Source organism: Sulfurirhabdus autotrophica, assembly GCF_004346685.1.
Lineage (GTDB): Bacteria > Pseudomonadota > Gammaproteobacteria > Burkholderiales > SMCO01 > Sulfurirhabdus > Sulfurirhabdus autotrophica.
In genome coordinates this window covers 1-44,613 of the sequence record NZ_SMCO01000025.1, presented here as the reverse complement: position 1 = coordinate 44,613, position 44,613 = coordinate 1, and the positions used below count along the sequence as shown (strand labels likewise).

Here is a 44,613-nt window from a genome sequence, read left to right as displayed (position 1 = left end):
ACTACAAGCCTTCGCAGGCAGTAGCTACGTCTCAGAACAGACCGATTTCGATAACCAATTAAATTTGTTCGATTTTTAACCGGACACTAGTGATTTTTACTACAAAATCCGCTACTTGGGCAATGCCAACTGGTAACACTAGCGGTAAGGATGGCAATTTCCATAGTGCTTCTAAAACAGTGGCAATGGCTCCATTTTCAAGATCATTCCGCTGTACTTCCAGACACCGCCCAAACTGACTTAGCCAGTCCACCAGAAACGCTTCCTCTGGCCAATCAAATCGACGCAGATACAATACAGGCACACCATTCACTGCCGCTTCTGCAAAACTGCCATATCCCGGTTTGGTAATCAGCGCGTCACATGAGCACAGAATATCAGTAAAACTCATACCCAACGCTTCCAGTTCGATCGCATCCGGATGGCAAACGCCCCAACTGCGCTGAACTACCCACTTTACTCCAGCAATGCTCGGCCATTGCTCTACTGGCAAACGCATCTGTATACCACCCATGGCGACCAAAACCAGCTTCACATCCTGCGTTAGCCCAAATTTTGCATCTATTTCTGCACGGCGATTGATGCCTGTTTGTCCAATTGGGCCGAGTTCCAGCGTATTCTGTAATTGCAGCATGGGCATGGAGGGTTGCAGCCTGACAAAATGCTCTGCGCTATTGTAGGCTGCCAGCATCTGCCGGTGAATTTTAGCTGCACCGGGCAAACCTGAGCAGTAATGCTCATATATATCTGCCCAATTTAACGAACACATACCTAAAGCAGGAATGCCAGCGTGTTTGGCAGCTGCCAAAGTGAGGTAAGAAACATCTGAAAACACCAGATCAGGCGCATTTTGTTGCAGCACTTCAGCTTGCTGCGCTATTTTACTTGCCCAGTTCTGGTGAAAATCTGTATAGGCTTGCGCACTTTCTTCCACCAGCACTTCTACTGCATTGGCCATGCACATGCCAAAATCAGTCGCTGCACAAATGTGCTCAAAAGGCCCATGAATCCGGCTTTGCAACTTTTCAACGGGTACTGCACACTGCACGGTGAGCTTTAATGCAGGTATCCGGCGGCGCAATTCATTCAGTACTGGTGCAATTTGAGCAATATGACCAAAACCATGTGAAGAGATATCAACAAATAGATGAGGGCTGTGCGACTTCCGGTTTTCAGGCAGCATTTGCAGGCTGTAAAAGCTGTTTCAATAACGGTATGGTAATCGGCCGTTTGGTTTCAAGAGAAAACCGATCCAGAGAATCCAGCATCGCGAGCAAAGAAGGCATGTCTCGACGCCAGTGCCGCAAGAGATATTCTGCGACTTCTTGAGAGAGTTCAAAACCCCGTTCTTGGGAATGGGTTTTCAATGCCTGAATTTTTTCCACGTCACTTAACGCGTGGATCTGATAAATAAGCCCCCAGCCAAGACGAGTCACCAGATCCTGGCGCAATGTAAGCTGCGCAGGCGCACAATGACCGGAAACCAGCAATACGCCCTGCCCTTCACGCATACGGTTATACAGATTAAACAATGCTATCTGCTGCTGTTCATCCAGTAGTTCTACATCATCCACCGTGACAACTGCATTTTCCAGCGCTTCGGGGTCAATTACTTGATGCATACCGGCATTGATATAGATTACGTCGCGCTGATTCACACTCATGCTTTGAAGAAACGCTTTCAGCAAATGGCTTTTGCCACTACCTGTTTCCCCCCAGACATAAACAAAACGCTCTTGCAAACCTGAGGCTGCCAATGTGTATAACATTTGCAGCAATTCCACATTATGCCCGGCAATAAAATTGGCCAAAGAGGGAGATTGCGGTGGAGAAATATCAAGAATTAATTGTTTCATCAGTAAACTATTTTCTATAAAAGCGGAAGTTTCAACCTTGATAACTTGTGCTATCCATGTACTTTCTGCGCACCTGGCGTAACCCGACAAGAAGCACGGCACTAGCCGGAAGCGCCAATAAAATACCAAAAAACCCGAATAACTGACCAAATGCCATCAAGGCAAAAATAACAGCAAGTGGATGCAAACCAATACGCTCTCCAACTAGCCAAGGTGTAACAATCATTCCTTCCAGCAGCTGGCCAACACCAAAGGCAATCCACACGGGCACCAGCCCACCCAACCCTTGAAACTGCATTGCCCCCGCCAACGTGGCCAGCGTCAGCCCCAATATCATGCCCAGATAAGGAACAAAGACCAGCAAGCCGGCGATTATACCGATTGGCAGCGAATATTCTAAACCCGCTATCCAAAGTGCCAGGGAATAGAAAACAGCCATTAACAGCATGACTGAAATCTGCCCACGCAAAAATTCGCCCAGCACCTGATCTGATTCTTTTGCAAGGGCAGACACCCGTGCATGCCAACGACGCGGGATCATTTCATCAATATGTGCAACCATGATATCCCAGTCACGCAACAGATAAAAAAACACCACAGGCACCAATAATGCATTAACCAACAGCCCCACCAGCGCCATCCCGCTGTTCCCCAAAGACGGTAACACCTTGGCAGCCAACCCGCCTGCGCTTTGCCAATGAGCAGCCAGGGCAGTCTGCACGGCAGAGCTATCTAATTGCAACTCCACACCAAACCGGGCTTTCAACCAGGGGGCTACCTGAGTTCTGAACCAGTCGACGTAACCGGGCAACCGCTCAACCAGCAATTGGGTTTCCTTTTCAAACAAGGGCACCATAATCAGGAACAATGAAACAAACAACACCGCCAGAAAAATCATGGTCAGCAACACACCGGCAGTCCGCGGAATTTTGCGCATTTCCATTTTATCCACTAATGGGTCGCAAATATAAGCCAATATGGCGGCAAACAGAAAAGGGGAAAGGATCGGGGCAAGCAGATAAAGTAAAAACAGGGTAATCCCTGCAAAAGCAAGCCACCACAAGTAATTCAGATCGTCTGAGCGTTTTGTTGTCATTTGAGGTAAAATTGTCGAAATTTCTTTATTGAAATAAAGAGCTACTTTATCCTGTAGAAAGCGAGAACTCAACTTGAGCCAGAAAGACGCAAACAAAGATTCCTTAAGCTACCGCGATGCCGGTGTTGATATAGTTGCAGGCGATGCACTGATAGAGAATATCAAACCCTTCGCCAAAAAGACCATGCGCCCTGAAGTAATGGGGGGAATTGGCGGTTTTGGTGCGCTATTTGAAATCTCGAAAAAATTTAAAAATCCCGTGTTGGTTTCCGGTACTGACGGTGTAGGTACCAAACTCAAACTGGCGTTTATGCTGAACAAGCACGACACCGTAGGTATTGACCTGGTGGCCATGAGTGTTAACGACATCCTTGTGCAAGGGGCTGAACCCCTGTTTTTCCTGGATTATTTTGCTTGTGGAAAACTGGATGTTGCCGTTGCTACTGACGTGGTAAAAGGCATAGCAGCGGGTTGCGAGTTATCCGGCTGTGCACTTATCGGTGGTGAAACCGCTGAGATGCCTGGCATGTATCCTGCAGGGGAATACGACCTGGCCGGTTTTGCAGTCGGTGCCGTAGAAAAAGAAAAAATCATCAGTGGCGACACCATTTGTGAAGGGGACGTGGTGTTGGGCATGGCATCCAGCGGTGCTCACTCCAACGGTTATTCCCTTATCCGCAAAATCATTGAACGCACCGGTATCGACCTGAACTCGGATTTCCATGGTCAACCCCTGGCGGATGTTGTCATTGCGCCAACGCGTATTTACGTCAAGCCACTGCTTGCGCTGATGGAAAAACTGCCGGTTAAAGGCATGGCCCATATTACTGGCGGCGGCTTGCTGGAAAACATTCCCCGCATTCTGAAAGACGACCTTACCGCTGTTCTGGACAAAAATGCCTGGCAAATGCCTCCACTATTCCACTGGTTGCAAGCAGAAGGCAATGTAGAAGCCAATGAAATGTATCGCACTTTCAACTGCGGCATCGGCATGGCAGTCGTGGTTGCACAGGAACACGCTGAAGCGGCAATGAAACAGTTGCGCGATTCAGGGGAAACAGTTTGGAACATTGGCCGCATCCAGAAACGTACTGAAGGCCAGCCGCAGACCGTAGTGCAATGAAACGAATAGTCGCCCTGATTTCAGGGCGCGGCAGCAACCTCCGCGCTATATTGGAAGCAGATTTACCCGTTACCATTGTAGCGGTGATTAGCAACAAACCTGACGCTGCGGGGTTGCAGCTCGCAGAACAGTACGGCATCCCGACACAAACGGTTAATCACCGTGATTACCCGGATCGTGAATCGTTTGATGGTGCACTGGCTGACATTATTGATGCTTACCAACCTGACCTCATCGTGCTGGCTGGGTTTATGCGCATTTTGACTGATGGTTTTGTTATCCGTTATCAGGGAAGAATGATCAACATTCATCCCTCCCTGTTGCCCGCCTTTCCGGGGCTGGATACCCACGGACAGGCACTCAGGGAAGGTGTAAAAATACATGGATGTACCGTTCATTTTGTGACCCCAACCCTGGATCATGGACCGATCATTGTTCAGGCCGCTGTTCAGGTGCTGCCTGACGACACATCCGATACACTGTCAGCGCGCGTATTGGAACAGGAACACAAAATCTATCCCCAGGCCATTCAATGGTTTGCGGAAGGGCGTTTACATATCAATAACCACGGTATTGTGAACCTCAGCGCGCCAAAGTTGTCTCACGACGTACTGTTATCACCATGGGAACCCCAGTGAAATTTCTGCTCTTAATTGTTTTATTCTGTTTTTCTGCACTCACACTGGCAGGCACACCTCAACGTGTGAATGCCACGTACAGTTTTTATAAAAGTGGCCAGGAAGTGGGTGTGGTCACAGAAACATTTACTCGTACTGGCAACCGCTATGAAATTCTGAGCGAGACCAAAGCAATCGGCATTTTTGCCTTATTTGCCAAAGGAAATATCAAATTAATCAGCCGTGGGGAAATCACCAAAGACGGTTTGCGCCCTTTACATTTTGAACATCACCGAGGCAGTGATCCTGAGAAATTGATTGTTGCTGACTTTGACTGGAAAGCACAAACACTTACCATGAAATATGATGGTAAAACCGAAACCATGGCACTTGTGCCCGGCACTCAGGACCGAATCAGTCGCATGTACCAGTTCATGTTTGAACCTCCAAAAGGCAAGTCATTGGCGTTTTCCATGAGCAACGGCAGAAATATTGACCAGTATCACTATGTGCTCACCGATCAGGAACTACTTAAAACCCCAGCAGGATCATTCAAAACCAGTCATTTTGTCCAGCAGCATAAGCCAGATGAAAACGGTGCGGAAATGTGGCTGGCAAACACTATGCGTTATTTTCCTGTATTGATCATTATCAAGGAAAAAGACGGCGGAAATTTGGAACAGCAACTAACGAAGCTCACCATTAAATAATTCATGAATCTTACCAGCCGTACCGCAATTTCTAAGAAAATTGTATGGGCACTGGTTTTATCTATCGTCGTTCACCTGTTGCTCTGGTATGGACCTCAGATACATTTACCATTTAATCAAATCGAATCTGCCCCACTTGATGTCAGATTAGTGTTGCCTCAAAAACCCGTTCCGGCGGAAATAACCAAACCCAAGATCAACACTAAACAATCATCCCGCTCAAAACCGCCCACACCGCGAATTCTCAAACCGGCCCCCTCTGAAGCCATTGCAGAGGCACCTCAACCGCCCATAGCTGAAGACGTCTCAAGGGAAAGCCAACCAATCAAGGAGGCCCCAGAGCCTGTTGCACAGATAGAAAAGCCGCAACAAAAAATTGATGCCCCTTATCCTTTACCCAAACAAGCCGAGATTCACTTCAACCTCTACAAAGGTGAAAACGGATTAAACGTGGGTAAGGTCGTCCAAACCTGGCAAATACAAAACAATCGCTATTCCCTGACTAGCGTTGCTCAAGCCACAGGTATTTTCTCCTTGATAAAGTCCGGTAAATTTGTACAGACCAGCCAGGGAAAACTGACAGATAACGGACTGGAACCTGATGCATTCTGGATCCAGCGTGGGCAATCAGCTGACAGCACCGAATCGGCCCAACTCGACCACCGAAATAAAACACTGACTTTGAGCTCAGCACAAAACACGACCACCCTGCCACTTCCCGATGGCACACAAGATTTATTAAGTTTTACCTACCAGATAGCAGCAAATCCACCAAAAATAGGACAAACCCTCCAACTTTTCATCACAAACGGCAGAAAACTGGATGCCTATGAATACCAGGTTATCGGTGAAGAATTACTGGAATTACCCCAGGGGAAAACCAAAACGCTACACCTGAGCAAAGTCCACAAACCGAATGAAGATGGGACTGACATCTGGTTTGGAATTGAGCAGTATTACTTGCCTGTCAAAATTCGTTTTACCGATCGTGACGGCGGCGTTGCGGAACAAATTGCCAGTGAAATCCAGATTAAATCTGAAAAAAACAATAAAGCTGATGCAGCGACAGAACAACAGCCCCTATCAGGTTCATAACCCTCTCCACTTTTGGCTAAGACTAACTGGCTTCGCAAGGCTTTGTTTTTCGGCGCCTCGATGGATTCTAAATATTAGGATTAAAAATTTTAGGTGAAATTTATAGCTTCAAACACCAAACTCATTTAAAATCAGCCACTTTACTATCTTCACACTGCCCGTCATGCCTCTTTATCCCGAACAGTTAGAACTCGCCGTTGCCGCATTACGCTTCATTTTGCCGCTCAGAGAACCTGCTGATGTCACGCTTAGCCGTTTTTTCCGCGAAAATCCTAAATTAGGGTTGAATGACCGTGCGTTTATTGCTGAAACAGTATTCGGCATTTTACGCCGCAAACGCTTTTTGGAAACAATCACCGGAAAACCAACCCCTCGCTTGTTGCTATTAGCCTATCTGGCGCGCTTGCAAGGCATGAATATGCGTGAACTGGAACCTTATCTGCAAGGTGATGAGGGCGACCGCATCAAGGAAATAAAAGCCGTTTCGACTGATTCTCTGCCGCTCGCAATCCAGGCGGATTTTCCTGACTGGCTGGTTGAAAAATTACAAAGCTTCATGGACGATAAAGAGATCATGACGCTGGCGCGTTCTATGCAACAACCTGCTTCTCTGGATATTCGCGTCAATACCGTGCTCGCAAATCGTGATGAAGTACTGGAAGTTTTAAGCAAAGATGGCATTGAAGCCCAACCCACACCATTCTCTCCTATCGGCATCCGCCTTAAAGCAAAGCCTGCCATCAACAAGCATCCGCTTTTTCTGGAAGGCAAAATAGAAATTCAGGACGAAGGCAGCCAATTACTCGGCTTTATTGTCGGGCCAAAGCGTCAGGAAATGATCGTTGACTTTTGTGCAGGTGCCGGGGGAAAAACACTGTTGCTTGGCGCACTCATGAAATCACAGGGGCGCATCTATGCTTTTGATGTGTCTGAGAAGCGACTGAACAACCTTAAACCACGTCTCAAACGTTCGGGCTTAAGTAATTTGCACCCTCAACTGATCAACAATGAAAATGACAGCAAAGTAAAACGGCTGCATGGGAAAATCGACCGCGTATTGGTCGATGCGCCTTGTAGCGGGCTGGGAACACTGCGCCGCAACCCTGATCTAAAATGGCGCCAAACGCCTGAAGCCATCGAAGAGCTTAAAGTAAAACAAGCCGCTATTCTTACCAGCGCCTCCAAGCTACTCAAAACGGGTGGACGACTGGTTTATGCCACCTGCAGTATTTTGAAAGAAGAAAACGAAGGGATTGTTGAAGCCTTCCTCGCAGCTCACCCTGATTTCGAGCTGAAAAATTGTGCAGAAATTCTCGCTCAGCAACAAATTGCGGTTGATACCGGCGAATATTTGCGACTCAACCCTGCTGTTCACGCCACTGATGGCTTCTTTGCTGCAGTGATGGAAAAAAGAACACCCATGGACGCGCCAGCTGCAACTTAATACTGCACTAAGATAACAACTGGCTGCATCATTTCGCAGCCAGCCACTATTTTACTTCGATTTCCCACAGCAACCGTATACCGACCAATGCATAGCGTGTAATGGCAGTATTCCAGTTTCGATATGATGAAAGAGCATAAAATTACCAGATGAAATCAAGACAAATTGCATACCCAAAATATTCTTAATCACCCGCGTCGAAGAAATGGCTAATGCAACAAAACTCAAAGGCATGTTCATCAAGATGAAATACGCTAGACGTATCCGCACAACAAACCCTTAAAATAAAACATCAAAAGCGCCGCATAAATTCCTGAGAGTGCGCCCAATGCACTTGCCAGTTATTCACATACTGCTTTGCAAGTGCTTCATTTCCACGCAAAACCAGCACATTCTCCGCATTCTTTTCTTCTGCCGCCTTGGTAAAGTTGAATGAACCTGTTACCACATTGATTTCATCGCAAATAATAATCTTGTTATGCGCAATGGCATGCAGTGAATCGATTCGCACAGGAATATCATGATTGGCGATAAATGAAGCTGAAGAATATTTTTCTGAATTCTGGCTTTTATCCAGGATCACTTTCACATCTACGCCTCGTGCCTTCGCATCAACCAGCGCTTTGGCTATCGGTGCACTGGTAAAGCTATAGGCCTGAACCAGAATACTTCGTCTGGCTTCCCTGATCGCATTCACCACAGCATCAGTTGCCCCGCCCTTAGGGCTAAAGGCCAATTCTACCGTACCGGTTGCAGGCAAAAGATTTGCAGAAGCGCCATTCAATTCGGCAACAACGGCATTATAAGCGGCTTTCATTCCGCTGGACTTGGCAAAAACAGCCACATTTATTGCAATCGTGGACAGAAGCAACAAAGCCACAAAACGTTTATTAAACAATCGTTATACCTGCCACATTTAACAAAAAAAATTAAACACAAAGATGCAGAAACAGTATAAACCGAATCACAGAAAGCGAAATCACTGCTTAATGAAAATACCATGATAGAATTTCAAGAACATCAATCTACCTTATTCATTGAATCGTGCAGAATACAAAAGAAATCCACAACCTGCTGGTAGAATTGCTAGCCAATTTAGAACAAACAGCCCTTATTTGGCAGCTATCAATACTGGCTGTCAGCCTGATAAGCGCATGGTGGATAAATCGGATCATCCGCAAACGATTTCCTCACGAAACCAGTGCCTGGCAAGCGGGCATCAGCGGAATCAATCGCATTACTTTCCCGGTAGCTGCCACTTTGCTGGTATTGGCAGGCAAATCCATACTTAAACATTGGCAATCAGTTTCACTCCTTAATATAGCGGTTCCTCTGCTACTTTCCCTGGCCATGATCCGCATCATGGTTTATCTGCTGCGTAAAATTTTCGCAACAAGCACCTGGATCAAACCGTGGGAAAGAGTCATAAGCTCGGTTATCTGGGTTGGACTGGCGCTACACATTACAGGATTTCTTCCCGCAATACTTGAAGCATTGAATGAATTCAGTTTTGATATCGGTAAAAACCACATTTCACTCTTAACTGTATTACAGGGTGTCATTTCAATCAGCATCACTGTACTGTTAGCCTTGTGGCTAGGCGGCCTGCTGGAAAGTCGCATCATGCAGGCCAAAAATCTGGATATGAATTTGCGTGTATTAGCCACAAAATTTCTCCGTGCAGTAGTACTCCTTTTAGGTGTTTTAATCGCATTGCCGGCACTGGGAATAGACCTCACGGTTCTATCCGTTTTTGGGGGGGCATTGGGCGTTGGATTGGGATTTGGCTTGCAAAAGATTGCCAGTAATTACTTCAGTGGATTTATTATTCTGCTGGACAAATCGATCCACATTGACGATCTGCTTACTGTAGACAACCGTTTCGGTTCCGTTTCGCGCCTCACTGCACGTTATATGGTACTCAAGGGTGTCGACGGAACAGAGTCCATCATTCCTAACGACACCCTTATCACCTCTACAGTCGTCAATCATTCCTATTCAGACCGCAAAGTACGCATTAACATCCCAATCCAGGTAAGTTACCAAAGCCCATTAGAAACAGCAATGCGTATCATTCTTGAAGCCGCAAAATCCCAACCCCGTGTAATAGCAGATCCCGAGCCAAAAGTATTTCTGAAAGAGTTTGGCGATAACGGTATCAATCTGGAACTGGGCGTCTGGATTTCCGATCCGGAAGAAGGTCAACTCTCACTCCGATCCGATATTAATCTCGTCATTTGGCACGAATTCCAGAAACAGGGTATTGAAATTCCATTCCCGCAACGGGACATCAGAATCATCAATCCACCAGCAGGAATGCCTGAATACGGGGGCTGAGCAGCATCAAAAAAACGTTTTTCATATTTTGTGAAATAATGTAAAATCAGCATGTTGCATTTCAAAATTTAAGGAACACTAGATGCCTTTAGGCCTTATTGATTTACCATGGTGGGGTTATATTGTTGTAGCCCTCGCCTTTACGCACATTACAATCGCTTCTGTCACAATTTATCTGCATCGTCACCAAGCCCATCGGGCGCTGGACTTGCATCCTATCCCCAGCCATTTTTTCCGTTTTTGGCTGTGGTTGACAACAGGCATGATCACCAAAGAATGGGCTGCCATTCACCGCAAGCACCATGCCAAGTGTGAAACGCCAGAAGATCCACACAGCCCCCAGGTATTGGGCATCAAAAAAGTATTTTTTGAAGGTGCTGAGCTATACAAGGCTGCCCGCAAGCAAACCGAAACCATGGAAAAGTATGGTCACGGTGCACCGGATGACTGGCTCGAACGCAATATTTATGCCAAACACAGTGGAACAGGGATTGTACTGATGCTACTCGCAGATGTACTGCTATTCGGACCGCTTGGTTTGACCATCTGGGCAGTACAAATGATGTGGATCCCTATTACGGCAGCCGGCATAATAAACGGTATTGGCCATTACTGGGGTTATCGCAACTTTGCGTGTGAAGATGCCAGCACCAACGTGTTTCCTTGGGGCATATTGATTGGTGGTGAAGAGCTACACAACAATCACCATGCCTACGGGACCTCTGCAAAATTATCAAACAAATGGTATGAGTTTGACATTGGCTGGATGTACATCCGTATCATGGAAATGCTGGGCATAGCCAAAGTTAAAAAAATGGCACCCAAAGTGCGCTTCAACAGCGGAAAAGCTATTTGCGATTTTGATACATTGCAGGCGATCATCACCCACCGTTATGATGTAATGACCAAATATACCCGCTCTGTAAAAAGCATCTATGCTGAAGAAATCAGCAGGATCAAGACCAACATGCCGGATCTGAACGATTTGGCAACGATGAAGACAATTAAACACTGGTTGCATCTGGATGCCAGCGAGCTTCAGGATCAGGAAAAAGCAAAACTGTCAGAAATACTGAGCAAAAGCCAGGCCCTTGCCACCGTTTACGCTATGCGTCAGGAGCTTGTTGCTTTATGGGCGCGTTCTACCGCTTCTAAAGAACAGTTGGTCCAACAACTGCAGGACTGGTGTCAACGCGCCGAATCCAGCAACATAGACTCATTACAGCAATTTTCAAGAAAGCTGCGCTGCTACGCTTAGCAACACATTTTTGCACAACAAAAGGGAGCCACTTGGCTCCCTTTTGCATTTCACCATCAACCACACCAACTATCTAAAATCCAGAATAACCATTCACCATTAGCCTTTGCTGCAATTTTCACATCGGAGCCTATCGCTACTGTAAATTGCCGCTCCTGATTATCAATCAACTTCGGCCAGTTAACCCATTGAGCTGCATTAACAATATGCTGGGGGTGTTTACAAGTCAGTGTGCGCAACACTTTACAATTAACCGCCACAAGGTATTGGCTTTCTGTGTGTCTCTGCGGTAAATTAAACGGCTCTGGAATGGAATATCTCCAAAACCAGTTAGAGCTATCCATAAAACCCAGCAACAGCCTAAGCGGATAGATAAAGCACAAATTAAAAGAGCCCGCATAAATGCGGGCTCTTTTAATCAGCAACCTAAGCGTTTTATTTCAGCTTGGTTTCTTTGTACATAACATGCTTGCGTGCAACAGGATCGTACTTCTTGATTTCCATTTTTTCAGGCATGGTGCGTTTGTTCTTTGTCGTGGTATAGAAATGACCTGTACCAGCGCTTGATTCTAACTTGATTTTTTCGCGCATGATTTATATCCTTAAATTTTCTCGCCGCGTTCACGCAGTTCAGCCAACACAACATCGATACCTTTCTTATCAATGGTACGCAGACCAGCATTGCTAACACGCATGCTCACCCAACGATTCTCGCCTTCAACCCAGAACTTGCGATTTTGCAGGTTTGGTAAAAAACGACGCTTGGTTCTGTTATTTGCATGGGAAACATGGTTTCCCGTCATCGGCTTTTTGCCGGTAACTAAACATACTCGGGCCATGATTTATGACTCCCATATCGGAAAAAACGACATTTATACCATATTTCAGATGAACCGTTCAAGTTTATAATCACTTTAATTTAACCACCCGGTTGCATTCGTTTGAATATCAAGCGATTTAGCTAAATCCATCCTTTTAGTATCTAGTAGGAAATAGGGCGGTCAGTCATAGAGACAAACTCGGTCAGTGTTTTTCAAAAATTTTGCAGAAAGGCTATAATTCCCGGAAAAAATTGCTATGATTGTCCTTAAAAAACCCTGCCGGTTAAATAAATACTTTCCGGCCATAAAGGCAATCTAATAAAATTCATGCAAACTGATTCCACCACCCTGATAAAACTCATTAATTGGCTGGCAGGGACTGTTGCCATATTTATCGCCGCAGCTGTACCAGCCAGCTATTTATTTATTTCTTATCAATATGTTGGGGCTGAACTCCAAACCAAAGCCAACTATACCGCGATCCAGATCACTGCTTTAATCAATAAAACCCCGGCAACATGGATACGTGAGGAACAAAAACTTACTGCCTTGCTTTCCAGCATACCTGAAACTGAAAAAACCCCTGAATCGAGTTTCATAACGGACATCCACGGTAAAACAATTGCTAGCAGCCCAACAAACTGGCCTGCTACTGTAACGATTTCCCGCTCTGCAGCGTTCTATGATTCCGGCCTTGAAATCGGGAATGTCACGCTAATCAGATCGCTTTTGCCTTTATTTACCACAACTGCCCTATTTGGTTTGGCTGGAATTACTTTAGGGTTAATCATTTTTATTGCACTCCGGGTATTACCTATACGCGCTTTGAATAGTGCAGTTAACGCAATGCGCCAAAAGGAAAAACGCCTTCAGGTTGTTTTGGAAAATGCAGCAGATGGTATTCTGAGTGTAGCGCTTGATGGCTTAATTGAATCCAGCAACCCAGCTGCAGAGAAAATTTTCGGGTTACCTCAGATAACCGGCATGAACTTTAGCGAACTGGTTCCTGATCCGCACGCTACCCGTTTAACAAACCAGCTGACTCAAAGAGGTAAATCCGAGTCCATTGGTAAGCATGCAGATGGGTCTTCTTTCCCCATTGAGTTGGATATCAGTGAAGCGATGATGGATAAACGCTTAACGCTGATTGTTATTGTTAGAGATATTTCAGAACGAAAGGAAGCAGAACAAAAACTCTCTTTTCTGGCCAATTTTGACAGCCTCACGGGATTGCCAAATCGCAGTTTATTCAGGGATCGCCTTGCGCAAGCAGTGGCTCGAGCAGATAGACAAGAGCATTTGGTCGCTTTACTCTTCCTTGACCTGGATAGATTCAAAACCATCAATGACAGCCTGGGCCATACAAGTGGCGATCATTTGCTGCTGCAAGTTGCACATCGCTTAAAATCAGTGCTGAGAAAATGCGACACTGTTGCCAGATTGGGTGGAGATGAGTTCACGCTGATACTGGAAGATATTTCACATATCGATGTTGTATCCGGCTTGGCAAATAAAATCCTGGATATTTTTGCAGAGCCTTTTGTTCTGGATAATCAGGAATTTTATATTTCCACCAGCATTGGCATTACGCTCTATCCTTTTGACGAAACTGACATCGATAATCTCATCAAAGATGCCGATACTGCCATGTACCACGCTAAAGCCATGGGCAGGAATAATTACCAGTTTTACACTCAGGAAATCAACAAGAAAGACAATGACCGCTTGACGTTGGAGACCGACCTTCGAAAAGCGTTGGACCGTGATGAGTTCCAGCTACATTTCCAGCCGAAAATCAATCTGAAAAACGGTAAGGTAGTGGGTGTAGAAGCACTATTACGCTGGAAAAATCATCCTAATGTTTCACCCGCAGCCTATATCCCACTGTTAGAAGAAACGGGTTTGATTATCCCGGTAGGTGAATGGGTATTGCGAACCGCCTGCAACCAGATCCGCGCTTGGCAAGCGGAAAAACTACCGGCTTTACATATTGCGGTCAACCTTTCAGTTCGGCAATTCAGTCAGAAAGATCTGATCGATACAATCTCCCGAATTCTCAATGAAACAGGGCTGGAACCCTATTTACTTGAACTGGAAATTACTGAAAGCTTGCTCATGGATAACAAGGAAAGCAATATTGCCATCCTGACAAATATAAAAAATATGGGGGTTCGCATTTCCATGGATGACTTTGGCACAGGCTATTCTTCACTCAGCTACCTGAAGCGGTTTCCAATACACACATTGAAAATTGATCAGTCTTTCGTCAAAGGCATCACGACCAATGCGGATGATGCTGCAATTGCAGGTGCCATCATTAATCTGGCTCACAGCTTACGTCTTAATGTTGTTGCTGAAGGCGTAGAAACACAAGAACAACACGATTTCTTGCTTCAGAATGATTGCAACCAGGCTCAAGGTTATTTGATCAGCCGCCCTTTGCCAGCAGCGGAATTCGAAACATGGCTCAAGGCAAGAAATGCCTGAGTTTACATAGCGGTAATATCTGAATCTGACTAAATCCTGCAGCCTATCTAATTATAAAATGCCTTTCTCAGAAAACGAGAGTGCGCAATTTTTCCCAACAATAAAATGGTCCAGCACCCGAATATCTACCATGCCCAATGCAGATTTTAATGATTGAGTTAATATTTCATCGGCACGACTGGGTTCTGCTACACCTGAAGGGTGATTATGGGCAAAGATAATTGAAGCTGCGTTGTGATACAAGGCGCGCTTGAGCACTTCACGAGGATAAACACTGGTCTGGGTGAGCGTACCTCGAAACAGCTCTTCAGATGCAATAACACGATTCTGTGCATCCAGGAACACCCCCACAAACACCTCATGTTCACGGCCAGACAGCGTAAGCCGCAAATAATCTCGCACAGCACCAGGAGAAGTGAGTGCATCCTGCTGTTGCATTTGTTCTGATAAAGCACGCTTAGCCATTTCCAGCACAGCCTGCAATTGTGCAAATTTAGCCGACCCCATTCCTGGCATCTGACAAAAGTCTGCCTGACTAGCGCTAAACAAGTTGGTCAGGCTACCAAACTGCGATAATAATGCGCGGGACAAATCGACCGCCGTTTTACCCTGTATGCCAGTGCGCAAAAATATGGCAAGTAACTCAGCGTCAGAAAGGCTGGCAGCCCCTTTGGTTAAGAGTTTCTCACGTGGTCTTTCGTTTTCGGGCCAGTCTGTAATCGCCATGGGCGCATTATGACAAATAAGTTTATAAAACGATAGGCCATTTCCATAACATTTTGTGAATTACACTGAAGAGTTTCGCGAACTGGCACGATAAGATATATTACGCTTTTGATTTCACTACATTTACCTATTCGGTGTTAAGCATGGCTGAACTTTCAAACAAGCGCATATTGTTGGGCATTACTGGCGGGGTAGCTGCCTACAAGGCAGCGGAACTCACGCGCTTAATGGTGAAGAGCGGTATCGAGGTACAGGTTGTCATGACCCAGGCTGCCTGCCAATTTATCACCCCGGCCACACTTCAGGCACTCAGCGGCAAACCGGTTTTTACCGATTTATGGGATGATCGCATTGATAACGGAATGGCCCATATCGACTTCACCCGAAATATAGACGGGCTGCTGATTGCGCCTGCCAGCGCTGATTTCATTTCAAAACTAGTGCATGGTTCCGCAGATGACTTGCTTTCTACAATTTGTCTTGCACGCGCCTGCCCCATCATGGTTGCACCTGCCATGAACAAGCAAATGTGGGAAAACCCCGCTACACAGCGCAATATAACTCAACTCAAACGGGATGGCGCTACTGTATTCGGTCCTGCCAGCGGGGCGCAAGCGTGCGGTGAAATTGGCATGGGACGCATGCTGGAGCCGGAAATATTAATTGAAGAAATTGAATCTTTCTTCCAGCCAAAATTGCTGAAGAACCGCAAAATACTCATTACTGCCGGCCCCACCTTTGAGGCTATCGATGCTGTTCGCGGTATCACTAACCTGAGTTCGGGGAAAATGGGTTATGCTGTCGCGCGCGCAGCAATCGAAGCCGGTGCTGAAGTAACCTTGATTTCTGGTCCATCCTGTATTACCCCTCCCAGCAGCGCAAAGCTGATATCCGTTACCAGTGCGCAGGAAATGCTGAATGCAGTTAACGATGCGGTGGAAGGCATGGACATTTTCATCAGCGTGGCAGCCGTATCCGATTATTATGTACTGAACCCCAGCGAGCAAAAGATCAAGAAAGATGCACATATTCTCACGCTGGAGTTAGCGCCTAATCCGGATATCGTGGCAAATGTTGTCAATCTTCCTAACGCACCTTTTTGTGTGGGCTTCGCCGCAGAAAGTGAAAACCTGTACGAATTCGCTGAAATGAAACGGCGGCGTAAAAACCTGCCTTTGCTGGCAGCCAACCTGGTGCAGGATGCCCTTGGTAGTGATGAAAGCGAGCTGGTTCTCTTTGATGATGAAGGAACGCACCCCCTCCCCCTCGCACCAAAAATCACATTGGCCAGACAACTGATAGAACACATTGCTAAACTCTACATTCCTTCATCGCAGGAATCAGGCACCAGCAAATCGACTAAAAGAACTGTTACTAAATAATTATCCAGAAGGAACATGCATGCGAAATATTGACCTCAAGATTATGGACGAGCGGTTAAAAGAACATTTGCCCTGCTACGCAACACCTGGCTCTGCTGGACTGGATTTGCGGGCCTGCATCGACCACGTCCTCACCTTGCAACCGGGGGAGACCGAATTGATCCCTACCGGCATTGCCATTCATATTGGCACGCCTGATCTGGCAGCATTAATTCTGCCGCGTTCCGGCCTTGGGCATAAACACGGCATTGTTTTAGGAAATCTGGTTGGCTTGATCGATTCTGATTATCAGGGTCAGCTTTTTGTTTCGTGCTGGAATCGCAGTAAATCCGCGTTCATTCTGAATCCGATGGAACGCCTGGCTCAATTGGTTATTGTTCCGGTCGCCAGGGTTGGATTCAACATTGTGGATGACTTTGAATCGAGCGAGCGAGGTGAAGGAGGCTTTGGAAGTACTGGCAAACATTGATTGTCGGTTTTTTTTACAACTAAAATCATACCTGCTATTTACCGCTCAAACAGAGGCGCACATTTATCTATTGCCTTCTGCCGATCTTGAACAACTTATTGACTTTTCAATAAGTTGTTCCCATCCATAAAAAAATACATTATCATGAACATGGGTTTATCTGGATCAATTGAGATAAATTCACATTCTACGTAGCTACAGATGGGTTTATTTGTACCCATAATAGAAATAGATAATCATTTTTTTCTATTCTATAATCAGCTTACTGAGATAAGCAGCAACAATAAGAATAATTGAACATAGAAACACAATCAGGGACAGTCGCCGCACATGAATCTCTCGCTAGCTCGCTTATGCTTGTTTGCGCTCCTAATTCTGGAAATAATTAGCGGTGCGGCTATTTATTCCCTGTATAAAATATCAAGCAATGAAGAAACTGACTCAAAGGCAGATTTAATTAATGCCAGTCGTTCCATTTCGGTCCCCATTACTTCGTTAGCGAACACTTTACGAGAAACAGCTACTCGCATTGCACAACACCCTCAAACCATTCGCGCTTTGAAAAGCGGATCGGAAAGTGAGCGTATTGCGCAACTTGAAAATATTCGCACTTTTTATCCTGATGCCAATATACAGTGGGCGCTACCGAACGATACAACAACCAGCATTCCACTAACACCTCCGCTTTCAGTCGTGTATTCACGAACTATGCAGGATGGCCGGGATGAATTGATTAACAATGCTGCCCCGGCTTTACTGACACTGACGCTTGCACAACCCGTTATGGATCCGGTTAACAAAGCCATACTGGGTTTTGTGGTCATCAACAACAGGGGGGTAGAACTTCAATCCATTTTCAAATCCCTGCAAATGCAAAACACCTTTGTTGAACTGCAACAATCAAATAATAATGCCCCCTACAGCACACTCATGCGCGCGGGAAATTCTCATTTAAAAACAGACAACTTTCAGGAGCTGAAAGATCTGCCTGGCACGGCCTGGCGACTTGCGGTCTGGCATCCACCCATGTCTACCGCTAAACACGTTGTGTCTACTTTTCAAGAATATCTGATCGTCTGGTTAGCCCTCTCGGCATTCCTGTGTGCCACCATCGGTGGACTGTACTTTTTCAGCAAAAAGTATTTAGCACATGATATCAACACGATACTGACATTTTTCTCAGACATTCGACATGCTCGCTTGCGCAAAACCTATACAATCAAACTGACCGACATTCATCCCAACTTTGAAATCATGTATCGCCTGGGCAAGCTGATGTTGGGAAAACACAAACAAGTCAGCGATTTTGCAAGTATCGATTTTCTTTCACAAACGAATAATCGTCGAAGTTTTGAAACGAAGCAGAGTGAAGTTTTCAAAACACTTGCTGAAGGCTGGGCTCATAGTTTGCTGATCCTTGATATCGATAATTTCAAGTATGTGAACGATACCCATGGACATGATGCAGGTGATGCGCTGATTATTCAATTTGGCAAAGCTCTGAAGGAGCATCTGCGCGGCAGCGATTTTATTGCCCGCCTTGGTGGAGACGAATTCTGCGTCATTTTCCCCAACACTCCCCTGAAAAGAGCCACCGAATTAGCTGAACGTTTAAGGGAGAAAATGCCTTCTGAGCTTCAATTAAAAGAGGGTGTGATGCATAAGTTACATTGGAGTGGTGGCTTGAGTGAATACAGAAAGAGCGATACAAGCGAAAACATGGCGCTTGCAAGAGCTGATAGCGCCTTGCTAGAAGCTAAACGCGCAGGCCGCAACAAAACCATGCTTGCCGCATGATGACCCAACCTCACTCCTGAGCCATTTCAGGATTAACACGTTTATGCTGATGAATACCTAACATTACCAGCAAGAATAATCCTGCACCTATCAGTATCATTCCCCATCCTTCCGACACCCCTGGCTTTTCCCCCAGTTGCACCCACGCTGCCATCACCCCGACCACTGGCGTTGCCAGTGTACCAAGACTTGCGGTTCCTGCCGGCAATTTATGCAAGCTGTATAGCCAGAGCAACCAGCCAATCGCTGTGCCAAACAGGGCGTTATATAACAAGGCACCGATAAAATAAGATGACCACTGCACCGGTTGGGCAGGAAACGTCAAAGCTATCATCACCAATGGTATGGCGCCAAGCAACATCTGCCATGCTGTCAGCAGAATCAGGTCATACTCGGCCCGCTCACGCATAATTTTGACCACAATTGCACTGACACCCCAACAAACCCCTGCCAATACGGCCAGTACTTTGCTAAAAAAACTACCGCCCAATGCCCATGGTTCCAGCACCAGAACCAGACCTGAAAATGCCATGATAACTGCTGCCCATTGCGCCCCCCGGATGCGCTCTCCCAATATTGGCCAAGCCAGTATCAGTACCCAAAAAGGCATAATATAAGCAAGCACCGCCGACTTCCCCGCGCCACCATTTTCAAGCGCCCAAATTGTCATGCCAATGAAACCAGTCGTTTGCAGCAACCCGAGCAACAACATCCACCAGAATCCTTGAGGACGCAGCGATTTTCCTTGCCAAAGCAAAACCAGAAATAAACTGACGGCGCCCAGCAGTGTACGCAATGCGGCAAAATCAAACGGACTGGAGTAACGCAGTGCTTCTTTCATCACGACCCAGTTATACCCCCAAATCATTGTTAAAACTGAAAGTGCCAGCACAGCCAGCTTTAGTGAGGAATGATTTTTGTTCACGATGAATGTTTGAGTTTGGTCTTAGGGAAAAATTAATATGCTATAACAAAGCATAGGTTACTCGAAATATTTCACTGGAGGTAGATCATGAACATTCATACCCTTCCCGATGCAATACAGCGTGAACGCGAAGCGTTACTCAAAGACGCTATCGATATGCTCGAAGTGCAAGGCAATCATGATTTGGCTGTACAGGACCTGGCAGGTTATAACGAACCGGAGGAGTTAAACATCCCCGTACTGAATGTCCACATGCGTCCCGACATTTGCGCTTCAAATCAGAACAATGACGGAATGGTTCTTGGCGTTGTTGAAGTCAGTACTGATCTGGGTGAGGAATCCTGTGGCCGGCGCTGGCTAGCTTTTAGCACATGGGCAGATAGTCACAATAGTCGCATGCATGTTTTCGTCCATCCTGAAGATGTACGTCGTGCTACTGAAATTGCCCAATACTGGCATGTGGATCCTGATTCAATCGTCCCGGTGAAGCGTACTCATTAGGCAAACAGCCGTTCCATGCTAATCTGTAAATAATCAGTCAGAGTCAGGCCATATGTAAAAAACGACGGTCTCCGCTTCGCCTTTCATTTTTGGGTGTGCGCACTTCTTGCTTCACCCTCCTGTCCGCCCCTTTCCGACGTTCATCAGATTTTCCAAAGGTTGCCCATAATTTTTTAACGCCCCAATTCCATGGCCAGATACGTTCTTTTTCCAGGGACTTTAATAAAAATACGATAGCCAGATAGGCAAACAGAACAAAACATAATTGCGCGATCACGATCGTGATCGAGATGGTTTCCAGCGCAAAGCTATCCACGCCCAGCATATAGCTATAAGCCGAAATAACAATTGCAAGTAAGCCAGATAAGAAATACATAGTGAGTTTTATCGATTTATTGGTATTACCAAAGATAAAGCAATATTCACGCCAGACAAGCACTCTCTTTATATATCATAAAGTTAATCGAATTTAGCACAAATCAATCGATATTGTTGTAAAAAATACCGACATTTAAATAATTCCCAAAATATTATTTTTAGGCATGAACTTTGCTTATACTTTTAATAATAAATTAATGTATTGGATTTTATAATGCGCATAATGCTGATTGATGAAAACATGGAGCGTGCATTAACGCTGAAACAGGCGCTATGTGAAGCAGGCAATGAAGTGGTTTTTGAATCTTCGTCAGCCCTTGACATGATTAAACGCGTCGCAGAAACACAACCTGACATGATTATCATTGATACAGAATCCCCCAGCCGTGACACACTGGAGCATCTGGCCGCTGTACATAGAGATCAGCCCAGACCCATTGTCATGTTTACCCACGACGGGGAAAGTGACAAAATCAAGGCCGCGCTGCATGCAGGCGTTAGTTCCTACATTGTTAATGGCCTTGACCCCAGCCGCATCAAACCAATTCTGGATGTTGCCATCTCTCGTTTTGAAGCCTATCAGGCAATGCGACTTCAGTTAGATAAAGCGAATACCACATTGGCTGAACGCAAAATCATAGAGCGCGCCAAGGGGATATTGATGAAACAGCGCAATTTTAATGAAGAGGATGCCTTTCAAGCTATGCGTAAAACGTCCATGGAACGCAGCCTGAAGATGTCAGAGTTAGCGCAACAAATTATAGCCATATCTGAATTACTGACTTAGTTAATACCCTTCAATAAATACCTGACATCTGCAGTTATTTCACTAAAACAATTATGCGCTGCGGCCATGCCGTAGGGTTTCACTTTAATTTCCGCAATACAATCATCAATCAAGCCCCAGATCCAACCAAACATTTTAAAAATCTAAATCTGGTTTAAATAGGTGCATACAAGAATGCTTTCGCACCATTACAGGGCGCGATTAAAAAAATACCTGACCACATCTAAAATCCACTATCACACTATTTTTCTTTTATATTCAAATGAGTAATAAAAAAATTCACAACCTGGCATATTCGTTGCTAACAAGTTAATTAAGTAACAAATATAACAGGCCAACGGCGGCTTGTTTCACCAGGACAAAGGCGTCCATTCATGCATAGAAATACTGCGTGGATGGTCGCCTTTTTTATTTGCTTTAGCAATGTACGGAGAATGAAATGAGCGAAGATAAGAAATGCAATAACAAGCAGGATTCAATAATTCTAAATGACAGTCGTAGAGACTTTATGAAGAAGAGTGCGGTTTTTACTGGCGCTGCTGCTTTGATGGGTCTGGTTCCTGGTGGTGTACGTAGTGCAGCCTGGGCAGCCGGATCGGATGCGCCTGAAAAAACCGAAGTGAAAATCGGATTTATTCCTCTGACTGACTGTGCTTCTGTGGTAATTGCATCAGTCATGGGTTTCGACAAGAAATACGGTATCAAAATCGTCCCCAGTAAAGAAGCATCCTGGGCAGGCGTTCGCGACAAACTGGTTAACGGCGAGTTGGATGCGTCTCACGTACTTTACGGCCTGATTTACGGGGTACAACTCGGAATAGGCGGACCTAAAAAAGATATGTCTGTGCTCATGAGCATTAATAATAATGGTCAGGCCATCAGCCTATCTAACCAGCTGTATGAAAAAGGGGTAAAAGATGGTGCCAGCCTTGCTGCTCAAATCAAGAAAGAGCCGCGTGAATACACCTTCGCTCAGACTTTCCCGACAGGCACCCATGCAATGTGGCTATATTATTGGCTCGCAGCAAACGGCATTAATCCATTTACCGAAGTAAAAAACATCACCGTACCACCACCACAAATGATTGCCAACATGCGCGTCGGCAATATGGACGGTTTCTGCGTAGGTGAACCATGGAATGCCCGTGCTATTCGCGATAAAGTGGGTTTCACCGCTGTTACAAGTCAGGAAATCTGGACGGATCATCCGGAAAAAGTACTGGGCACCACCGCAGAGTTCGTTCAGAAATATCCAAATACTGCTCGCGCCATGGTTGCTGCGCTTCTGGAGGCATCACGCTACATTGATACCATGAGTAATCGCTCAAAAGTGGCCGACATTATCAAAGATAAATCTTACGTCAACACCGATTTTGACTCGATCGAAGACCGCATGTTGGGCCAGTACGACAATGGAATCGGTAAAAAATGGAAAGACCCTAACTACATGAAGTTTTATGGTGATGGTGCAGTGAACTTCCCTTACCTTTCTGATGGCATGTGGTTCCTCACACAGCACAAGCGCTGGGGCTTATTGAAGGAAGATCCGGATTATCTGGCTGTAGCCAAAAAGATCAACCAGATCGACCTCTACAAGCAGGCCGCGACTATGGCAAAAGTACCTGTACCAAAAGATGCCATGCGCACCAGTAAATTAATGGATGGCTCAGTATGGGACGGTAAAAATCCGAAAGCCTACGCAAATAGTTTCAAGATAAAAGCATAACCGTCATTTGGGGGGTGACATATTGAATGCCCCCCATTTCAATAAGGAATATCGCCATGAGTGCAATCAGCATCACGAAAGAGAGTCTACGCATGATTAAATCTTCTAAAGATACGATCGCTATCAAGGATGCTACGCCTGAAATAAAGGCCACCCAGCCCAGCAGCATCAAGATTGTTGAACCATTGACCACATTCCTTAAATGGATCGTGCCGCCTATTATTGGCATTGCCTTATTAATTGGCATCTGGTCACTAACTGCCATGACCAGCCCTGACCTTCCGGGCCCAATGAAAACATGGACTTCTGCAGTATCGCTTTTCAGCGATCCTTTCTACGATAAGGGTCCAAATGACCAGGGTATCGGCTGGAATATTTTGCATTCACTTCAGCGCGTAGGGATTGGATTTGGCATGGCTGCAATTATTGGCATTCCTCTCGGATTCATGATTGGCAGATTCAAATTTTTAAATGACATGCTAGCTCCCGTCATCAGCCTGTTAAGACCTGTCAGTCCACTTGCCTGGTTACCTATCGGATTGCTGGTATTCAAAGCAGCTAACCCTGCGGCGATCTGGGTAATTTTCATTTCCAGTATCTGGCCTATGATTATCAACACTTCAGCTGGCGTATCACGTATCCCCCAGGACTACATGAACGTAGCCAAGGTACTGAATCTGTCTGAATGGAAGATTTTCACCAAAATTCTGTTCCCTGCCACCCTGCCGTATATGATGACCGGCGTTCGCCTGTCCATGGGCGTTGCCTGGCTGGTAATCGTAGCTGCTGAAATGCTTACTGGCGGCATTGGCCTGGGATTCTGGGTTTGGGACGAATGGAACAATCTGAATGTAGAACACATCATTATTGCCATTTTCGTAGTCGGCATTATTGGTTTACTGCTCGAACAGTTCCTGGTACTTCTGGCAAAACGTTTTAATTACGAGTGAAAGCTTCTGCTAAAGCCATCACCAGCTTAAAAAATCAAAGGAAAAATCATGGAAAAATATGTCCAGTTAGATAACGTCAACATGGTATTTGAAACGAAAAAAGGACCGTTTGTGGCGCTTAATGATGTCAACCTCAGCATCACTCAAGGAGAGTTTATTTCCATTATTGGCCATTCAGGTTGCGGCAAGTCCACTGTCTTGAATTTAGTAGCGGGCCTGCTCACCCAAAGTAGCGGCATGATGCTCTGTGCAGGTAGAGAAATAGCCGGCCCCGGCCCTGAGCGTGGCGTTGTATTTCAAAACCATTCTTTGCTGCCGTGGCTGACCTGCTTTGAAAACGTTTATCTTGCTGTAGAGCGCGTATTCGGACAGAAAGAAAGCAAAACCAGCTTGAAGCAACGCACTCATGATGCACTTAAACTGGTTGGCCTCACCCATGCCGAACAGAAACTCCCCCAAGAGATTTCCGGCGGAATGAAACAACGTGTTGGTATTGCCCGCGCACTTTCCATGCAGCCCAAGGTATTGCTGATGGATGAGCCATTTGGTGCTTTAGATGCCCTTACTCGGGCACATTTGCAGGATGAGTTAATGAAAATAACTGCTGAAACCAACAGTACAGTTATTATGGTGACCCATGATGTTGACGAAGCGGTATTATTATCAGACCGCATTGTCATGATGACCAATGGTCCCGCAGCAACGGTCGGGGAAATTCTCGAGGTAGCGCTTCCACGCCCACGCGAACGTCTGGCCTTGGCAAATGATTCTGCTTATCATGGCTACCGGTCCGCAGTGCTTGAGTTTCTTTACCACCGCCAAATGCGGCCCGCTGCATAAGCAATCTTACTGGCAACCAGACAAACCATCGGCAACCCTGGAAACAAAAAAGCGAACTATGGTTTTCATAGTTCGCTTTTTTAATACGAATAATTAAAACCCCGGTAATCATTACACCTCATTACCGTTAAATCATTCAATTTTTCAGTTATGCTTATTTGCCTGAAAAGGCATAGAAACAAATTCAGAAAACAGTCATTTGTGAAACGGAAACCTGAAGTAAATAGAGATTTTTCCCAACGCTTGTCTAGCGTGACAGTAACATCAAGGATCCCCGGCACACCAAAAGAACCATTCAGATTGAAACAACAAAATGATTAAAATCCAACCAACTCTGCGTGCAAACCTTGCGATTTGATACTGCCCAGAATATGGCTACCACGACTCAACTCAGGGTTATAAAGAACCATCAACAAATGGGACGTTTTTTCATTTGAACCTACACTGATAACGCCATCGTTCATTCGAATAACAGTTTCCAGATTATGCATATCCTCATCTTCAAGCGATTCGTCCACATGCACAATGAAGTCAGCAATAGAATCACACATACTTCTCACCTCCTCAGGGATTGACTGACAGTTTCATCAACTCCACAATCCCAATTTGATTTATAGCATAGAGTCAAAATAATGCTTTTATATCTAAGCAACAGAAATGAGGGATTATAAGCACACTTCATAAATGCGAACGCTAAGTACTTGTGACACTTCTCATTTCAATTTTCAATTTTTTTACTTAAAATAATTTTATGGCACGTATTAAAAAATACTTGCTATCCATTAGTAAATTGATATATTCTTTATTCACAGGCGGGATTCGCCTATGTAATTGCAACACATTTTAGCGAAACGGGTGGACCGTTTCTTTCTGTAACAGCCGATATACGGCTTACGTTGGAGGGATTCTCCGATGAACGATGTTAATTTCACTATCGCTTCTCAAGACCGTGACCCAGGTACAATTCTACTTGCCCACTACTATGCACCGGCAGCTATACGCCAGGCAGCAGATTTTGTGGGAGACAGCCTGGAGCTTTCACGCTTCGCCCAAACCACACAGGCCAACCGCATTGTATTTGCCGGCGTACGCTTCATGGCTGAAACCGCCAAGCTATTAAACCCCGATGCCGAAGTACTATTACCCGATGCCGGTTCCACTTGCTCGCTGGTGGAACAAACCAGTCTGGATCAGCTGACTGCATGGATTGATCGGGAACGCGGTAAAACCGACAAGCCGATTGCGCATGTTTCCTATATCAATTCCAGTGTGCAGCATAAAGCCGTATCCGACTGGATTGTCACGTCACGCAATGCTGAAGATATTATCGGCAGTCTGATTGATTCAGGGCACCGCATTCTGTTTTCACCAGACCGTAACATGGGCAGCTATTTCCGTTACATGCACCCGGAATGGGATATCAAGGTTTGGAATGCCGTGTGCGAAGTGCATGATGCATTCCGTGAGCAGGAACTGGATGTACTTTTTCAGGCCTGGACGGATGGCCCGAAATTTTTGCTGGCTCATCCAGAATCCCCTTTGCCTATTCTTAAGCGCGCGCATCTAGTTGGTTCTACCACACGCATGCTGGACTGGGTAAAAGCCTATCAGGGTAGTGGCACCATTTACGTAGCTACAGAGATTGAGTTAATCAACGTGATGCAAGCCGCGCGCCCTGATCTGGATATTCGGGTCGCTTCCAGCTACACCGGCTGCCAGTGCCACGCTTGCCCCTATATGAAGCGTAATACAGAGGAAGCTGTGTTGACAGCATTACAGGGTACTGACGGCGTGCAAATTGATTACATTGATGATGATCTGGCCAAAGCAGCGCGTGCACCTATCCTTCGCATGCTGAGCTTCGAACAGAAAAAATAAAAAAGGGGAATGATCATGAACTTTGATTACATTGTGTATATCGGGCGTTTTGAGCCTGTGCATGCAGGGCATGTAGCTACTTTAAAGAAAGCAGCCGAATTGGGCACCCATGTCATCGTGCTGATTGGTTCGGCTAAACAACCCAGAACCATCAAGAACCCCTGGACCGAGTCCGAGCGGGAAGCCATGCTCAGCCGCGCCATTCAGGAATCGGGCTTGAACACCACCCAATTCAGCTTCGCCCCCATCGTGGACAGACCCTACAACGATCAGCAGTGGGTCACAGAAGTGCAGTCAGCCATTTATGGGGTTATCCATGCCCGTAGCACGAAGACCGACGAAGGCCTGGACAGAAAAAAAAGCACCATCGCCATCATCGGCTATGACAAGGATGAAAGCTCCTGGTACTTGAACCTGTTCCCGCAATGGAAACGCATCCCCATGGAAAACGTGGATGGTCTGCACTCTACCCGTATACGTTCCATGCTGTTTTCCAATGGCTCAATGGCAGAGCTAAAAGACAATCTGCCTCAAACGGTTTATAACTGGCTGGATCAATGGATGACGCAACATCCGGAAGAACTCAGCCAACTGATGAAAGAATTCAAATTCATTCAGCGATACAAGGATGCCTGGAAAGCCGCACCCTATCCACCGACATTCGTCACGGTGGATGCCGTGGTAATTCAATCCGGCCATGTGCTGCTGGTAAAACGCAAAACTGAGCCAGGAAAAGGCTTGTGGGCCTTGCCTGGAGGATTTGTAGATCAGAACGAACGCCTGGATGACGCTGTTTTGCGTGAGCTAAAAGAAGAAACGCGGCTTAAAGTGGCAGCGCCTATTTTGAAAGGCTCTATCAAGGCTACCCATGTATTTGATTACCCGACAAGGTCATTGCGCGGGCGCACCATCACCAAAGCGTATCTGATCGAACTGACACCGGGAGAGCTACCTGAAATCCGTGGTGCAAGTGATGCAGAAAAAGCGCAGTGGGTGCCTTTGTCAGAGTTTATGAACATGCAGGAAATGCTATTTGAAGATCATCACGCCATCGTCAGTTATTTTTTAGGGAGGGTTTAATGCCTGTATTGATAAAATCAGGCACTCAAAATTAAAGTTGCAAACCCTGATGCGGGTGGACTGCATCAGACATCACTCACAGCCTTCGGGCCATTCATAAGGGGGATTCCCAAATGAACGCTTACAATTTGATTCTTGATACCGATTCCTACAAGGCTTCTCACTGGCTACAGTACCCGCCCGGTACAGAGGGGCTCTTTTCATATATTGAATCCCGCGGCGGCGACAAAGACAAAACGCTTTTTTTCGGACTCCAGATGTATTTGAAGGAATATCTCAGCAAACCCATCACTCAGGCAATGATTGATGAAGCTGAAGCATTTTTCACAGCCCATGGTGAACCGTTTAATCGTGAAGGGTGGGAATATATCCTCAAGCGGCACAACGGGTATTTACCCATCCGCATCAAAGCGGTTCCCGAGGGTTCGATAGTCCCGGTCAGAAATGTGCTGGTCACGGTGGAATCCACCGACCCGGTTGTATTCTGGTTGCCTACCTACATTGAAACAGCACTATTACGCGCTGTGTGGTACCCCACCACCGTGGCTACCAATAGCTGGTTTGTAAAACAGGTTATTCGCAAGTATCTGGAAGAAACCGCCGACGATATCTCCAGCTTACCGTTCAAGCTGCATGATTTTGGTGCACGTGGTGTTTCCAGTCGAGAGTCGGCAGCAATTGGCGGTGCCGCGCATCTGGTGAACTTCATGGGGTCAGATACCATATCCGGGACGTTGGCAGCAAAAGCCTATTACAACGAACCCATGGCAGCTTACTCTGTGCCCGCGGCAGAACATTCTTCCATGACTGCCTGGGGGCGATTAGGGGAAGAAGATGCCTATCGCAACATGCTGGTTCAGTTCGGCAAGCCCGGTGCCATCGTCTCAGTGGTATCGGACACTTACGATATTTACCACGCGGTCGATCACATCTGGGGGACAGCCTTGAAAGAGGAGGTAATTCAGTCTGGCGCCATGCTCGTTATCCGCCCGGATTCTGGCGACCCCAGTGCTGTTGTCTTGCGCATAGCCCAGCTGGTTGAAGCACGATTTGGCGCTGACATCAATCGCAAAGACTACAAGGTATTAAAACATGTACGCATTTTGCAGGGAGATGGCGTCAATGAAAAATCCATCGAGGCCGTGCTGGCTAACTTGAAGGAAAACGGTTACTCAGCAGAAAACGCCGTTTTTGGTATGGGCGGCGCATTGTTGCAACAGCTTAACCGCGACACGCAAAAATTCGCCATGAAGAGTTCTGCCGCCAAAATAAACGGCGTATGGCAGGAAATTTACAAGGACCCTGTAACCGACACCGGGAAACGTTCTAAAAGAGGAAAACTTACCCTTGTCCGTCACCAGACCACTGGCGAATACAAAACGTCGGTTTACCCGATTCCAAAAAACGGTCCAAACAGCCAAGAAGTGCTCATTCCAGTCTTCGAGAATGGCAACATCCTGAAAGAATGGACATTTGGGGAAGTACGGCAAACAGCATTAAATGCCTGATCTACTTTGAGTGCATCCGATAGCAGGTAACAAGCCCGGCATTGCCGGGTTTGTTGTTTAAACCTATTGCTTTTTAGTGCCCCATGATCGGGTGACCCCGCCTGCCACTACAACTTACCAAGGTGTAAGCCCGCCTCTTTGCACGTTTCGCCAATAATCCACCAACCCAGACTGCTTGCACATTGTTCCCATACCGCAAGAAATTCGGATTGGCTGGATCTAAGCGGGTTCTGGCAATTTGCCATCAACCAGATAAATCTCAATAGGAAATTCATGAATACCGCTGTCGTGCAGGGCATAGAATTTAACGTGTTCCCCAGTCAGCTCGCAGAGCCAGGGTTCTTGTGAAACAGGTGTTTTTTTGGGGAGGGCTTCGGGTGTGAACAGTGCGACATTAATGCCACCTTCAGGGTCACGAGCAGATACAAACTCAAACCCTTGAATACCCTCTTCCCGCATCAATGAGCCAAGTTGCTGGCTGGCTTGATATGCCTCGGGGTGGGTTAGCTCGGATTGATACGCTGCGAAAGGTGCCATCTGTAGCTTAACCCCCTTATCAGTCTGATACTTTGCCTCGAACAAAGTATGTTGGGTATCTAATTTGCCAGAAGGCGGAATGGTCATCCCAAACCAGAATACAAAGCGGTAATAAGCGGCTTCCGCAAGGACGGTTCTGGTTTCCCGGGACCCGTAAAACAGACTCGGTTCATTACGTGAACCAAAACGGGACCCATGCCTCAATGGCGGATAACGGAATGGTGTGGCCAGCAAATAATGCAATTTCTCGGAGTGTTTGCGTAAAGGGGGCTTGGTCGCTTCCAGCATTTCTTCCAGTGCGGCCTGCCGGTCAAGAGAGCTGACCAGCTGGTAGGTAGCCACCTGCTCCTGACTTTCTACGAGCCGAAGCAAACTGCCCGAGAGCCGGACCGGATTGGCCGCTGCAAGACAGGCTTTCCAGTCAGCCAATTAAAGCTTTCCTCGTATCGCATCCAGGTACTCCAGCACCGTGACCAACCCTTGTACCGTTTTGGCCTGTTCAGCCGGTATTCCCCCAGTATGGCGGTTTTCAGTTTGCATCCAGTGCTGCATCTGCTGCAAATTTCCCCCGACCAGTACATAAAGGGCGCGATAGCATCGAATAAACAACAGCGCCAATTCACCGGCTTTGCTGCCCGGCTCAATCCGACCACGACTAATGGCGGAACGGTCCTTGCCAATGATATATCCCAAATCAGATTGATTCATGCCCAGATTCTTTCCCGCATTGACGAATGCTTCTGCAAGCACACTGGCATTGTCGATATTCTGAATAGCGGCGAGGTTCATTTTAAGCTCCTTCTCGAATCTTGTTCCACTTGCTCAATGTACACATATTAGATCATAAATGTTAATTTTGCACGTAATTTAGTGCCAGTATGTTTATATTGTTTGTCGGTAAAAATAAATCAGAGTCAGAGCATGGAGTTTCTTGATTGACTCGTAAGTATGAAAGAAACATATTGACCTACATTACTGCACCAAAACTACGGCACAAAATTGGGAAACACGAACATCGCTTCGCACCCATAAGCTTTAGTCATCTCCTTATCGCTGTTGGTTTGCAATGAACTCATCAACAGCAATCCAGTTTGCTATATTCCTTCATACTTCATTTCAACTACACCATCAGATATTGATTTGCAGTATTATTCATTAATATGCGGACCAGTGGGTCCGTATATTAACCGTTATGTGAATTAGAAGGGAGTGGCAAAAATTGAGGGGTGACGAAATTAAGAACAACATTTTGGCACTTTCTATTCAGCAATGGAATCGATCATTTGGCGGAACTTCTGCATTGGATATATGCGATAAAATTTCCGTATCGAATGAGGATGTAATGAAAGGGATGGAGGCTCTTTGTGAAGATGGAAAAGGGACGATCAATGCCAATATCGAACTGTATGTAATTAAAATCGATCCAGAAAATCCAAAATTCGAAGTCCCTAAAGAAAGCACCACCACTCACGTATTTTTCCCTAGCAAAAAATTACTAGAAGAGCACTTCTATAGATCCGACCTAGTCCGAGAGCGATTCCCTGAATATAAAAACAGGCTGCATTGCGGCGCCCATCAGCTTGGACTTGTAATGTTCTCAGAAGAGGTACTTACACGTTACTTTGATCATCCCGAGTTTTATGAGATAGATGATTCATTGTCTGGAGGCCATATATGGGCAAAATCAGAAGCTCCTGAAAGTCGTTACCTATATGTTAGACATGGCAAGCGAAAGCTATATAGTGGAGAAACGGCGGTTACCGCAATATATAAGGATTTGTACGCGATGAGTCCGGAAGAGCAAAGGCATTGGCATGCCTATGAACTACAAGAACCACGTTTTGATAGCAGTGATCCGCATTTTGCACGCTTCGTGGCTAGAACATATGAAGGGGCATTTGTTGACTATCAGAACCCCATTAAAGAGGTTCTAGATCAACTTACTTTTATCAATCGAGCATTTGGCGGAGATTTGCTTTTCAAAAAGACTCAGAACGATCATTTTAGAAACCCTGTCGAAAATACTAGAAAGTCCTACTATGACTGCTGTAGTGAGTTTTACAAGCTGATTGGCCCTGACAACTTAAATCAAAAGTTAATTTTAAAATTGCTCAAGAAATTCTTTGTGACTTTGGATGTAGAGTTGATCCACTCAGAATCAAAAAGGCCCCTTAGTTCGATTCAGTTGCTAGAATTACTAGAAACCAAAATGGGAATTGATAGGTTGTTATCTAGTCAAATTCAGCTAATAGGCAAGGAGCGCATAGAAGCTGATCATAAGATAACTAACTCGACTGCTGAAGAGAGTAATTTTGTGGAAGAATTTGTTGTTTTATGCAACGATTTTGTAAGTGCAGCAAATGCACTTGAGCATGGGATTCGTCAGCTTGAACTCACATAACAAGGCGCTGCTGTCGGACAAATTTTCCGCTGCGCTCCAAATTTGCCGCAGAGCACGGCGTTCAGTTTATTGCACATAAATTTCTAGCCAGTCACCGGGATTATCTGCAGGAAAGAGGCTTTAACCTCAGTCGTTGCAGCAAACACGCTAGTCAGGTTTTCCACAAAATGACCGAATAGATTAACAGCTAGAATGGTGACTATGTCCATTCCGCCAGCACCTCATAAAAGCAGCCTGTCCACCCTGAAAGGGTTATTACCCTTTCTCGCCCCCTATAAAAAAGAATTTCTGTTGGCCGGGATTGCATTGCTGGTTGCCGCTGGCGCTACACTGGCCATTCCTTATGCATTCAGGCAGATGATAGATCTTGGCTTTGGTGCCACCGGTTCAAAAAGTATCCAGCATGTGAATACCTATTTTCTGGCACTGTTCGGTGTAGCATGCATTCTAGCCATCGCAACGGCAGCACGTTTTTACACGGTGTCATGGCTTGGCGAGCGCGTCACCGCCGATATCCGCAATGCGGTTTACCGTCACGTTGTTACCCAAAGTCCGCAATTTTTTGAAACCACGCAAACCGGCGAGGTATTGTCGCGCCTGACGACTGATACCACCCTGATTCAGGCCGTGGTTGGCACCAGCATTTCCATGGCGCTGCGTAATGCGTTGCTATTGGTTGGCGGTCTGGTAATGTTGTTTGTCACCAGCGCCAAGCTTTCATCCATCATTATTGTGCTGCTAGCCGCAGTGGTGTTGCCGATCGTTATCTTTGGCCGCCGTGTGCGTAAGTTGTCCCGTGATTCGCAAGACCGCATCGCAGATGCATCAGCCATGGCAGGTGAAATTCTTAATGCTATGCCCACAGTTCAGGCATTCACCCATGAAACTCAGGAATCAGAGCGTTTCGGCGCATCGGTGGAAAGCGCGTTCAAAACTGCGATACGGCGTATTCGCGCACGTTCAATGCTGACACTGATTGCCATTTTGCTGGTATTTGGAACTATCGTATTTGTGCTGTGGCTAGGGGCGCAAGCGGTCATGCAAGGCAACATGACCGGCGGCGAACTGGGGCAATTTATCCTCTATGCAGCGATTGTGGCTGGCTCTGTGGGTGCGCTGTCGGAAGTTTTGGGTGAAGCGCAACGGGCGGCCGGCGCGACCGAACGACTGATGGAACTGTTGGCAGTGCGTTCGCCGATCCACTCTTCTGTGACGCCGCTGACATTACCCCCGCGCACCCAAAACGGTGCCACGCTGGAATTGCGTGATGTTACGTTCCACTATCCTTCGCGGCCGAAAACGGCTTCACTGGAAAAGGTGTCACTTGCCATCCAGCCTGGCGAAACGGTGGCAGTGGTCGGACCATCTGGTGCAGGAAAGACCACGTTATTCCAACTACTGTTGCGCTTTTATGACCCGCAAAATGGCACGATTACCCTTGATGGCGTAGACATCAGGCAACTGGATCTGCATGCTTTGCGCGCTGCCATCGGAATTGTGCCGCAAGACACGGTCATCTTTTCTGCCAATGCAATGGAAAATATTCGCTATGGCCGCGCTGACGCCGCAGATGCTGAAGTCATCGCCGCCGCAAAAATGGCTGCGGCACACGAATTCATCGAAAAGCTCCCGGAAGGTTACCAATCTTTCCTGGGCGAGCGCGGTGTTCGCCTGTCCGGCGGGCAACGCCAGCGGATTGCTATCGCCCGTGCCATGCTCAAAAATCCTTCTCTGTTGTTGCTGGACGAGGCCACCAGCGCACTGGATGCCGAATCCGAACGCTTGGTACAAAGCGCGCTAGAAGCCGCCATGGTGGGTCGCACGACTCTTATCATTGCACACCGACTGGCAACGGTGCAGCGTGCGGATCGCATTGTTGTGATGGAAAATGGCCAGATTGTGGAAACTGGTACCCATGCCTCTCTGGTCGAATTAGGCGGGATTTATGCAAATTTAGCGGCTTTGCAGTTTCACACATTTAACTAGTTCCCATCCGGAAACATCTTTCTTCCCTCCCCCTTGATGGGGGAGGGCCAGGGAGGGTGGTAACTCCTGGAAATTTAACCCCTCTCCCCAACCCTCTCCCACAAGGGGAGAGGGGTATAGCGTTTCCGGATGAGAACTAACTCATTTTTGTCTGGAAATAGCAATTATGAGGTACTCGAAAATATGGCTAAATTCAGAGATAAAAAACTAGTCATACAAATATCATCAAGCTGTACTAATATGAGTCTATGATATTGGACTTACCCTGTTACCAAAAGACTCGGTATTAAAAGGCTCAAAACTGAACAAAAAAACAGCGTTAATTAAGGGGATGAGATACAAAACCGTCTCTTTCAGTCGTCAAAGAATTTCCCTGCTCGCTCGACTGTGAACAATTCGCAAAATCTTAAAGATGGCGTTCTATTTTTTGAACGACCAGTAAGCATAGGCCCGGTGAGTTTGTTCAGCCCCCAATACTATCAATCACATTGCTAAAACCTATTAGATTAATCGGTCCCGATCATACTCTAGACCGTGCATTCAATTTACCAGAGGAGAAAGTTATGGCTGAAAGCAAATGTCCATTTGTACACAAAGCCGGGAGCGGCACTTCGAACCACGATTGGTGGCCGAATCAGTTGCACCTCGAAATCCTGCACCAGCATACCCCCGAATCAAGCCCGATGGGCGAGGACTTCAACTACGCCGAGGAATTCAAGACCCTCGACCTTGCTGCGGTGAAGCAGGACCTCACCTCCCTGATGACTGACTCGCAAGAGTGGTGGCCTGCGGATTACGGCCACTATGGGCCTTTTTTCATCCGCATGGCGTGGCATAGCGCAGGCACTTACCGCACTGGCGACGGCCGCGGCGGCGCTGGTCATGGCAACCAGCGTTTTGCCCCTCTCAACAGCTGGCCTGATAACGTTAACCTCGATAAGGCGCGGAGGCTGCTATGGCCGATCAAGCAGAAATACGGCAAGAAACTTTCCTGGGCTGACTTGATCATTCTCGCGGGCAACGTCGCCATGGAATCGATGGGCTTCAAAACCTTTGGTTTCGCTGGCGGACGTGAAGACGTCTGGGCACCGGAGATCGACGTCTATTGGGGCAATGAAGAAAAGTGGCTAGACGACAAAGCACGTTATACAGGCGAACGTGATCTCGAAAACCCGCTCGCTGCGGTGCAGATGGGCCTGATTTACGTCAACCCGGAAGGTCCGGGCGGCAACCCTGATCCGGTTGCGTCAGGACGCGACGTGCGCGAGACTTTTGCACGCATGGCAATGAACGACGAAGAGACAGTGGCGCTCACCTGCGGTGGTCATACTTTCGGCAAATGCCACGGCGCCGGTCCGGCCACGAACGTGGGGCCGGAGCCAGAAGCCGCACCCATCGAGCAGATGGGCCTGGGCTGGAAGAGCAGTTTCAAAAGCGGCAATGGCGGTGACACGATCAGTAGCGGGCTGGAAGGCTCGTGGACGCCGACCCCGACCCAATGGGACATGAGCTATCTCGACATGCTGTTCGGCAACGATTGGGTCGTGGAGAAAAGCCCGGCGGGCGCCTGGCAATGGACGCCCAAGCGGGAGACCGACAGCAACCAGGCCCCGGCGGCGGACGATACCTCGAAAAAGATACAGATCATCATGACCGCCGCAGACATGGCCATGCGCATGGACCCAATCTATGAGCCGATCGCACGGCGCTTTCACAAGAACCCGGCAGAGTTTGCAGACGCATATGCCCGTGCCTGGTTCAAGCTGACCCATCGTGACATGGGCCCCCGATCACGCTATCTTGGCCCCGAAGTGCCCAAGGAAGAACTAATCTGGCAAGACCCCATCCCCGCCGTCGATCATCCACTGATCAACGACCAGGACGTCGTCGCCCTCAAGGCTAAGGTTTTAGCGTCCGGGCTGAGTGTTTCGGAACTGGTCTCGACCGCATGGGCCTCGGCTTCGACGTTCCGCGGTTCCGACAAGCGCGGCGGCGCGAACGGTGCGCGCATCCGCCTCGCGCCGCAGAAGGACTGGGAAGCCAACCAGCCGACGCAACTGGCCAGCGTGCTTGGCAAGCTCGAAGCCATCCAGCGTGAGTTCAACGCTGACGGCAAGAAAGTCTCAATGGCCGACCTCATAGTGCTGGCCGGCTGCGCCGGTGTCGAAGCGGCCACAAAGAAAGCGGGCCACGCCGTGACAGTACCGTTCACACCAGGCCGGATGGACGCCACGCTGGAACAGACCGACGTGGACGCCTTCGCCGTACTCGAACCGATCGCCGATGGTTTCCGCAACTACCAGAAGGGCAAGTACTCGGTCTCGGCTGAGGAGCTACTACTCGATAAGGCACAGTTGCTGACCCTCACTGCACCCGAGATGACGGTGCTGGTAGGTGGCATGCGCGCCCTCAATGCCAACTTCGGACAGTCCCAGCATGGTGTCTTCACCAAACAACCGGGAGTACTCACCAACGACTTCTTCGTCAATCTGCTCGACATGGGCACGGAGTGGAAGCCGGTTTCCGATGGTGCGGACGTGTTCGAAGGGCGCGACCGCAAGACGGGCGAAAAAAGATGGACCGGCACGCGCGTCGACCTGGTCTTTGGCGCAAATTCGCAGCTCCGTGCGTTGGCTGAAGCCTATGGCAGTTCAGATGCGCAAGAGAAATTCGTCCGCGACTTTGTAGTGGCATGGGACAAGGTGATGAATCTGGACCGCTTCGACATTGCGTGATCACAATTAAAAAGCCCGGCTATGCCGGGCTTTTTAATACAGCTTTCTATCTACAACAAATGTTTGTCAATAATAATGCTTTGAACACTCTACTTCAATATTCAACTAGTTACAAAACAATATCTTCAATCCCTGTTTGGAAAAGTCTTGAACAAGTTAGGATATTACTGACCTTCTTACCTTAACAAAGATAATAAACTTTTGAACAACGCAAACTAAAAAATGCATTCTGCTAATATCAACATAAAAATAGTTGAATATATTTAATCTCGCCGACATCACCATCTACTTGATGGTGCAACATTAACATTTCTTAAAGCACATCAATGTCAAATATTCATGAGGAGTTGAATAGGTAATTGTGCTGACGAGTTTAGAAATTGCCACATGAAGATTTATTTTTTTTTGTGGTCGGGAACAAATCAGCATGTTCCCGTTTTATATCCCCATGGATATCATACAAAACTTATTTCTGTTCGCCAGCATCCCGTAGCATTTGTGCTATCGAACCTTGTTCGGCACCTTGGTGTGCAGCTACTTGCAAAGGGGTCTGGCCTTTCTTGTCTTTCACGCTATTAAGGTCAATGCTTTGCGCTGCGATAAAGAGTTCCACCGCAAGTTTGTCGTTACGTTGAACAGCCTCAAAGAACTGATCGGCATTTGCATAACCCATGCCAATGGAAGTCAACTCTTTCCTAGCTTGTAACGGACTGAGTTTCTGTGGTGTCTGCGGTTGAGGGGTAACTGTTTCAGGTGCCGCTTGCGCCTTGCCATAATAATTATTCATCATGGCTTTTTGCTGTGTCATTGCTTCGGCAAGCTTAGCTCGGTCTGCTGGGGAAAGATTTGCAGTGAGTGGGGAATTCATCAGAGCCATGGGGTTGTAGGCATTCATGGGAGCCATGTTGTTCATAGCAGATCCCTGTGTTGGCGCTGGCTGTGACAATGGTGCGTTTGTTACAGGAGCAGCTTGTGCTATAGGCTGAACTGGGTCTTCCATGGGAGTGACCTGCTTACCTTCAATTTTGGGATAGAGCTGAATTAATTGAGGGGTTGTACCTTGTTCCTTGAGGTTTTCTTCGATACGTTCAAGAGTTTTGGCAATGAACTTACTTGAATCACCAACCCCTACTGCACGTGCCAGCATGGCGCCCAGAATATTGGTATTGGCACCGCCACTCATCTGGCCATATGCCGCATAGTAGTTAAGCCTGTAGCCGTCCTTATAAGGGAAGAGGCATGCAACGGATTTCGTTTTTTCACCACTACTGGCAAAGCTATTATCACTCGCCGTTATTTGAAAAATTTCCCCATCACATTGTGGTACTTGGGCATTCATTCTTGGATTTTTTGTAAAGGACATTTTTGCTGCTACTACTGGGAGTGTGGCAGGGGGAATACTATGGCCAACCTGTGCATTTTGCGCGTAGGTTCGAATAGCGTTCAGTACAGCTTTTTCAATGACTGCTGGATCTAAGCTTTCTGGCTTGATATCGTAAACCGCATAGGTGGTTTTGTAGCTCGTAGTTTCAGCAGTCAGGTCAGTAATATCAGCCTGGGCTGGAAGAGCACTGGCTAGCCATGTGAGAGTGACTAGGGTAAATTTATTCATTTTTTTAATGCCTTTTATGTTGCTTGCAGTGTTTTTCTTTTGTCGTATAACGTATTCTGCAAATTGGGTTTTCGGTAACGCTGGCTAGTGCAAACTAGCGCAAGCATTGTGATCAGGTAGGGGTAAACAATGAGACTTGAGAGAATAGCGAGCGACCTATTCTTAGGCAGCAGTCTGTACCTTTCTATGGTAGACCCGCAGCCTTAGAGTTTCCGCTCTTTAGACCCGTAACTTTGCGTGCCCGTCTTTCGCCCGGGTTTACCTTTAACAGATTTGGCGAATATACCTTAATTTACTGAAATATGTAAATGATTGAACGTGGCTGAAAGGTATCATAGGTAAGGAATAACGCAAAAATACAATAAAGAGAATCAGCACATGGGGAAAATTTAATATCCCCATGCATACCATTAACATCCACAAAGCCCCGACGCATTTATCGCGGCTGATTGAACAGGCTTCCAAGGGTGAGCATTCATCATTGAAAAATCGGGTAAACCGCTAGTCAAGGTCATGCCATTGAGCTCTCCGGAATCAGGGCAGGTGAATCGACTAGGTTTTATTGTCGGACAGAATACCGTTCCCGATGGCTTTGGCCAAATAGGTGATGCTAAATCGAACGAATCTTTGGTAGTGACACATGAAGCTGTTGTTAGACACGCATCTTTTGCTGTGGACGGCCGCGGAGCCAACCGCCTATCTATGTAAGCTTGAACCTTGATTGAATAACTAGGAAATTAACTTTTTTCAGTACGACGACCCAGTGGGAGATTGTAATCAAACAAGGGATAAGTTTCGGGGATTTTCAGGTAGTTGCATAACTGCTATGTCGAGGATTGCTTGATAACGGCTATAACTAACTCCCAATTGGTAGTGAACAAGCTATCGCTGTAAGCAGTTTGCCATCAGTCACGTCCATCATCAATCAAAGCTTTTGTATCAACCCCGAAAATTGAAGCGTGTGAATCCATAAACCGATGCATTTTTGCAACTGCTTCGGCAACATTTTTATTTTTTGACCCGATCAAGGGAATCAACTCTGCTACTGGCTTACCTCTGAGGATAATCGTATAGCGATTGCCAAGTTGTACTCCGCGCAAGAGTTCCGGTAATTTCATCTTTGCTTCGTAGGATCCAACTCTAATATTCACGGCCTTTTTCCTATCTGGTAAGCATAACGTGTTACCCATTCTAGACCAAATCTGCCAGCCAATTGAATCATCTTATAAGTACAAGAAAAAATGAAAATCATCAGAATTGTTCTTCATTACCAGTATCATTGAAAAACTCTTGTTGGCCACAAGCCGCACCCATAGTAATCAGTCAAAAAAGTGAGGCACGCCAAGTAATGGGCCGCTTCCCCACAAATGCAGCGCCGCGCAAATCCTGATCAGGTCTTCACTGGGTGGCTCACCTTCGCCACGGTTCAACAATTTGTAAAGTGAGCCACTTTTTGTATATACAAGACCGCGCCCAAAATCGACGGAAATAACTTGTGAGGTAATCCATGGGCATTTTTCTTGTTCACTTTTTCCCAACAGTAGCACCTGTGACAAATTCAACGTCTTCACACAAAGTGATATCAGCCGCCAATCATTGATGGCATCTTTCACCATATCCTGGCCTTGAATATTTTTTTCAATGGCGCTAATTTCCGCATCTGTGGCCAGTCTCAATTCCGCCATCTCTCGGTTCTGACGAATAATGTTGTCTAGAGATTTTGGTATCAGATCGTTAAGTTTCTCAGCCAATTGATCTTCTTTCATTTGCTTCACTCCCGATTTGGGTTTCAGAATGAGCGTTTTCTGGAAATTTGATTGCATTTACGAAAAGTTGATATGTCACGATATTATTTATCATCTTATTTATAATAACAATAAAAATATATTAATATTTGTAATTTTTTATAATATTTAAAATAACTATCTTCATCATTTTGAATATTATGAATAAAGATTAATATATATTTACTTTTATTTATTAATGCTATTTTGTAACACTATGTTTATATGTTATAAATATTTTAATAACATATAAACATAGTGATATATAAATTGATATTTATTATGTTAGCTATACTATTCGTTATTAACTGTAGTTTATTACAATATGTAAGATATTTTTCATCTAGTTAACAAATGTTTTATTGAAAATAAACAGCAAAAATATTGCTGATATCCTCTTCTGCTGTGATAAGCTCCAGTTCATGATCCAAAAATTAACTGTACATTAATAGCTAACCCTATGAAAATGATCTCAACCTTACGCTTTTTGGCTACCAGCCTGCTACTCACTGCCATGCCTGTCAAAGCCGACAATATCGGATGCGTTACCACTGCGTGGAAGCTCATTGGGGCCAACCACAAAGTTTGCGTTGAAGCATTCAATGATCCCAAAATACCAGGCGTTACCTGTCACGTCAGTCAAGCCAAGACAGGTGGCGTATCCGGCTCACTCGGCCTCGCTCAGGATCCCTCGCAATTCTCGCTTGCTTGTCGCCAGACAGGACCAATCACCTTGCCGGCAAAGATGCCTAAGGAAGAAACCGTTTTTACAGAAGATACATCCATCCTTTTTAAGGAAACCCGCATCGTGCGCATGTGGGATCAAGCAAATAGAACCCTTGTCTACCTGGCGATCAGCCGCAAACTGATCGAAGGTGCGCCGGCAAACAGCATATCCACCGTCCCTATCATGCCTTGGGGCGAAAGGCCGTAGCCATGGCTTAGGCAGCCACGACACCATTGATAACTAGCATTAAACTGTGTAGGGTTTCTACATCATGAATCTGATGAAGATACAACAATCGTTATGATGAAGGAGATGAAAATGCGTAGTGAAGGAACCGGAGCTGCCTGACCGAAACAACATTTGGAAGTATTCAAATACACTTCCAAACCTTTTTATTCCTGTCTTAATCCCATTGTTTATTTAGCCTTGCTTTCCTGCTGCTATAGGTGATATAGCAAACATTCTCATACTTCAACCCTACCCTCAACGCATGGCTGCACTCCCGGATTTAGGTGCCAAACTACAGGCTATCGAAATTATTCCTATAGCAACCACTTAATCGCTTGAGTGGCTAAGTGTGCAAGCTAAAGAAGTTCTATTTGGCTGATCAATACATTTCTTCTCTGATTGACAATTACCCACCTGCAAACAATAATGTCATAAAATTAATAAACAATAACGTCATAGGCAGAAACCAATTAGCTGCGCATTGGGTGCCCTCCCAAACTAATACAAGAGCAACTGATTATTTCAATATCAGTTGCAGTGGTGCAGCTCAGTAGAGTGCAATCATTATTATTTTGTGTATGTTTTTTGTACTTCTGGCACGGCGATTTCATAGTTAAAGGGTGGGTATTAGCCTGTCGAAATAAAGAATTACTTTCAAGCACTGCAAATTATGCTGAGGTATTACAAGTGATAAAGAAAGAATCAAAAATGGCTTTAATTCGTGTAGGTTTGTTCGCTAAGTGTGGGACTTACTGGCTAGTATCTCATTCTCGGGAGCTGCCTTTAAAATGATATTTCTACGTAGGCGGAAGGCGACGTATCAATTTCCAATATACTCAATAATCGCAGTGCTTTTTAGCTTCTTGGGAATGGTAAATGAAGGTTTATCACAATCTCTCCCCTTATATACATCAACCATATTTAATGGTGTATGGAATAATTATGCTGGTTATAGCCCCCCTGGCTCATGGCCACCATATATTCTTAATAACATTAACGATTTTCCGGCAATCTGCTTGCAGTATCAGAACAATACATATCTTGGAAGAGCTTGCACATATTGGCCAGTTGAGCCACCAAAGTATATCGAATACAACACTTGGTTAACGACTTGTCCTGTCGATTGGTATTGCGATGGCAGGAAAACTTCCTTATTGTCATACCGCACGAATAAAACCTGCCCCTCTAACTACCAAGTTAACTTCCAAGCAAATGGCAACTGGGACAGTACAAGCCCAACTGCTTGCATATTAACTGACCTAAAAAAAATGCAGGACAAATTGCTTGGGGCAAACCACTGCACATCGTGCCCATGTGACTCCTCACCCAGCACTCCCAATCCTATTTACCTTGGCACTGCCAACAAATTTTTACAAGAAATCGACTATATCGGAACAGGTCCATTCCCGCTTCAACTCACACGTGCCTACAACAGCCAGCAAGAAGGTGGCGGAGGATGGCGCTGGAGCTACGGCGGTCGTATCGACAGCACAGGTATAGTTTATCGTCCTGACGGTAAAGTCATAACCTTCACCCTGACCAACGGCACTTGGTTAGCGGACAAAGATATCACCGACACCCTGGTTCAATTAGCAAATGCCTCCGGTTGGAAATACACCACCGGTGAAGGTGTCGTTGAAACCTACAACGCCAACGGTGCACGCACCTCATTTACCAATCGAGCCGGGCTGACCCAGACCTATACTTACAGTACGGGCAGCGACGGCAATGTTATCCTCGATGCCAACGGAAACCTGACGACTACTGCCTTACCTGCGGGCTATCCTATTCGCATCACTGACGCTGCTGGCCGCGCGATCAATATTGCTTGGGGTTACGATTCAACCAACACCATAATTCGTCTCACGAAGCTAACCGATCCCGCGAACGGCATCTACCTCTGGGGCTACGACACCATTAATTTGACCAGTATCACCTACCCAGACGGCAGTATTCGCCAATACAGCTACAACGAACAAACCCTGACAGGCAACGCCAATCTCCCACATGCGCTAACTGGTATCACCGAAAAAGCCAACAGTGCCGACCCTGGCACCCGCTTTGCCAGCTACTGGTATGATAGCCAAGGCAGGGCATACAAGGAAGAGCACGCTCCAAGCCTGAATCAAGGCATCGACAACTACCAGCTCACCTACAATACCGACCCAGCCACCGGCAATCCCACCAGCACTGTCGTCACCGACCCGCTTAAAACTGCCTACACCTATAACTTCACCACTGTATTAGGTGTCGCTAAAAGCACCGGCACCGACCAACTTGGCGGCTCCGGCTGTAGTGCTGCCTCCAGTGCCCTAACCTACGACGCCAACGGCAACGTATCCAGCCGCACCGATTTCAATCAACATAAAACTTGCTACGCTTACGACACTCTGGGCCGCAATCTGGAAACCGCCCGCGTCGAAGGCTTGGCAAGTACCGCTGACTGCGCCACTGCCCTGACGGCTACTTCCTATAGTGGAGAGATCCGCAAGACCTCGACTTCCTGGCACACCACCTGGCGCCTGGCCACCAAGATCACCGAACCCGGCCGCGAAACCAGCATCACTTACGATCCCGCCAGCGGCAACGTCCTCACCCAGGAAATCAAAGACACCGCCAGCAGCAAGACCCGCACCTGGACCTACAGCTACACCACCAGTGCCGACAACACCCTGGTCAACCTGCTCAAGAGCGTCGATGGCCCACGTACTGATGTGAACGACATCACCCGCTACACCTACTACACGGCTGATGACACGACCACCACCCCACCCAAATACCGCAGAGGTGACCTCAACACCCTCAGCAACGC

The 44,613-nt window shown here is 46.5% G+C and carries 42 protein-coding genes and 1 riboswitch; of the genes, 25 read left to right on the top strand and 17 right to left on the bottom strand.

The features are described 5' to 3' along the window. Nucleotides 1-58: 58 nt before the first annotated feature. The 3 genes from EDC63_RS16510 to EDC63_RS16500 are packed head-to-tail and all read right to left on the bottom strand — an operon-like array spanning nucleotide 59 to nucleotide 2,952. A complete protein-coding gene (locus EDC63_RS16510) occupies nucleotides 59-1,183 on the bottom strand; it encodes a glycosyltransferase family protein (protein ID WP_132920961.1) in 1,125 nt (374 codons plus the stop codon). Next, nucleotides 1,173-1,856, bottom strand: coding sequence for a DnaA regulatory inactivator Hda (gene hda / locus EDC63_RS16505; protein ID WP_124947001.1), 684 nt, complete (start codon nucleotides 1,854-1,856; stop codon nucleotides 1,173-1,175). Before hda ends, EDC63_RS16510 begins: the two co-directional genes overlap by 11 nt. 31 nt (nucleotides 1,857-1,887) lie before the next feature. Next, complete coding sequence (locus tag EDC63_RS16500; protein WP_124947000.1) at nucleotides 1,888-2,952, bottom strand: AI-2E family transporter; 1,065 nt, start codon at nucleotides 2,950-2,952, stop codon at nucleotides 1,888-1,890. 73 nt (nucleotides 2,953-3,025) lie between these two features. On the opposite strand from EDC63_RS16500, the gene purM reads away from it, so the two are divergent. From purM to EDC63_RS16475, 5 genes are all read left to right on the top strand, one after another. Further along, complete coding sequence (purM, locus tag EDC63_RS16495; RefSeq protein WP_124946999.1) at nucleotides 3,026-4,075, top strand: phosphoribosylformylglycinamidine cyclo-ligase; 1,050 nt, start codon at nucleotides 3,026-3,028, stop codon at nucleotides 4,073-4,075. Beyond that, nucleotides 4,072-4,713 (top strand): phosphoribosylglycinamide formyltransferase, encoded by a 642-nt coding sequence (purN, locus tag EDC63_RS16490; RefSeq protein ID WP_124946998.1) that lies wholly within the window; start codon nucleotides 4,072-4,074, stop codon nucleotides 4,711-4,713. Before purM ends, purN begins: the two co-directional genes overlap by 4 nt. Further along, entirely contained in the window at nucleotides 4,710-5,402 is a 693-nt protein-coding gene (locus EDC63_RS16485) for a DUF3108 domain-containing protein (protein WP_165923023.1), read from the top strand. Before purN ends, EDC63_RS16485 begins: the two co-directional genes overlap by 4 nt. Before the next feature lie 3 nt (nucleotides 5,403-5,405). Further along, a complete protein-coding gene (locus EDC63_RS16480; protein ID WP_124946996.1) occupies nucleotides 5,406-6,497 on the top strand; it encodes a DUF3108 domain-containing protein in 1,092 nt (363 codons plus the stop codon). A gap of 163 nt (nucleotides 6,498-6,660) precedes the next feature. After that, complete coding sequence (locus EDC63_RS16475; RefSeq protein WP_124946995.1) at nucleotides 6,661-7,941, top strand: RsmB/NOP family class I SAM-dependent RNA methyltransferase; 1,281 nt, start codon at nucleotides 6,661-6,663, stop codon at nucleotides 7,939-7,941. Between the two features lie 292 nt (nucleotides 7,942-8,233). On the opposite strand, the gene EDC63_RS16470 is transcribed toward EDC63_RS16475, so the two are convergent. Further along, nucleotides 8,234-8,839 carry a phospholipase D family nuclease gene (locus tag EDC63_RS16470; RefSeq protein WP_223248330.1) on the bottom strand — a complete coding sequence of 202 codons (606 nt, stop codon included), beginning with the start codon at nucleotides 8,837-8,839 and terminating at the stop codon, nucleotides 8,234-8,236. 146 nt (nucleotides 8,840-8,985) lie between these two features. On the opposite strand from EDC63_RS16470, the gene EDC63_RS16465 reads away from it, so the two are divergent. Together EDC63_RS16465 and EDC63_RS16460 are read left to right on the top strand one after the other, a co-directional pair. After that, nucleotides 8,986-10,278 carry a mechanosensitive ion channel family protein gene (locus EDC63_RS16465; protein WP_124946994.1) on the top strand — a complete coding sequence of 431 codons (1,293 nt, stop codon included), beginning with the start codon at nucleotides 8,986-8,988 and terminating at the stop codon, nucleotides 10,276-10,278. Between the two features lie 82 nt (nucleotides 10,279-10,360). After that, entirely contained in the window at nucleotides 10,361-11,536 is a 1,176-nt protein-coding gene (locus EDC63_RS16460; protein WP_124946993.1) for a DesA family fatty acid desaturase, read from the top strand. A 56-nt stretch (nucleotides 11,537-11,592) separates the two neighbouring features. Here the strand turns inward: EDC63_RS16460 and EDC63_RS16455 are convergent, their stop codons facing one another. From EDC63_RS16455 to rpmB, 3 genes are all read right to left on the bottom strand, one after another. Continuing rightward, the gene (locus EDC63_RS16455; protein ID WP_124946992.1) at nucleotides 11,593-11,880 is read right to left on the bottom strand and encodes a hypothetical protein; all 288 of its coding nucleotides are present in this window, start codon (nucleotides 11,878-11,880) and stop codon (nucleotides 11,593-11,595) included. Between the two features lie 91 nt (nucleotides 11,881-11,971). Next, complete coding sequence (rpmG, locus tag EDC63_RS16450) at nucleotides 11,972-12,127, bottom strand: 50S ribosomal protein L33 (RefSeq protein ID WP_124946991.1); 156 nt, start codon at nucleotides 12,125-12,127, stop codon at nucleotides 11,972-11,974. Between the two features lie 11 nt (nucleotides 12,128-12,138). Next, nucleotides 12,139-12,375 (bottom strand): 50S ribosomal protein L28, encoded by a 237-nt coding sequence (rpmB, locus tag EDC63_RS16445; RefSeq protein WP_124946990.1) that lies wholly within the window; start codon nucleotides 12,373-12,375, stop codon nucleotides 12,139-12,141. Nucleotides 12,376-12,684: 309 nt separating this feature from the next. On the opposite strand from rpmB, the gene EDC63_RS16440 reads away from it, so the two are divergent. Then, nucleotides 12,685-14,844, top strand: coding sequence for a putative bifunctional diguanylate cyclase/phosphodiesterase (locus EDC63_RS16440; RefSeq protein ID WP_124946989.1), 2,160 nt, complete (start codon nucleotides 12,685-12,687; stop codon nucleotides 14,842-14,844). A gap of 51 nt (nucleotides 14,845-14,895) precedes the next feature. On the opposite strand, the gene radC is transcribed toward EDC63_RS16440, so the two are convergent. Then, a complete protein-coding gene (gene radC / locus EDC63_RS16435; protein WP_124946988.1) occupies nucleotides 14,896-15,570 on the bottom strand; it encodes a RadC family protein in 675 nt (224 codons plus the stop codon). Between the two features lie 143 nt (nucleotides 15,571-15,713). Here radC and coaBC point away from each other — a divergent pair, with 143 nt between their 5' ends. From coaBC to EDC63_RS16420, 3 genes are all read left to right on the top strand, one after another. Further along, complete coding sequence (gene coaBC, locus EDC63_RS16430; RefSeq protein ID WP_124946987.1) at nucleotides 15,714-16,952, top strand: bifunctional phosphopantothenoylcysteine decarboxylase/phosphopantothenate--cysteine ligase CoaBC; 1,239 nt, start codon at nucleotides 15,714-15,716, stop codon at nucleotides 16,950-16,952. Nucleotides 16,953-16,971: 19 nt separating this feature from the next. Continuing rightward, nucleotides 16,972-17,421: a dUTP diphosphatase gene (dut, locus tag EDC63_RS16425; RefSeq protein ID WP_124946986.1), complete on the top strand. Its 450-nt coding sequence runs from the start codon at nucleotides 16,972-16,974 to the stop codon at nucleotides 17,419-17,421. Between the two features lie 330 nt (nucleotides 17,422-17,751). After that, entirely contained in the window at nucleotides 17,752-19,218 is a 1,467-nt protein-coding gene (locus EDC63_RS16420; RefSeq protein WP_124946985.1) for a GGDEF domain-containing protein, read from the top strand. A gap of 10 nt (nucleotides 19,219-19,228) precedes the next feature. On the opposite strand, the gene EDC63_RS16415 is transcribed toward EDC63_RS16420, so the two are convergent. Further along, complete coding sequence (locus EDC63_RS16415) at nucleotides 19,229-20,143, bottom strand: DMT family transporter (protein WP_124946984.1); 915 nt, start codon at nucleotides 20,141-20,143, stop codon at nucleotides 19,229-19,231. Nucleotides 20,144-20,230: 87 nt separating this feature from the next. Here EDC63_RS16415 and EDC63_RS16410 point away from each other — a divergent pair, with 87 nt between their 5' ends. After that, nucleotides 20,231-20,644, top strand: a complete 414-nt coding sequence (locus EDC63_RS16410; RefSeq protein ID WP_124946983.1) for a hypothetical protein — start codon at nucleotides 20,231-20,233, stop codon at nucleotides 20,642-20,644. Between the two features lie 43 nt (nucleotides 20,645-20,687). On the opposite strand, the gene EDC63_RS16405 is transcribed toward EDC63_RS16410, so the two are convergent. Continuing rightward, nucleotides 20,688-21,020, bottom strand: a complete 333-nt coding sequence (locus EDC63_RS16405; RefSeq protein ID WP_124946982.1) for a hypothetical protein — start codon at nucleotides 21,018-21,020, stop codon at nucleotides 20,688-20,690. A 216-nt stretch (nucleotides 21,021-21,236) separates the two neighbouring features. On the opposite strand from EDC63_RS16405, the gene EDC63_RS16400 reads away from it, so the two are divergent. From EDC63_RS16400 to EDC63_RS16385, 4 genes are all read left to right on the top strand, one after another. After that, nucleotides 21,237-21,809 carry an ANTAR domain-containing response regulator gene (locus EDC63_RS16400; protein WP_223248328.1) on the top strand — a complete coding sequence of 191 codons (573 nt, stop codon included), beginning with the start codon at nucleotides 21,237-21,239 and terminating at the stop codon, nucleotides 21,807-21,809. A gap of 439 nt (nucleotides 21,810-22,248) precedes the next feature. Then, nucleotides 22,249-23,535, top strand: coding sequence for an ABC transporter substrate-binding protein (locus tag EDC63_RS16395; protein ID WP_124946981.1), 1,287 nt, complete (start codon nucleotides 22,249-22,251; stop codon nucleotides 23,533-23,535). 56 nt (nucleotides 23,536-23,591) lie between these two features. After that, entirely contained in the window at nucleotides 23,592-24,485 is an 894-nt protein-coding gene (gene ntrB, locus EDC63_RS16390) for a nitrate ABC transporter permease (RefSeq protein WP_124946980.1), read from the top strand. Nucleotides 24,486-24,533: 48 nt separating this feature from the next. Then, a complete protein-coding gene (locus EDC63_RS16385; RefSeq protein WP_124946979.1) occupies nucleotides 24,534-25,325 on the top strand; it encodes an ABC transporter ATP-binding protein in 792 nt (263 codons plus the stop codon). A 317-nt stretch (nucleotides 25,326-25,642) separates the two neighbouring features. Here the strand turns inward: EDC63_RS16385 and EDC63_RS16380 are convergent, their stop codons facing one another. Further along, a complete protein-coding gene (locus EDC63_RS16380) occupies nucleotides 25,643-25,876 on the bottom strand; it encodes a hypothetical protein (RefSeq protein WP_124946978.1) in 234 nt (77 codons plus the stop codon). A gap of 361 nt (nucleotides 25,877-26,237) precedes the next feature. Between EDC63_RS16380 and EDC63_RS16375 the strand changes: the two genes are divergently transcribed. The 3 genes from EDC63_RS16375 (at nucleotide 26,238) to EDC63_RS16365 (ending at nucleotide 29,791) form a co-directional block, all read left to right on the top strand. Further along, entirely contained in the window at nucleotides 26,238-27,203 is a 966-nt protein-coding gene (locus EDC63_RS16375) for a quinolinate synthase (protein WP_124946977.1), read from the top strand. Nucleotides 27,204-27,218: 15 nt separating this feature from the next. Then, complete coding sequence (locus EDC63_RS16370; RefSeq protein WP_262982237.1) at nucleotides 27,219-28,283, top strand: bifunctional nicotinamide-nucleotide adenylyltransferase/Nudix hydroxylase; 1,065 nt, start codon at nucleotides 27,219-27,221, stop codon at nucleotides 28,281-28,283. Between the two features lie 113 nt (nucleotides 28,284-28,396). Beyond that, a complete protein-coding gene (locus EDC63_RS16365; RefSeq protein WP_124946975.1) occupies nucleotides 28,397-29,791 on the top strand; it encodes a nicotinate phosphoribosyltransferase in 1,395 nt (464 codons plus the stop codon). A gap of 219 nt (nucleotides 29,792-30,010) precedes the next feature. Here the strand turns inward: EDC63_RS16365 and EDC63_RS16360 are convergent, their stop codons facing one another. Both EDC63_RS16360 and EDC63_RS16355 read right to left on the bottom strand, forming a co-directional pair. Further along, nucleotides 30,011-30,757 (bottom strand): RES family NAD+ phosphorylase, encoded by a 747-nt coding sequence (locus EDC63_RS16360; RefSeq protein ID WP_124946974.1) that lies wholly within the window; start codon nucleotides 30,755-30,757, stop codon nucleotides 30,011-30,013. Then, nucleotides 30,758-31,117: an MbcA/ParS/Xre antitoxin family protein gene (locus EDC63_RS16355; protein ID WP_124946973.1), complete on the bottom strand. Its 360-nt coding sequence runs from the start codon at nucleotides 31,115-31,117 to the stop codon at nucleotides 30,758-30,760. A 430-nt stretch (nucleotides 31,118-31,547) separates the two neighbouring features. Here EDC63_RS16355 and EDC63_RS16350 point away from each other — a divergent pair, with 430 nt between their 5' ends. Next, nucleotides 31,548-32,729 (top strand): hypothetical protein, encoded by a 1,182-nt coding sequence (locus EDC63_RS16350; RefSeq protein ID WP_223248327.1) that lies wholly within the window; start codon nucleotides 31,548-31,550, stop codon nucleotides 32,727-32,729. 83 nt (nucleotides 32,730-32,812) lie between these two features. Here EDC63_RS16350 and EDC63_RS19010 read toward each other — a convergent pair whose 3' ends face one another. After that, nucleotides 32,813-32,938 carry a hypothetical protein gene (locus EDC63_RS19010; protein ID WP_262982236.1) on the bottom strand — a complete coding sequence of 42 codons (126 nt, stop codon included), beginning with the start codon at nucleotides 32,936-32,938 and terminating at the stop codon, nucleotides 32,813-32,815. On the opposite strand from EDC63_RS19010, the gene EDC63_RS16345 reads away from it, so the two are divergent. Then, a complete protein-coding gene (locus EDC63_RS16345; protein ID WP_124946972.1) occupies nucleotides 32,922-34,715 on the top strand; it encodes an ABC transporter transmembrane domain-containing protein in 1,794 nt (597 codons plus the stop codon). The genes EDC63_RS19010 and EDC63_RS16345 overlap by 17 nt on opposite strands. 563 nt (nucleotides 34,716-35,278) lie before the next feature. After that, on the top strand, nucleotides 35,279-37,450 hold the full coding sequence (gene katG / locus EDC63_RS16340) for a catalase/peroxidase HPI (RefSeq protein WP_124946971.1): 2,172 nt from the start codon (nucleotides 35,279-35,281) through the stop codon (nucleotides 37,448-37,450). 466 nt (nucleotides 37,451-37,916) lie between these two features. Here the strand turns inward: katG and EDC63_RS16335 are convergent, their stop codons facing one another. Beyond that, nucleotides 37,917-39,062: an ankyrin repeat domain-containing protein gene (locus EDC63_RS16335; protein ID WP_124946970.1), complete on the bottom strand. Its 1,146-nt coding sequence runs from the start codon at nucleotides 39,060-39,062 to the stop codon at nucleotides 37,917-37,919. 185 nt (nucleotides 39,063-39,247) lie between these two features. Then, a riboswitch (cyclic di-GMP riboswitch) is annotated at nucleotides 39,248-39,335 on the bottom strand. A 240-nt stretch (nucleotides 39,336-39,575) separates the two neighbouring features. Here EDC63_RS16335 and EDC63_RS18885 point away from each other — a divergent pair. Then, nucleotides 39,576-39,770 carry a hypothetical protein gene (locus EDC63_RS18885; protein ID WP_223248325.1) on the top strand — a complete coding sequence of 65 codons (195 nt, stop codon included), beginning with the start codon at nucleotides 39,576-39,578 and terminating at the stop codon, nucleotides 39,768-39,770. Between the two features lie 197 nt (nucleotides 39,771-39,967). Here EDC63_RS18885 and EDC63_RS16325 read toward each other — a convergent pair whose 3' ends face one another. Both EDC63_RS16325 and EDC63_RS16320 read right to left on the bottom strand, forming a co-directional pair. Further along, on the bottom strand, nucleotides 39,968-40,213 hold the full coding sequence (locus EDC63_RS16325) for a type II toxin-antitoxin system Phd/YefM family antitoxin (RefSeq protein WP_124946969.1): 246 nt from the start codon (nucleotides 40,211-40,213) through the stop codon (nucleotides 39,968-39,970). 168 nt (nucleotides 40,214-40,381) lie between these two features. Beyond that, complete coding sequence (locus EDC63_RS16320) at nucleotides 40,382-40,828, bottom strand: hypothetical protein (RefSeq protein ID WP_124946968.1); 447 nt, start codon at nucleotides 40,826-40,828, stop codon at nucleotides 40,382-40,384. 478 nt (nucleotides 40,829-41,306) lie between these two features. Here EDC63_RS16320 and EDC63_RS16315 point away from each other — a divergent pair, with 478 nt between their 5' ends. Together EDC63_RS16315 and EDC63_RS16310 are read left to right on the top strand one after the other, a co-directional pair. After that, nucleotides 41,307-41,780: a CreA family protein gene (locus tag EDC63_RS16315; RefSeq protein ID WP_223272294.1), complete on the top strand. Its 474-nt coding sequence runs from the start codon at nucleotides 41,307-41,309 to the stop codon at nucleotides 41,778-41,780. A gap of 1,289 nt (nucleotides 41,781-43,069) precedes the next feature. After that, nucleotides 43,070-44,613 (top strand): DUF6531 domain-containing protein (locus tag EDC63_RS16310; protein ID WP_165923022.1); only part of this gene is annotated, 1,544 nt, incomplete at its 3' end.

What these genes read in the sequence shown, in the direction of transcription:
- EDC63_RS16510 (WP_132920961.1), bottom strand. Translation starts at nt 1,183, where the DNA reads ATGCTGCCTGAAAACCGGAAGTCGCACAGCCCTCATCTATTTGTTGAT.
- hda (WP_124947001.1), bottom strand. Translation starts at nt 1,856, where the DNA reads ATGAAACAATTAATTCTTGATATTTCTCCACCGCAATCTCCCTCTTTG.
- EDC63_RS16500 (WP_124947000.1), bottom strand. Translation starts at nt 2,952, where the DNA reads ATGACAACAAAACGCTCAGACGATCTGAATTACTTGTGGTGGCTTGCT.
- purN (WP_124946998.1), top strand. Translation starts at nt 4,072, where the DNA reads ATGAAACGAATAGTCGCCCTGATTTCAGGGCGCGGCAGCAACCTCCGC.
- EDC63_RS16480 (WP_124946996.1), top strand. Translation starts at nt 5,406, where the DNA reads ATGAATCTTACCAGCCGTACCGCAATTTCTAAGAAAATTGTATGGGCA.
- EDC63_RS16475 (WP_124946995.1), top strand. Translation starts at nt 6,661, where the DNA reads ATGCCTCTTTATCCCGAACAGTTAGAACTCGCCGTTGCCGCATTACGC.
- EDC63_RS16460 (WP_124946993.1), top strand. Translation starts at nt 10,361, where the DNA reads ATGCCTTTAGGCCTTATTGATTTACCATGGTGGGGTTATATTGTTGTA.
- EDC63_RS16455 (WP_124946992.1), bottom strand. Translation starts at nt 11,880, where the DNA reads ATGGATAGCTCTAACTGGTTTTGGAGATATTCCATTCCAGAGCCGTTT.
- rpmG (WP_124946991.1), bottom strand. Translation starts at nt 12,127, where the DNA reads ATGCGCGAAAAAATCAAGTTAGAATCAAGCGCTGGTACAGGTCATTTC.
- rpmB (WP_124946990.1), bottom strand. Translation starts at nt 12,375, where the DNA reads ATGGCCCGAGTATGTTTAGTTACCGGCAAAAAGCCGATGACGGGAAAC.
- EDC63_RS16440 (WP_124946989.1), top strand. Translation starts at nt 12,685, where the DNA reads ATGCAAACTGATTCCACCACCCTGATAAAACTCATTAATTGGCTGGCA.
- radC (WP_124946988.1), bottom strand. Translation starts at nt 15,570, where the DNA reads ATGGCGATTACAGACTGGCCCGAAAACGAAAGACCACGTGAGAAACTC.
- coaBC (WP_124946987.1), top strand. Translation starts at nt 15,714, where the DNA reads ATGGCTGAACTTTCAAACAAGCGCATATTGTTGGGCATTACTGGCGGG.
- dut (WP_124946986.1), top strand. Translation starts at nt 16,972, where the DNA reads ATGCGAAATATTGACCTCAAGATTATGGACGAGCGGTTAAAAGAACAT.
- EDC63_RS16420 (WP_124946985.1), top strand. Translation starts at nt 17,752, where the DNA reads ATGAATCTCTCGCTAGCTCGCTTATGCTTGTTTGCGCTCCTAATTCTG.
- EDC63_RS16410 (WP_124946983.1), top strand. Translation starts at nt 20,231, where the DNA reads ATGAACATTCATACCCTTCCCGATGCAATACAGCGTGAACGCGAAGCG.
- EDC63_RS16405 (WP_124946982.1), bottom strand. Translation starts at nt 21,020, where the DNA reads ATGTATTTCTTATCTGGCTTACTTGCAATTGTTATTTCGGCTTATAGC.
- EDC63_RS16400 (WP_223248328.1), top strand. Translation starts at nt 21,237, where the DNA reads ATGCGCATAATGCTGATTGATGAAAACATGGAGCGTGCATTAACGCTG.
- EDC63_RS16395 (WP_124946981.1), top strand. Translation starts at nt 22,249, where the DNA reads ATGAGCGAAGATAAGAAATGCAATAACAAGCAGGATTCAATAATTCTA.
- ntrB (WP_124946980.1), top strand. Translation starts at nt 23,592, where the DNA reads ATGAGTGCAATCAGCATCACGAAAGAGAGTCTACGCATGATTAAATCT.
- EDC63_RS16385 (WP_124946979.1), top strand. Translation starts at nt 24,534, where the DNA reads ATGGAAAAATATGTCCAGTTAGATAACGTCAACATGGTATTTGAAACG.
- EDC63_RS16380 (WP_124946978.1), bottom strand. Translation starts at nt 25,876, where the DNA reads ATGTGTGATTCTATTGCTGACTTCATTGTGCATGTGGACGAATCGCTT.
- EDC63_RS16375 (WP_124946977.1), top strand. Translation starts at nt 26,238, where the DNA reads ATGAACGATGTTAATTTCACTATCGCTTCTCAAGACCGTGACCCAGGT.
- EDC63_RS16370 (WP_262982237.1), top strand. Translation starts at nt 27,219, where the DNA reads ATGAACTTTGATTACATTGTGTATATCGGGCGTTTTGAGCCTGTGCAT.
- EDC63_RS16365 (WP_124946975.1), top strand. Translation starts at nt 28,397, where the DNA reads ATGAACGCTTACAATTTGATTCTTGATACCGATTCCTACAAGGCTTCT.
- EDC63_RS16355 (WP_124946973.1), bottom strand. Translation starts at nt 31,117, where the DNA reads ATGAACCTCGCCGCTATTCAGAATATCGACAATGCCAGTGTGCTTGCA.
- EDC63_RS16345 (WP_124946972.1), top strand. Translation starts at nt 32,922, where the DNA reads ATGGTGACTATGTCCATTCCGCCAGCACCTCATAAAAGCAGCCTGTCC.
- EDC63_RS19010 (WP_262982236.1), bottom strand. Translation starts at nt 32,938, where the DNA reads ATGGACATAGTCACCATTCTAGCTGTTAATCTATTCGGTCATTTTGTG.
- katG (WP_124946971.1), top strand. Translation starts at nt 35,279, where the DNA reads ATGGCTGAAAGCAAATGTCCATTTGTACACAAAGCCGGGAGCGGCACT.
- EDC63_RS16335 (WP_124946970.1), bottom strand. Translation starts at nt 39,062, where the DNA reads ATGAATAAATTTACCCTAGTCACTCTCACATGGCTAGCCAGTGCTCTT.
- EDC63_RS18885 (WP_223248325.1), top strand. Translation starts at nt 39,576, where the DNA reads ATGCCATTGAGCTCTCCGGAATCAGGGCAGGTGAATCGACTAGGTTTT.
- EDC63_RS16320 (WP_124946968.1), bottom strand. Translation starts at nt 40,828, where the DNA reads ATGAAAGAAGATCAATTGGCTGAGAAACTTAACGATCTGATACCAAAA.
- EDC63_RS16315 (WP_223272294.1), top strand. Translation starts at nt 41,307, where the DNA reads ATGAAAATGATCTCAACCTTACGCTTTTTGGCTACCAGCCTGCTACTC.